The organism is Pseudomonas sp. SHLD1 (assembly GCF_028640935.1).
Lineage (GTDB): Bacteria > Pseudomonadota > Gammaproteobacteria > Pseudomonadales > Pseudomonadaceae > Chryseomonas > Chryseomonas aestiva.
The window spans coordinates 1-46,579 of record NZ_JAQZAD010000029.1; the positions used below are offsets into that span (position 1 = coordinate 1).

Annotated in this window: 41 protein-coding genes, 3 pseudogenes and 1 riboswitch; of the genes and pseudogenes, 30 read left to right on the forward strand and 14 right to left on the reverse strand. The window is 61.3% G+C overall.

The features are described 5' to 3' along the window. Positions 1 to 162 precede the first annotated feature (162 nt). A complete protein-coding gene (locus PVZ77_RS19635; RefSeq protein WP_273808290.1) occupies positions 163 to 1,065 on the forward strand; it encodes a DNA-binding protein in 903 nt (300 codons plus the stop codon). A gap of 116 nt (positions 1,066 to 1,181) precedes the next feature. Next, a complete protein-coding gene (locus PVZ77_RS19640; RefSeq protein ID WP_273808289.1) occupies positions 1,182 to 1,664 on the forward strand; it encodes a hypothetical protein in 483 nt (160 codons plus the stop codon). Positions 1,665 to 1,673: 9 nt separating this feature from the next. Here the strand turns inward: PVZ77_RS19640 and PVZ77_RS19645 are convergent, their stop codons facing one another. Together PVZ77_RS19645 and PVZ77_RS19650 are read right to left on the reverse strand one after the other, a co-directional pair. Further along, positions 1,674 to 2,018, reverse strand: a complete 345-nt coding sequence (locus PVZ77_RS19645; protein WP_273808288.1) for a hypothetical protein — start codon at positions 2,016 to 2,018, stop codon at positions 1,674 to 1,676. Further along, entirely contained in the window at positions 2,015 to 2,269 is a 255-nt protein-coding gene (locus PVZ77_RS19650) for a type II toxin-antitoxin system Phd/YefM family antitoxin (protein WP_273808286.1), read from the reverse strand. Before PVZ77_RS19650 ends, PVZ77_RS19645 begins: the two co-directional genes overlap by 4 nt. 513 nt (positions 2,270 to 2,782) lie before the next feature. Here PVZ77_RS19650 and PVZ77_RS19655 point away from each other — a divergent pair. The 3 genes from PVZ77_RS19655 to PVZ77_RS19665 all read left to right on the forward strand — a co-directional run bounded on the left by PVZ77_RS19655 (position 2,783) and on the right by PVZ77_RS19665 (position 5,217). Beyond that, a complete protein-coding gene (locus tag PVZ77_RS19655) occupies positions 2,783 to 4,153 on the forward strand; it encodes an IS3 family transposase (protein ID WP_081049679.1) in 1,371 nt (456 codons plus the stop codon). Between the two features lie 151 nt (positions 4,154 to 4,304). Then, positions 4,305 to 4,365: riboswitch (Fluoride riboswitch) on the forward strand. Between the two features lie 107 nt (positions 4,366 to 4,472). Then, positions 4,473 to 4,856, forward strand: a complete 384-nt coding sequence (gene crcB, locus PVZ77_RS19660) for a fluoride efflux transporter CrcB (protein WP_027597932.1) — start codon at positions 4,473 to 4,475, stop codon at positions 4,854 to 4,856. 10 nt (positions 4,857 to 4,866) lie between these two features. Then, positions 4,867 to 5,217, forward strand: a complete 351-nt coding sequence (locus tag PVZ77_RS19665) for a DUF190 domain-containing protein (RefSeq protein WP_027597933.1) — start codon at positions 4,867 to 4,869, stop codon at positions 5,215 to 5,217. 165 nt (positions 5,218 to 5,382) lie between these two features. Here the strand turns inward: PVZ77_RS19665 and PVZ77_RS19670 are convergent, their stop codons facing one another. The 4 genes from PVZ77_RS19670 to PVZ77_RS19685 form a co-directional block, all read right to left on the reverse strand. Beyond that, on the reverse strand, positions 5,383 to 6,546 hold the full coding sequence (locus tag PVZ77_RS19670; protein ID WP_027597934.1) for a TDT family transporter: 1,164 nt from the start codon (positions 6,544 to 6,546) through the stop codon (positions 5,383 to 5,385). Between the two features lie 129 nt (positions 6,547 to 6,675). Then, positions 6,676 to 7,050 carry a COG4315 family predicted lipoprotein gene (locus PVZ77_RS19675; protein WP_027597935.1) on the reverse strand — a complete coding sequence of 125 codons (375 nt, stop codon included), beginning with the start codon at positions 7,048 to 7,050 and terminating at the stop codon, positions 6,676 to 6,678. Positions 7,051 to 7,075: 25 nt separating this feature from the next. After that, a complete protein-coding gene (locus PVZ77_RS19680; protein WP_037007585.1) occupies positions 7,076 to 8,536 on the reverse strand; it encodes a YncE family protein in 1,461 nt (486 codons plus the stop codon). Positions 8,537 to 8,541: 5 nt separating this feature from the next. Further along, positions 8,542 to 8,895: a DUF305 domain-containing protein gene (locus PVZ77_RS19685; protein WP_058777457.1), complete on the reverse strand. Its 354-nt coding sequence runs from the start codon at positions 8,893 to 8,895 to the stop codon at positions 8,542 to 8,544. 130 nt (positions 8,896 to 9,025) lie between these two features. Here PVZ77_RS19685 and PVZ77_RS19690 point away from each other — a divergent pair, with 130 nt between their 5' ends. The 6 genes from PVZ77_RS19690 to PVZ77_RS19715 all read left to right on the forward strand — a co-directional run bounded on the left by PVZ77_RS19690 (position 9,026) and on the right by PVZ77_RS19715 (position 14,674). Further along, positions 9,026 to 9,538 (forward strand): RNA polymerase sigma factor, encoded by a 513-nt coding sequence (locus PVZ77_RS19690; protein WP_027597937.1) that lies wholly within the window; start codon positions 9,026 to 9,028, stop codon positions 9,536 to 9,538. Between the two features lie 29 nt (positions 9,539 to 9,567). After that, positions 9,568 to 10,290 carry an anti-sigma factor family protein gene (locus PVZ77_RS19695; protein WP_108576350.1) on the forward strand — a complete coding sequence of 241 codons (723 nt, stop codon included), beginning with the start codon at positions 9,568 to 9,570 and terminating at the stop codon, positions 10,288 to 10,290. Between the two features lie 303 nt (positions 10,291 to 10,593). Continuing rightward, positions 10,594 to 10,776, forward strand: a complete 183-nt coding sequence (locus PVZ77_RS19700; RefSeq protein WP_273808283.1) for a hypothetical protein — start codon at positions 10,594 to 10,596, stop codon at positions 10,774 to 10,776. Positions 10,777 to 11,587: 811 nt separating this feature from the next. Further along, positions 11,588 to 12,220, forward strand: coding sequence for a hypothetical protein (locus PVZ77_RS19705; protein WP_273808282.1), 633 nt, complete (start codon positions 11,588 to 11,590; stop codon positions 12,218 to 12,220). Positions 12,221 to 12,338: 118 nt separating this feature from the next. Continuing rightward, the gene (locus PVZ77_RS19710; RefSeq protein WP_273808280.1) at positions 12,339 to 13,442 is read left to right on the forward strand and encodes a competence protein CoiA family protein; all 1,104 of its coding nucleotides are present in this window, start codon (positions 12,339 to 12,341) and stop codon (positions 13,440 to 13,442) included. Positions 13,443 to 13,753: 311 nt separating this feature from the next. Then, complete coding sequence (locus tag PVZ77_RS19715; RefSeq protein WP_273808278.1) at positions 13,754 to 14,674, forward strand: Abi family protein; 921 nt, start codon at positions 13,754 to 13,756, stop codon at positions 14,672 to 14,674. A 370-nt stretch (positions 14,675 to 15,044) separates the two neighbouring features. Here PVZ77_RS19715 and PVZ77_RS19720 read toward each other — a convergent pair whose 3' ends face one another. Beyond that, the gene (locus tag PVZ77_RS19720; protein ID WP_273808276.1) at positions 15,045 to 15,281 is read right to left on the reverse strand and encodes a D-glutamate cyclase family protein; all 237 of its coding nucleotides are present in this window, start codon (positions 15,279 to 15,281) and stop codon (positions 15,045 to 15,047) included. Positions 15,282 to 15,857: 576 nt separating this feature from the next. On the opposite strand from PVZ77_RS19720, the pseudogene PVZ77_RS26160 reads away from it, so the two are divergent. From PVZ77_RS26160 to PVZ77_RS19730, 3 pseudogenes are all read left to right on the forward strand, one after another. Then, positions 15,858 to 15,974, forward strand: a pseudogene (locus PVZ77_RS26160) (hypothetical protein); the annotation flags it as partial. Positions 15,975 to 16,079: 105 nt separating this feature from the next. Beyond that, a pseudogene (locus tag PVZ77_RS19725) lies at positions 16,080 to 16,368 on the forward strand (aldehyde dehydrogenase family protein); the annotation flags it as partial. 67 nt (positions 16,369 to 16,435) lie between these two features. Continuing rightward, a pseudogene (locus tag PVZ77_RS19730) lies at positions 16,436 to 17,598 on the forward strand (IS3 family transposase). 581 nt (positions 17,599 to 18,179) lie between these two features. Here the strand turns inward: PVZ77_RS19730 and PVZ77_RS19735 are convergent. From PVZ77_RS19735 to PVZ77_RS19755, 5 genes are all read right to left on the reverse strand, one after another. Next, positions 18,180 to 19,313, reverse strand: coding sequence for an FAD-dependent oxidoreductase (locus tag PVZ77_RS19735; RefSeq protein ID WP_273808275.1), 1,134 nt, complete (start codon positions 19,311 to 19,313; stop codon positions 18,180 to 18,182). A 17-nt stretch (positions 19,314 to 19,330) separates the two neighbouring features. Beyond that, positions 19,331 to 20,494 (reverse strand): alpha/beta hydrolase family protein, encoded by a 1,164-nt coding sequence (locus tag PVZ77_RS19740; RefSeq protein ID WP_273808273.1) that lies wholly within the window; start codon positions 20,492 to 20,494, stop codon positions 19,331 to 19,333. A 24-nt stretch (positions 20,495 to 20,518) separates the two neighbouring features. After that, entirely contained in the window at positions 20,519 to 20,893 is a 375-nt protein-coding gene (locus PVZ77_RS19745) for a Rieske (2Fe-2S) protein (protein WP_273808272.1), read from the reverse strand. 9 nt (positions 20,894 to 20,902) lie between these two features. Next, complete coding sequence (locus tag PVZ77_RS19750; protein ID WP_273808271.1) at positions 20,903 to 21,835, reverse strand: VOC family protein; 933 nt, start codon at positions 21,833 to 21,835, stop codon at positions 20,903 to 20,905. Between the two features lie 345 nt (positions 21,836 to 22,180). Then, complete coding sequence (locus tag PVZ77_RS19755) at positions 22,181 to 23,107, reverse strand: LysR family transcriptional regulator (protein WP_273808270.1); 927 nt, start codon at positions 23,105 to 23,107, stop codon at positions 22,181 to 22,183. A gap of 348 nt (positions 23,108 to 23,455) precedes the next feature. On the opposite strand from PVZ77_RS19755, the gene PVZ77_RS19760 reads away from it, so the two are divergent. From PVZ77_RS19760 to PVZ77_RS19830, 16 genes are all read left to right on the forward strand, one after another. Continuing rightward, positions 23,456 to 24,472, forward strand: a complete 1,017-nt coding sequence (locus PVZ77_RS19760) for an SMP-30/gluconolactonase/LRE family protein (protein ID WP_273808269.1) — start codon at positions 23,456 to 23,458, stop codon at positions 24,470 to 24,472. A gap of 31 nt (positions 24,473 to 24,503) precedes the next feature. Continuing rightward, positions 24,504 to 25,787 carry a histidinol dehydrogenase gene (gene hisD, locus PVZ77_RS19765; RefSeq protein WP_273808268.1) on the forward strand — a complete coding sequence of 428 codons (1,284 nt, stop codon included), beginning with the start codon at positions 24,504 to 24,506 and terminating at the stop codon, positions 25,785 to 25,787. Beyond that, positions 25,784 to 26,542, forward strand: a complete 759-nt coding sequence (locus tag PVZ77_RS19770) for an SDR family NAD(P)-dependent oxidoreductase (protein ID WP_273808267.1) — start codon at positions 25,784 to 25,786, stop codon at positions 26,540 to 26,542. Before hisD ends, PVZ77_RS19770 begins: the two co-directional genes overlap by 4 nt. A gap of 108 nt (positions 26,543 to 26,650) precedes the next feature. Continuing rightward, on the forward strand, positions 26,651 to 27,646 hold the full coding sequence (locus tag PVZ77_RS19775) for a fumarylacetoacetate hydrolase family protein (protein WP_273808266.1): 996 nt from the start codon (positions 26,651 to 26,653) through the stop codon (positions 27,644 to 27,646). 1 nt (position 27,647) lies between these two features. Then, positions 27,648 to 28,586 (forward strand): NAD-dependent epimerase/dehydratase family protein, encoded by a 939-nt coding sequence (locus PVZ77_RS19780; RefSeq protein WP_273808265.1) that lies wholly within the window; start codon positions 27,648 to 27,650, stop codon positions 28,584 to 28,586. A gap of 52 nt (positions 28,587 to 28,638) precedes the next feature. Beyond that, positions 28,639 to 29,871 carry an MFS transporter gene (locus PVZ77_RS19785; protein WP_273808263.1) on the forward strand — a complete coding sequence of 411 codons (1,233 nt, stop codon included), beginning with the start codon at positions 28,639 to 28,641 and terminating at the stop codon, positions 29,869 to 29,871. Positions 29,872 to 29,878: 7 nt separating this feature from the next. Beyond that, entirely contained in the window at positions 29,879 to 30,661 is a 783-nt protein-coding gene (locus PVZ77_RS19790; RefSeq protein ID WP_273808262.1) for an SDR family NAD(P)-dependent oxidoreductase, read from the forward strand. 87 nt (positions 30,662 to 30,748) lie between these two features. Further along, complete coding sequence (locus PVZ77_RS19795; RefSeq protein ID WP_273808261.1) at positions 30,749 to 32,221, forward strand: carbohydrate porin; 1,473 nt, start codon at positions 30,749 to 30,751, stop codon at positions 32,219 to 32,221. 1,257 nt (positions 32,222 to 33,478) lie between these two features. Next, positions 33,479 to 35,341 (forward strand): phytoene desaturase family protein, encoded by a 1,863-nt coding sequence (locus PVZ77_RS19800; RefSeq protein WP_273808260.1) that lies wholly within the window; start codon positions 33,479 to 33,481, stop codon positions 35,339 to 35,341. Positions 35,342 to 35,631: 290 nt separating this feature from the next. After that, the gene (locus PVZ77_RS19805; protein WP_273808259.1) at positions 35,632 to 36,375 is read left to right on the forward strand and encodes an SDR family NAD(P)-dependent oxidoreductase; all 744 of its coding nucleotides are present in this window, start codon (positions 35,632 to 35,634) and stop codon (positions 36,373 to 36,375) included. A 145-nt stretch (positions 36,376 to 36,520) separates the two neighbouring features. Then, entirely contained in the window at positions 36,521 to 36,979 is a 459-nt protein-coding gene (locus PVZ77_RS19810) for a VOC family protein (RefSeq protein ID WP_273808257.1), read from the forward strand. Between the two features lie 155 nt (positions 36,980 to 37,134). Further along, positions 37,135 to 37,320 carry a hypothetical protein gene (locus tag PVZ77_RS19815; RefSeq protein ID WP_273808256.1) on the forward strand — a complete coding sequence of 62 codons (186 nt, stop codon included), beginning with the start codon at positions 37,135 to 37,137 and terminating at the stop codon, positions 37,318 to 37,320. 217 nt (positions 37,321 to 37,537) lie between these two features. Further along, positions 37,538 to 38,140, forward strand: a complete 603-nt coding sequence (locus PVZ77_RS26165) for a LysR substrate-binding domain-containing protein (RefSeq protein ID WP_443218061.1) — start codon at positions 37,538 to 37,540, stop codon at positions 38,138 to 38,140. 457 nt (positions 38,141 to 38,597) lie between these two features. Beyond that, positions 38,598 to 39,572: a DNA replication terminus site-binding protein gene (locus PVZ77_RS19820; protein ID WP_273808255.1), complete on the forward strand. Its 975-nt coding sequence runs from the start codon at positions 38,598 to 38,600 to the stop codon at positions 39,570 to 39,572. Positions 39,573 to 40,787: 1,215 nt separating this feature from the next. Beyond that, positions 40,788 to 41,084, forward strand: coding sequence for a hypothetical protein (locus PVZ77_RS19825; RefSeq protein ID WP_273808254.1), 297 nt, complete (start codon positions 40,788 to 40,790; stop codon positions 41,082 to 41,084). A 114-nt stretch (positions 41,085 to 41,198) separates the two neighbouring features. Next, entirely contained in the window at positions 41,199 to 41,978 is a 780-nt protein-coding gene (locus tag PVZ77_RS19830; RefSeq protein ID WP_273808253.1) for a hypothetical protein, read from the forward strand. Between the two features lie 30 nt (positions 41,979 to 42,008). On the opposite strand, the gene PVZ77_RS19835 is transcribed toward PVZ77_RS19830, so the two are convergent. Further along, positions 42,009 to 45,098 carry a conjugal transfer protein TraG N-terminal domain-containing protein gene (locus tag PVZ77_RS19835; protein ID WP_273808252.1) on the reverse strand — a complete coding sequence of 1,030 codons (3,090 nt, stop codon included), beginning with the start codon at positions 45,096 to 45,098 and terminating at the stop codon, positions 42,009 to 42,011. After that, on the reverse strand, positions 45,098 to 46,531 hold the full coding sequence (locus tag PVZ77_RS19840) for a conjugal transfer protein TraH (protein ID WP_273805349.1): 1,434 nt from the start codon (positions 46,529 to 46,531) through the stop codon (positions 45,098 to 45,100). The genes PVZ77_RS19835 and PVZ77_RS19840 overlap by 1 nt, the downstream gene beginning before the upstream one ends. Positions 46,532 to 46,579: the final 48 nt, after the last annotated feature.

A 46,579-nucleotide genomic window follows, 5' to 3' on the forward strand; every position in this document is an offset into this window, starting at 1 on the left:
AGCCGCTATCCAAGATATGGCTTTTGACGAGTGTCGACCCTCGCATCTGCCATGGGCCACAGAAGCTCAAGCACGATGGACTCGTGCACGTTTGTTAGCTAACGTTAGAACCTAACCAAACAATACAAACAAATTTGTTTGTTAGTTTGGTATAGCGTTACTATGCTGTCTTTCTTCAATCCGGAGGCGGCCATGGCGGAACGCAGATTTACAGACGCAGAGGTCATCGCCGCCGGCGAACAGCTGCTGGCAGGTGGGCGCAAGGTCAATGGCTGGGCGCTACGGACCACCCTCGGCGGGGGTCGCCCCGAAACGCTCCTCAGCGTCTGGCAGCGACACCACACTGGGGTACCGGGTGGGGCCATCCCAACTAGGCCACTGCCAGAGGAGGCAACGGCGATCATCGAAACCGCGGTCGCCAAGCAGACCAAGGCAATGCAGGATGCACTGGCCGGCGCCCTTGACTTGGTAGCGGCTGCGGCGCGCAAAGAGGTCGTGCTCGAGCTTGAGCAGGCGCGGCAAGAGATCGCTCGCCTGGAGGCTGAGCAAGACGATGCCAGTGCCGTGCTCGAAGGCCTTGAGGCCGATCAGGAGCGCAGTCAGCAGCAGATGGACGGGTTGGCCAACGAGCTTCAACTGAAGGAAAACCAGCTCAGTGCGATGGCTGAGGAGAACGCCAGTCTCGCCGAACGGCTTGCCGAGGCGGAGGGACAGGCGCAACTAGCTAGGGACCAACTTGCCGAGAGCCAGACCGAACTAAGCTTGGCGCTCGCCCAGAAGGCTTCCGCAGAAGCGGCGAGCGCGGAGCATCAGCGTTCTGCTTCCGCAGCTGAGGAGCGTCTTGCTGATACCCAGGTCGAGCTCCGTGAAATGCGCAATCGGCTTGCCATCGCTCGCTCCGAGGCTGATAGCGCCGCGGGGCAGATCCAGGAAATGGAGCGTACGCGCGCTCAGGATCTCGAGATCCTCACCGAACTGCGGGTGGAGAATCGCGCCCTGGGTGACAAGCTTGCCCGTGCCGACGCTGGCCGGGAAGCCGCAGAGCGCTACTTGGAGCGTGTCTAGAAAGATAGCAGTGCCCGAATCGCAGTGTTGGACCGCCAGCTTGCCAAAGCGGCTGCGAAAACTGCTTCGAGGGGGACCGGTAAGGCACCCCGGGCAGCTAGCCCTGCTGCAGGGGAATGAGGGTGGCTGACCAGTTCGAAGGCTTCCACGTTTACGGCGGGTCTGCCGCGCTGAAGTTCGAGGTGGTCCTGAATCAGGCGCAGGAGACCGTGCTCGCGGTGGACGGTGCCGGGCGTAAGGGATCCAGTGAAAAATTCGACTGGGCTGAGAAGCTGACGCTTCAGATCACACCTCGGGAGATGCCGGGGTTCATGTGCTGCGTCCTGGGCATCACGCCGACATTTGAGGCGCGCAATCATGGGGCCGCCGGCGACAAAGGGCTGACCCTGGTTAACCAGCCTGAGCGCGGTGTGCTCTACCTTCGCCTGCTCCAGCAACGCCTATCGATCAACGTACCGATCACCGCAGACAAGGTCTTCCATTTGGGTGCCCTGGGCATCCGTGTGCTGGCCAAGCAAGTTCATCTGGACGTACCAACATGCCTGGCGATGTTGCGGGGTACGGCAGGCAGACTGCTGATTGCAGCGGCCGGTGATTAACGGTACGGCCTACCCTGTGAGCAGGTGCCGATACAGCAGCTCTCGGATGTCCTGGCCATCGCGAAAGATGGCGAGCACTACGGCTTCGCGCCGCGCTTCGTCGACCAGGTATCCCGCTCGATAGCCTGATTTGGTGATCTCGCGGTACCTGGTGATGCCAAACTCGGCACCGGCTGCGGCAACAGGGTGAGCGAGAGGGGACTTCCGGAGCTCGATGGCGACTTCGTCTACGACGCTGGTCATCTTCGCGAGTGCGTCGAGGCGAGAAGCCGATTTCGCGAGGTGATGCACCTGGTCGAGCGCGCCGGACCTTGCCGAAGCGCTGAAGCGGACCTGGAAAGGCCTGGCGGTCATTTGCTATCACCACCGAACCGCTGCTGCAGGCTTTCTTTCAGCTGTTCGGATGACATGTGCTGGCCGGCTTCGTACTCCTTGGATCCTAAGGCCAGCAGCTTGACCAGGGCGATAGACTCATCGCGGCGGACACGATCCGCGTAGGCCTCAATCACGTAGGCCGGCTTGCCGTTCTGGGTGACGATCATTGGCTCGTCCAGCTCGAGGTCGGCGGCGTTTTTCTTCAGGTAGCTGATCGTTTCGACTCGCATTGATAGATCCCAATATTCACTGTGATACGGCCTAGCGTATACCTCGTCGGACCGAATTAAAACCAAATACGGTCCTTTCCCGTTGGTGACGCTTTCGTCATTCCCAAATTGGGGTAGGGAAAAGATCCAGGTTCGCACCCAGGTAGGGAGTGAATCGCCAACCCCCTTCCCCAGTTACCGCCAACACTACCTATCCAGCAGGAACTATTCGTTCCTGCTATCGCGGGAATTGGCGCAGCCCTGATTCTAGGAAGCTAGCAGCATGGATCCGATAATGTTCTCGACAACGCGTAAGGGCTACCTAGCCCGTAACTGGCGCTGGCTGATCTGTATGGTCCTTATCGTACTTTTAGCCGTGACCGCGCTGTACGTACGCACTGAAACCCCCTCTGCCGTCGTGAATCTTCATGAGGGCTGGTATGGCTTGGCAATGAGCATTGCGATAGGGCTATGCGGGGCATTTGGATGGATGAAATGACCCCCGAAAGTTGGACGCTGCCTTGAAGGCGTACCATGCCCAAGTACTCTCTAGCGTTCAAATTGAAGATCGTCGCTCAGTACCAAAAGGGCGATTGCAGCTACGGCCACCTCGCTAGGGTGCATGACGTCAGCGTGGTGCAGGTAAAAGGATGGATTGGCGCCTATGCCAATCACGGAAAAGCGGCTCTACAAAAGCGTTATCGTTATCACAGCATCGATTTCAAGATCGAGGTGGTGCGACAGATCGTCGAAGGCCTATCAATCCGACGGGCTAGTGAGCGATTTAGTCTCAATCGCTCCCAAATGCAGCGCTGGGTCGATGCGTGGCAGAGGTATGGTATCGAGGGGTTGGCCAGCAAACGCAGAGGTGACTCCTTGCCCCTTCTTCCCGTTCCAGATCCATCCGCTTTCAAGCCCCACATCGCAAACCCAGTCCGAGAGCTGGAAAAGCAGGTTGCCTATCTGCAGGTCAAAAACGCCTTTCTGCGCAAAGCCATGAGCTTGGGTCTCAAGGACAGTGACCTGGACAATCAGCAGAAAGCACTTATCGTGCAGGAGTTGCGGTCACGATATCCACTTGATGCGCTTCTTCAGGGAGCATGTCTTCCTCGAAGCAGCTTCTACTACCACCTCAAGGTCACTCGCCAACCAGACAAACAAGGTGCCCGCAAAGAGAGCATCCGGACGATGTTCGCGCATCATCGGGGTCGCTATGGCTATCGCCGCATCACGCAGGCGCTACGCAATCAGGGGCAGCAGATCAATCACAAGGCAGTACAGCGGCTGATGGGCGAAATGTCGTTAAAGTGCACGCTGCGACGCCGTCGCTATCGTCCATTCACAGGGCCGGAGTCCTGCGTGGCGCCTAACCTGCTGGAACGCCGCTTTACCGCACCGCAGCCCAATCAGCGGTGGGCGACTGACATAACGGAGTTTCGTGTCAATCAAAACCGGCTATACCTGTCACCGATTCTTGACCTCTTCAATAAGGAAATTGTGGCTTTCGAGATAAGTGAGCGCCCATCGTTCGAGATGGTCTTACGTATGTTGAAAGACGGATTGAAGACCCTTCGGCCTCATGAGAAACCGCTCATCCATTCCGATCAAGGCTGGCACTATCAATACCCTGCCTACCAACAGCTGATCCGTCAGCATGGACTGACTCAGAGTATGTCAAGGCGAGCCAATTGCCTCGACAATGCGGCAATGGAAAGCTTTTTTGCAGTACTAAAATCTGAGCTTTTCCACTGCAACAGGTTCTCAAGCGTAGAGGAGCTGGCAGTAGCAATTCGGGCCTATATCGACTACTACAATAAGGAGCGAATCAAATTGGCACTGGGTGGGCGCAGTCCAGCTGAATATCGTCTGGCAATAGCGAAAGCTGTGAATACCTGTGACGAATAGGACGTTTGCCTCATAGCTACCGCAGAGTCGATCGGTTTCTAGACCCTCGGCGTTTGAGGAGTGCAGGCATGCTCCGGGTCTCAATAAGCAGTGGCAGGCATGTCGGCTTCAAGAACGAGCCATCTTCAAAGTCATCTGCTGCGCTGCTATGATCCGCTAAGGAGATGGCATTCCTCCTCAAACCGCCTCGTGCTGATGATGCCTACGTAACCCCTTGGCAGGGTGCGTAGGTGCGCCCTGTCTTTTTCGAGGACAGCGCTATGCACCGACCATATCCCTCCCCGGCCCCTAGTCTTCCATTCCCCTTGGGAGACGTTCCATGCTGAAGCCGCTCATAGCCATCGCACTCGGTGCGACCTTGGGTGCCTGGCTCCGTTGGATACTGGGCTTGAAGCTAAATGCCTGGTTCCCGTCGCTCCCGCCTGGGACGGTCGTTGCGAATCTTGTAGGTGGCTACATCATCGGAATGGCCGTAGCCATCTTCGCTGCTTGGCCCGGGATTGCGCCTGAATGGCGGCTGTTTCTGATCACCGGATTTTGCGGCGGCTTAACCACCTTCTCGACGTTTTCTGCTGAGACACTGATGCTAATCCAGCAAGGAAGGCTGCTCATGGCGCTGACTGCAATCAGCGTTCATGTCGTGGGGTCCCTGTGCATGACAGCCCTGGGTATCTTGACCATCAACCTGCTGCACCCACGCTAAAGGCAATAGCATGAACGACTATCTCGTTACGTTCTATACCGAACAAAATCGTCGCCATGAACATCAGCAGATTGGAGATTGGCTTCTGGATCTTGCTAAAGAGCTTCACCTAAGTGGCGCAACGTTGTCAGTGGCGGCTGAAGGCTTTGGCCAAGATGGAAAACGCCACTCCGCTCATTTTTTTGAGCTTGCCGATCAGCCCATCCAGGTAACGATGGCGCTGACTCAAATTCAACACGACATGCTGTTTCAACGCCTCGAATCGGAAGACTTGGCACTGTTCTACATCAAGACGCCTGCCGAGATTGGCACGGTAGGACGCCACCGCCCTTCCCAAGAGACAGAGTCATCCTCGTCCTGAGCTGACGCACCTTTGAATCGGTTAAGGCGGCCGCGGTAACCAACGGCATCAAGGGATGGCTTTCACTGAGCCCCATTTGCGGACTCATCAGCTCACTCGTCGTAGAGAGTGGGCTGATGGTCCTAGCTTGGTAGCGTTGCTCAGCGAGGCGCCACCTAATCGACCTCATTTGCGTGGTTGCAGATGAGCAATGCAAGGCGAGACGAACAGCGTCCCGCGGTAGGCACCGGCTAGGGTGCGTCCCGCGACCACCGCCCACAGAGCAGTCAAGGCGACGACCAAAAAGGCACCGAAGACGGTAAGGAAACCTGACCCAAGCGTGCTTCCCAAACGTAGCGTCGTGACGGCATAGACGCCCAGTGGAAAAGTAAAACCCCACCATCCCAGGTTGAAAGGGATGCCGTGGCGCGCGTACTTCAGCGTGATCAGTATGGCAAGGCTCATCCACCACAAGCCGAGTCCCCATAGTAGGATCCCGCCAATTACGCCTAGCCCCTGCGCGACGGCGCCAATTCCGGCCATACCGTGAGCAGCGAAGATGACCGGCGCGTCGCTGCCCATCACGAGCAGACCCAACGCACCTGTACCAATGGGGCCAAGCGATAACCAGCTCGATGCAGCCATGTTCTCGTGAGGCAGCTTGTGCAGTGCCATCCGCAATAGCAGGATCACGAGGACACTTAGGGCGACAGGTACCGAATAGGCCCAAAGCACATAGCTGGTCACCAGCACGGTGAATTGGTGCCCGCCATCGGCTAGGTGCGGTGCCAACAGCCCGCCACTGGCAGCGGCCACTTCGGCGGCTACCACAGGTAGCAACCATACCGCCGTCATTTGATCGATGCTGTGCTGCTGACGAGTAAACATCAGGTACGGAATCGCTACTCCGCAAACCAGTGCCATGGCCGCATCGACCCACCAAAGTCCGGTGGCAATCGTGACAGCCACCTCACCCCATCGTGGCAGCCCAAAGATCAGCATCCCGTTGATGATTGTTGCCAACCCCATCGGAATGGTGCCGAAGAACATCGATACGGTGGAGTGGGCAAAAATTTGCTTGGCTTCGTTGTAGAACAAGATCCAGCGAGCGGCATACAAGCCGCTGAATAGAACGAAAAGCAAAATGTTGAACAGCCACAGTCCTTCGGCGATCAGACGCAAGCCGGGTACCGACGCGGGAAAACTCGCTAAGGCGATTGCCAAAATACCGGTGCCCATCGTTGCCGCAAACCAGTTGGGGGTGAACTGGCGAACGACTTCGAGCGGCTGCTTGAGCTGGCTGAGCGGCTTGCCGCCGGTGCGCAGGGCTATAGCATCCTTTAATGTCATGAGGTGAGCTCCGCTGAGGAATGCAAACAGTCTAGCCCGGCTCGATTATCTGAAAAATTGAATATGATATAAAAAGTAATCTACTAAATAGATAAGCAGTCCCCGCTGTCCGCAGGGACTGCTCCACGATCAAGGCTTCGCGACGTGCCAGACTTGATTGACACCTTCACCGGTCGTTTCACCGGGCTTGCTGTCCTTTACCCAGGTATAGAGTGGCTGCCCCTTATAGGCCCATTGCTGGCTACCATCCTCACGCTGTACTACGGTATAGCCGTCACCGCTCTTGGCCCCTGCCGGTGCCATCAGCGGCGGCCAGTTCTTGGCGCACGGGCCGTTGCAGGCGGACTTACCCTCGCTGTCCTTGGTGAAGGTGTAAAGCGTCATACCCTTTTCATCCACAAGCACCTTACCCAAGGTGGTGTCGCCAACCTTGGCGGGCGTGGCCGCCACGGCCAGCCCTGTCATGGAGAAAATGGCAGTGGCAATCAACACTTGTCTGAGCATGCTGGACCTCGATGGTTATTGGTTATTAGTATTTCGATTGGAGCACTTGCACTTGCACGGGAGCACCTGGCGCATCGGCTGCACCAGGTGCGATGACGAGGTAGCGCTGTTCATCCGCCTGGGATTGCTGAACCAGTTGGCGTATCGGTCCTACCGCATTCACGATAGCTGCGCCGGCGGGATTGGTTTGAAAAGCGGCGAGAGACTCAAGAGCGCCGCTACCGTCTGCATGACGAGCCAACGCTAGTACATAGGGCTGCTTGGCCACCAGGCCCGTAACCGAGGCCTGCAGGACCTGAGTCAAGCCCTGGTCGAAAAGTGTCACCTGAGTGGTATGACGTTCGTGTTGACCCGGCGGAGCCAGGGCGATCTGAATACTCTTGGCGGCGCTCCCTAACGGCTTAAGATTTGCCAGCCCAGCGCCCTGGGTAGCGGCGCGGGGAACGTAGACCAAAGCCTGGGGCGCCTGCCCCACGGGTACAGTGGTTTCAACGCTATTGGTCAGCGTATTGATGACGGCCACACTGTCAGCATTCTCTAGTCCCACGTACAACCGCGTGCCATCTCCTGACGGCCAGAGACCGTGGGGCAAAGCGCCAACAGGAATGCTGGCGACTTGGCTGAAATCATCGGTTCGGAAGACCTTGACTCGATTTTCTCCGCCTACCGTTACATAGGCGAAGCTTCCGCGGGCATTGCGAACCAAGTTGACGTGATTAGTGATCGCGCCAGTATCAAGCGTCTTAATCAAGCTGAACGGCGGTTTGGCTGCGAACACCTGGGTCTTACCGACATCTTTTAGGGTGAGCCAGACCTGTTGGCCATCTGCAGACGCAGCGATGTTGGGGCAGAAGGGACTCGCCTGAGCGACGCGGCCAACAATTCGATGCTCGGCAACCGAAACCACTACGGTTTCCGGAGTGAACGAGGAGCAGACGTAGCCATAGCGGCCATCAGGGGAGAAGATCTGCATGCCAGGGCCTGGCGGTACGCCAATTCGCGTCTTCTCTTTGAAAGTCACCGGGTCGATCACGGCGATATAGTCCTCGCCCCGTACCGTGACCCAGAGCTCTTTGCCGTCAGGGGTGAAAAAGGCTTCATGAGGCGCGCGACCCAGATAGGTTTTACCCTTCACCTGGTTGTTGGCGGTGTCGATGAAGGACACGGAGTTCGAGCCTATCGCTACGACGGCCAAGGTTCGCCCATCTGGCGAAAATCCCAAGCCATGCACCAGTAGCTCGCCCTTGTACAAAGGACTCAAGTTCTTGGGTTGGCTGTCGCCTAGGGTGATGACGCCGAGCAATTTTTCCGTGCTGGGATCAATCACCGATACCGTGTTGGAGAACTGCTCCGCCGTATACACACGGTCTTGGGAACTAATCGTGATGTCCGGTTGTGCAGCAGCACGCGGAACTTGACCGGCTGAAGCGGTGCAGGAGATTACTAACAACACAGCGGCGAGCGGGGTGAGCGACAATCGAGGCATGAGGATTACCGAGTTGGAGAGGCGGGCAATTCAGAAAGCGCCTGCTGCATGACGGCGATTTCCTGTTGTTGGGTGACAATGATCTCTTGGGCCAGACGGCGTAGGCGTTCGTTATGGCCATACCGCAATTGGATCCGTGCCATTTCGATCGCACCCTGGTGATGTGCCGTCATCTGGGTCACAAAGTCGCGGTCTACGTTGCCACTGCTGGGCTTGTGCATCGCGGCCATCATCTGATCCATGGCCTGACGGTTGTCGGCCTGCGCCGTGGCGGCGCTGCTATCAGGTTCGGCCCAGGCAATGGGAAGCGCGAGCACCAGAAGGGTGACTGCCAACAACGGGTGTTTGACTGAAAACACGTGGCGCTCCAGCAGACTGGTGAGTTTCCAATGCAGACGTTTGTACGGTCTGGGTTATTCCATACCTACAAAAATAAAAATTGTGGGGAATAAAAGGTCAGCTCAAGCGTCTGTCAGCGATACCAGGGGAATGTCCATGCTTGATGACGCCATGCTTTCTCAGCTACTACCGTCTCTGCGTCGCTTCGCAAGATCGCTTACTCGTCACGAAGCCAGCGCCGATGACTTGGTCCAGAGTTGTCTAGAACGGGCGCTTACGCATGGGAACACGCGCTGTCCCGCCGGTGATGTGCGAGCCTGGCTGTTCACCATCCTGTACCGCCAATTCGTTGATGGCCGACGTCGTGAGCGCCGCTATGGTCGTCTGTTGGAGTGGCTGGGATTCCAAGAGGTCCCGGTTGAGCCTTCGGCTGAGACGATCTATCTGGATCAAGAAGCGTTGACGAATCTTGAGAGACTCAATGACGAACAGCGTGCCCTGCTGCTGTTGGTCGCGGTGGAAGGCATGAGCTATCGCGATGTATCACAGGCGCTTGGCATTCCACTGGGAACCGTCATGTCTCGTTTGGCGCGGGCACGCGCGGCCTTGAGACAGATCCACGAAAGTCCTTTGGCTACCGCCGCTTTGCGAGTATTGAAATGATGTATCGACCTCCTACTCCTGAAGAGTTGATGGCTTATGCCGACAATCAGTTGGATGCGCTGCGGCACGAGGAGGTGATGCGCTATCTTGCAACCCATCCGGAAGATGCCGCACGGGTAGCTGATATCCGCGAGCAGAATCGTCGGCTACGGCTGATTTTTTCTCCCGTGCTTGAGCCTTTACCGACACACCTTATGCCAGCAGTCGTGCGACACCGGATAGTCGCCAGACGTAAAAGACGTATGACTTATCTCGCTTCGCTAGTGCTGACGTTAGGCCTGGGTAGCGGCTTAGGGTGGCAGGCACGGGAATCGATGCTGCGGCGGGCGCACGTTCCAATGGCGGATGCCGTGGAGGCTTATCGACTATTTGCGAGCGCCGAGGGGCGGCCGCCAGTCGATGTAACCGGCCAGGACGGTGCGATTCAGCATTGGCTTGAAAGGACATTTGTGCAGGCGCCCGCCCTCCCTAACCTGGAGCGCTTCGGCTTGATCCCAGTGGGTGGTCGTCTCATGGCCACGGACACCGGCGCCGCCGCGATGGTGCTCTACCGGGATACGAAAGGGCGCCAAGTGATCTTCTATGTGCGGCATCCCAACAGCCAGCGCGACGTTGGCCACGGATCTCGTAGGGAAAGCGATGTTACGGCTGACTATTGGTCAGGACAGGGCTACAACTTTGCGTTGGTGAGTCCTAGCGAAGCATCGTTTGATACCTTGCGTGAGGCGATCTCGCAGAGGCCACCTCTCTAGTTCCCGTTCAGACCAGTGCTCGTTGCTTGAAACCAACCCTGTCCAACATTTGGGGGTCATTTCAGGAAAGCAGGAACCCTTTCTGGTCGTGCAATCTACTTGGTCATCTACTGGGGCATCTGGGGCACCTTTGCCTGGCTCATTTGGAGCTACTTTTTCGCTAGCTGAACGCAGAGCGCCAGGCGCTTGATTTCCTTCAGAGGGGTCGCTCCGCTGAGCTGTAGTAGTCGCGACCGGAAGGGGGCACCGAGTGGCGCTCCAAATCTCAAGAACTACAAACCAGTCCATCGCTTAGGAGGTTTTATGAACGGAGCAATTACGCGGGACGCGTTCAACGACCTGGAGGAACGCGCGTTGCACCACACCCGCGTCGCCGGATCCCTGATTCGGAAGCTTCTCGTGGCTTACAACGCCACCTACCTCGATCTCTTGGCGCATCATGTGGAAGAACTGGGGAAGCTGCGCCAAGAACTCGGTAGCTGCTAGATCGCGAGATCTACCACCTAAGGTCCTACCCTAAGCCAACCTTTGCAGGCTGAATTGTGGCCGCTCTTAGAAGCGCCGGCGGGTCCGAATGGGCGTAGCAACCGGTAGCCGGTTCGCTCGGTAGGCGGCCGTAACCACGGGATCCGGTCACCGCACAGTTCGGCTGAGTGGAGCTGATTGACGTATCTAGCAGGGGAGAGTGTTGAAGGGAATAGCAGCGCAGTTAGGCCAACGGTTACAACTAGGAAGCGTTTAGCTCGGTTCATGATGCTTTAAAGGTTCTCGCGGGGTGTGAGCGCTAACCTTTTCCCAAACCGCCCGGCGGTTCCACCCAACCTCGATCTTTTACTTCATGCGAGCTCCGCGCAGGCTCGTGGCCAACTACGGTCGCGGTCCTGTACCGGACATCTGCAGAGCCACTGACCTTTGATAGATGCGGCAGGGGAGCAGGGCGCTGGCATAGTGCAACGTCCGAGCTAATCCACCAGCAAAGAGCCTTGACCTGGACGGCTACTCCACGCTGGACGTATGCAAAACCCGCGCATGCGCGGGTTTTGCATGCGGCAAACACTGGGAACAGCTTTGCGCGCTATCGACGGCCAGTCCGCAGCGCCGGTTCGAAATTTCCGTGAGCGCCTGCAGTTCGACCTGTCAGAAGATCGCCATCTCATCCCTTTCAGGTAGGATGATCACTGGCGCTCGGTAGGTGCCTGCGGTCCACGCTCGCAAAGCAGTAGCACTATCGTGATCTTTCGTTCTACCCAACCCTATGGGTTCTCGTAGTGGACGCCAGGCCAGCCTCTGGAGGCTGATGATGCAGCACGCCCCTTCTTTCGCTGACGTTCAGAACGTCAAGCGCCACGCCAAAACACTTAAAGCTACCCATCCAGCGCTACCTCACGGTAAGCGCCTGGATCTTGCTGCCGCCGATCTATTGGGGGTCAGGGGTTACCACGAGCTGAGCCGCCGGTTTAAGGCGGTCATCGATCAGCATCTGGAAATACCGGAAGGACTAAACGTCGTTGCGTATTGCCGCTACTGCCACTTTCGGTTTGCGCCAGAGCTCAAGGAAGATCAGCTCGAGCACCGCGAATTTCATGAGCGGATCATGGAGGTGGAGGAGCGTTGTGGGTTTCGCCCTATGACCGCTGCACAGCGGGAGCTTCAGAAGACGAAGGGATATGACCTGGTGCATAGGGCTGCCACGCTTGAGGAGCGCGTAGAGGGAGCGCTTCTGCTGCTACGCGCTTGGTTTGATCGCTCGTTCGCGAACGCGATCGACGCGGGGCAGTGGCGTAAGCACCCTTCGTTCGAGCAGTTCGCCGCTATGATGAACCCATACGTTGAGGAGCGTTTCCCTGACCTAGCACCGGCCATGGCCCAGCGGTTTGGCCGTATCCCCGGTGTGATCCCTCTTGGGCAGAACTACTGGCCCTTGAAGTAACGGTCGCTCAACGTGCGGTCGAGGGCCATCGGAGGGTCAGACAGTGGGGTGTGTCGGTGAAGTCGACGGGCGCCGAGTCGTCGCACCGCTTCTGAGCGCTGATGCTTGGAAAGAGGTCGTGGCACTGTCTAAAGATCGTAAAGTACTGATGACGGACACCAAGTGTCCGGCCCAGGCCAAGACACTCCGCTGGAATGGGAGGATCACCCGGTACTTCTCGCACTTCCCGGGTGAGGCGCCGCCGGGCTATGCCAGCATGGAGAGCGCTGAGCACATGGCGATGAAGCTTGCCATCTACCAGCGGCTGCTGCAGCTAGGTGTCCCCGTCGAACTCGAGGCGGGGCAAGGCGATTGGCGTGCAGATCTCCTGGTTGGGGTATCGGCATTCTCGACCGCGCTGGCCATTGAAATTCAGCTCACCCAACAGTCTGCTCAGCGGACCTACGACCGAACTGCCCAGCGGCGCCGGGCGGGTGTGCCAACGCTATGGCTATTTGGTGCCGGCCGACTCACGGGGCATCTTTCCCCGGACCTCCTGGAAAGCACGCCGGTATTTGTCGTTCGAAATGCCGCGGAGGCTGCACGGATTGCAAGCGCGGTCTGCAGCGGTAGAGCGTTCTTCGACGATCTCTCAGTCTTCAAGAAAACCCCGGCCAAGCCGCTGGCGCTGCGTATTGACTGCGGCTGTGGCCAACGCTGGCTCTATCCCTTTGGCGCAATCCTGCTACCTAACCGTGTGAGCGAAGAGGCCCCATCTTTCTTCGCCAGCTGCTGCATTACTGCTCGCAAGTTCACTTCGACGACGTCGATGGGGGCAGAGGTGAGTGCAGAGGCTTATCTCGATCGGTACCTGGTCGTGTTGAAGGCGGCGGCAGTGACGTATGGGCTCAGGCTTGGAATCCCTACGCGGGTGGAGAGGGTGTACGGGCGGTACCGCGGCAGTGGAGTTTGGCAACGCACGTTCTCTTGCCCAGGGTGTTCAGCGATACCGGCTCCGATCTCGCAAGGCCTACCAGCGGGGGTCGACATCATGCGATGCCCTGCACCGGTCACGGCGACCGTTGACGCAAGACCACTCCTCAAGCTGAAGCCCTCGTGGCGTACTGAACCGCACCGTGGCGGGATTGAGCCGACCATGTCCCTGCCGCGGTGGAAGACCGACTTCATAGCCCCGCTCAAGGTCCGCCTTGCTTCGCCCTGGCTGGGCCGCCGAGACCGCTAGCGCCTCCAGGGAAACACCTCTGTGCGGACGTCATTGACGCAGCTCACGTGATGGACGGGCTTGAGTGCAGAGCGTTATCCGGCTGAGATGCACTCGTCCACGGCGGTATTTCTCGTACCAACTCGGTGAGTTTGGGTGCGACAATGGCCTGTCAAATGGGGCAGCTCATTCAGGTTGATCGACCAGCCAAGTCGGTGTTAGAATGGAGTCCAAGAATAGCCCCCACGCCTCGGGCAGGTCCTAGACCTGTACTGCGCACCAGGGGGTTAGTTATTTCTAAGCCTCCAAAATGCGCCGCAGGATGACTTGGCATGCCGCATGCCCCGATCAATTTTCATAAGCCTGCGAAATCGCCCAATGCCCTTCTGTATCATCTGCAGCGGAAAGGCTTAGGTACGCGGAAGCAGCAGTCCAAGGCGCTACAAGCCCTGGAATACATTGGGTATCACCGGCTACTCATCTATATGCGACCTTTGCAGGACCCGCATAAGCGCTTCTTTCCTACCGTGCAGTTCGATGATGTCCTCCAACTGTATGACTTTGATCGACGTTTGCGCCTAGTCTTTCTGGACGCGATTGACCGTATTGAGGTCGCGTTCCGCTCGGCCATTATCAATACCCTGGCGCTGGACAAGAACTGCGGCTCGCATTTCTACCTTGACGCTATACATTTCAATGATGGTCAGGCCCATCGTGCGCTCTTGAAGCAAGTACTGGGGCTTCGCGAGAAAGGAAATGCGTCGGTCACGCACTATTACAAAACCTATAACACGCCTGCGTTGCCGCCTGTGTGGACCGTGCTCGAAGCGATGACCATTGGCCAGCTTTCTCGCCTGTTCAGTGATCTGCACCTAGATCATCGCAAAACTGTTGCGGCGAAATTTGGCTATGATGAATCCATACTGGTTAGCTGGCTGAAAAGTCTGACACTCCTTCGCAATGTCTGTGCACATCACGGTCGATTGTGGAACGCGTCGATCACCGCTGACGCGCCGAAGTACGCCAAATCAATAAGGTCTGAGTTTCCATCCCCGACCGACCATGGGCGAGTATTTGCTCGTGCGGTAGTTGTCCAGGCTCTGCTTACTAAGATTGATCCTACTTCTGATTGGCACCTACGCTTCAAGCAGCTGATGACAACGCTACCCACGGCGGTACTGGCCAAGGCCGGCTTAACAACCGCAGAGCTGGGGGTGACCCCAGGCTGGGAAGTCCGCGCCTTCTGGTCCTGACTCAAGCCGCGGTGCTCACCGCCAGACTCAGGAGCTGGATGAGACCACATTGGATTTCGCAAGCGTAACCGACGTGTTCTCTGGTAACGATCCCCGCGAAGAGCCGGCGCTGATGCCGGCTCCGCCCTAGCCTTTCGCAAGGCAAGCTTTCACCCGGCGTCAAGGTGGTTGCGGAACTGCTAGGTCTGGAAGAAGCGCTCGACGGTGCCGATCTGGCGGCGACCAACGAAGCCAGACAGGGCGCCGCGGCGTGCCAGCGGTCGCCGTAGCCGGCGCACAGGGCTAGGGCTAGGGCTATGGGTTAGGCCTAGCCGCCGCCTTCGGCCAGCTAGCCTCCCGCCTCCCGCCTCCCGCCTCCCGCCTCCCGCCGCTAGTCCAGCGCCAACATATGCCCAGAGTAATGGGAGATGCAGTAGGCGCTTCGCAGCTGAGGCAGGGCCTGCTGTGGTATCACCCCGCACGCCCAGAACACCGGCACGTCATTGGGGCCCATCGCCGGCACCACGCCAAAATTTGGTGGCTGCAGATCGGTGATGCCGAACGCCTCAGGATTCCCGATATGCACCGGAGCGCCATGCCCGCTCGGGTAGCGCGCGGTCACTAGCACTGCCCAACTGGCGGAGTGCCGGTCTCATACTCACTGAGAGCATCCCGCACAGGTCGCCGGCTGATGGGTATAAATATACCACCCCTGCACATAATCCTCACCTCAAGCAACCCCTGCTCCCCTCCGCCCGGTGCTCCTCTCACCGACCACCCGCGTCTCGCGCGCGATAGAAGGTTTGGGAAAGGAACCGAAGGAACTCGATGAGGAAGGCTTTCAGCCGAAACGCTCAGTTGCTGAACCTTAGTCGCGGAGGTCTGTACCTCTCCCTACGTTTCCTGCAGCAGCTGCAACTCACCCGGACGCGCGTAGCACTGCTTGAGATGCTCGATGAAGTCCTGATGCATCCGGGGTCACGGTGCGTATCTCTGGCCTCCGGGATTAAGCCCGACTTCGGCACCATGACCAAACCCTTTCATGTCGGCCACTGCGCGCCACGGCTTGCTGGCTGCATTGCTGGCCGAGCGTGGTTTCACCGCCAGTAGCGACGCCTTGGAGCATCCCCAGGGCTTCTAGGAGGTCTTCAACGGTCGCGGGCACTATGATGCCACTCGCGCCCTGGCCGATTGGGGGGCGCCCTTGGACATCGAATACCCCGGCATCGGTATCAAACTCTATCCCTGTTGCGACAGTACCCATGCGAGCCTGGATGCACTCTTCACCCTCCAGCGCGAGGCGGGCTTCAACGCCGCCGATGTCGAGACCGTTCGGGTACGCATCCATCCGCTGCGCCTGACCCACGTGAGCCGGCCCGAGTGCGCAATGCCCTTGATGCCAAGTTCAGCGTCCATCGTCGTTATCCAGCGTACCCGCGATGAGGCAACGCCCTGGAGTTGGCCAATGACAGCGAATTCGGTCTGTCCAGCGCCGTGTTCAGTGGCGATGTGGAGCGGGCAGTGCGATTCGCGCGACAGGTCAAGGCCGGCATGACCCATGTCAACAATATCCCGGTGAATGACGAAGACCATGCGCCCTTCGGCGCGAAAAGAACTCTGGGCATGGCCGCTTCAATGGTGACTGGGCGATCAAGGAATTCCCCACTGATCGTTGGATCAGTGTGCAGGCCACGCCCCGCCACTACGCATTCTAATTATGTAGTGGTCTACTCACCCCGGACACCTTTTTAGGCGAAGATGATCGCCACACAGACGTGTTCCATGAGCAAACAACGTCGTTCTTTCACGCCCGAGTTCAAGCGCGAGGCCGCAAGCCTGGTGCTGGACCAGGGCTACAGCTGTATCGAAGCAGCCCGTTCGCTTGGACTGGTCGAGTCGGCACTGCGCCGCTGGGTCAATCAACTGCAGGCAGAGCGTGGCGGAGTCACACCGGTGAGCAAGGCCCTTACGCCCGAGCAGTAGAGGATCCAGGAGCTGGAAGCGCGGATCAATCGCTTGGAGCGGGAGAAATCGATCCTAAAAAAGGCTACCGCGCTCTTGATGGCCGAGGAACACGAGCGCTCGCGTTGATCGATCAGTTTCGCAGCGAAGCGCCTGTCGAACTGCTGTGCTCGGTATTTGAAGTCACCCGCTCGTGCTACTACGCCCACCGTCGCAGGCAGCGCTCACCGGACATTGCCCGGCTATCGTTGCGGGTGCGCGTGGGCGAACTCTTTACCCAGAGTCGCCGCGCGGCTGGCAGCCGAAGCCTCACGCATCAACTGCGTGAAGAATGTATCGTGATTGGGCGATTCAAGGTGCGCGCGCTTATGAGCGAGATGGGCTTGGTCAGCAAGCAGCCTGGCTCGCCTGTCTGCAGACGGAAAACCGAAGAACGGCCAGACATACCCAACAGACTGGAGAGAACCTTCGAGACTTCGTCACCGAACCAGGTGTGGTGTGGCGATATCACCTATGTCTGGGCACAGGGTCGCTGGCATTACGTCGCGGTAGTCATGGACTTGTTTGCCCGTCGTGTAGTGGGATGGGCGTTTTCCGCCACGCCCGATGCCGATCTGGTCATCCAGGCCTTGGACAGGGCTTACGAGCAGCGCGGTCGGCCTCGAGAGGTGCTCTTTCACAGCGACCAGGGGAGCCAGTATGGCAGTCGACGCTTTCGCCAGCGGCTTTGGCGCTACCGCTTCAACCAGAGCATGAGTAGACGAGGTAACTGCCTGGACAACTCACCCATGGAGCGGCTGTTCCGCAGCCTCAAGACGGAATGGATACCAACCCTGGGTTACCTGAGTGCTACGCAGGCACAACAGGACATCGGCCGGTTCCTGATGCAACGCTACAACTGGCAACGGCCGCATCAGTTCAATGGCGGGCTACCGCCCGCCATTGCCGAAGGACGACTTAAACCAGTGTCCGGGATTAGTTGACCACTACATTAGGTAGCCAAACTAGCCTCTCGATTGCGTCAGCGGGAGGCTGATGATTGCTACGCAGACAACGCCAGGCTTTGTCGCTGCTTCAAAGGTCTGACCGCCACGGCGGATAGCGGCCGTCGGTGAAATAGCGAAACAATAGGCAGGTATGCTGCTGGTGCGGCCGCTGGTAGCGCGGCTAATCGCCTTGACTGTACAGGTCTCAGCGGCACCCCGGATGCCTGTCGGTTATGGTCGGCTGCTAGGTTGACGCCTTGCTAGCCAGAGCAGAGCCGCGAGCCAGCAGACGTCCACTGCGTAATTGAGGAGCTGGTAGAGGCCTAAGCCAGCGCCGTTGGTGACAGCTCCCGCCATCAAGGCCACGGTGACCCGAGCCAGCGCGGTACCGAGGATTGAGAAGCAGGCGAAGCCCGGCGAGGCCAGCTGCCGCCTCCGGTTGCCCTGGCCTGTTATGCTGGAATTGTTTGACCGCTAGTTGCTGGCGGCACAGTCCAAACCACGGTCCTCAGCCAACGTCTGCACTTGCTTGCAGCAGACCATGCCCAGGCGAAATTATGTCGGACCGCAGTGGCAGTTTAGATCGGCAAGCGTAGTAGCTCCAAGGTCTGGTGCATCAACTGGGCATGGGCCTGACCGGCGCCACCTTGCTGTTCTATGCGTCCCAACTGGGACGAGGCCTCCACCACCAGACTGGCCCGATCGTAGTGACGATCGGCGTAGGCGCTCAGGGCCTCCGCCAGCGAGGAGCGGCGTCTCAGCTCCTCGGCCAGGATGATTGCCCCTTCCATAGCGATACCGGCGCCAGAGGCCAGTTGCGGCGTAGTGGCGTGGACCGTGTCGCCCAGTAGGACCATGCGTCCACGGTGCCAGGGGGCGGGGATCATATGGCCGGCTAGGGGACGATAGAGCAGCTGAGGGTCGGATAGGCTCCCGTCGAGCAGGCCCCGGCGGATACCGGCCAGTTCCCCGCTGAAGGGCGTCAGGAGTTCGGCAAGAATTTCCGGCCAGACCGCGGGCGGAATAAATTCCTGCCCGTCGCGTCGCTCCAGCAGATAGAGGTAGCAGTGATCCGGGCTGATGGGGTTTACCCCGGCCTTGATCCGGTCGCTCAGATACATGGTGGAGTTCTCGTGCAGTCGCGGCACGATTAGCCGCCAGCAGCCCTGTCCGGTGAACACCGGGCCGGCGAAGTCCGGCAGCACCAGGCGGCGTAGTGCGGAGTTGACGCCGTCGGCGCCTATCACCAGATCGTAGCGACGCTCACTGCCATCGCTGAACAGCACGTCCACGCCATCCGCGTCCTGGGTAAGACGTTCGAAGCTGATGCCGAGCCGGACGGTGGCACCCGCGGCGCGGGTGGCGGTGGCGAGAATGTCGGCCAGCACCGGGCGCGGGATGCCGGCCGCGCTGGGCAGATCCTCGGCACCGACGGCAGGAGCGAGGGGCACGGTGCGGAGCAACTCGCCCTGAGCGTCGCGCAGATCGATGGCGCGCCACCAGCCGCCGCGGCGCAAGACCTCGTCCACCACGCCGATCTCGCGCAATGCGCGCAGGCTGGGTCCGCTGATGGTGATACCGGCGCCGTCCGGCGCCCAGGCGGGATTGATCTCGACCAGTTCCACTACGATGCCCTGCTTGCGCAACTGGATCGCGGCACTCATGCCGCCGATCCCGCCACCGACGATCAGCGCGTTCTCGATAAGAGCCATGATGCTTCTCCTGTGGATCAGGCGACGACGCCACCCAGCCGTTCGGCCAGCCAGTCGGCGATGAGATTGCCGGCGTTGTTGGGGTTGTCCAAGGAGCTGTGCTCGACCCCCCCTTCACGCGCGGTGAACACCAACAGTTCCCGGTCCGGGCTATTCACCAGTTGGTCATAGGTACGCTGGGCGTAGTGCAGCGGAATCTGCCGGTCGTGCTCTCCATGGGTGACCAGGAAGGGCACCCGGATATGATCCAGGATGCCGTCCAGGTGCATGGCTTCTGCCTTGGTCAGGAAGTCGTCGAGATCCTTGGCGCCGAAGACCCATTGCACGTGCTGCCAGTAGTGGGGCACCGGATTCTCTCCCTCACGGCGCCGCCGCGCCTGCTGCACGGCACGCCAGTCGTGATTGGCGCCCCAGACCGCGCCACAGGCGAAGCGCGGTTCGAAGGCTACCGCCCGTGGGCAGTAGTAGCCGCCCAGGGAGACGCCGAGGGCGCCGATGCGCTTCGCGTCCACTTCCGGGTGACCTTCTAGCCAGTCGACGATGGGCGAGGCCCAGGCTTCGCTGTCGAAGCGTGCCGGTAGTCCGTGCAGGCGCAGCGCCTCGCCGGTCCCCGGCTGGTCGACGAACAGGGCGGACAGCCCGCGCTGGGGGAAATGCCGCCCCATGACGCTCTTCTGCAACATCTCCTTGGTGCTGTCGAGGCCGTTCATGACCACCACGATGGGCGCCTTGGCACCAGGCGGCAGGCCGTCGGCGCGTACGTACAGGGCACTGAGGTGCGTGTCGCCATAGGGGATCTCCACGCGCTGGCAATTCTCCCGCCCGAGTTGCCGGGAGCGTTCGAACAACTCCAGTGAGCGCTGGTACAGCGCCAGGCGATGCGCGAAGCCATGGGCTTGCATCCGCTCGGCGATGCCGTAATAGAGGGCCGCACGACCCAGCTTTTCACCCGCCGACAGGCGACGGCCACGCGCCAGGTCGTCTTCGGAAAGCTGCACCAGACGGTCGCCGCCCTCTTTCCAGGCCGCATAGAAGGCCTGGGTGCCGGGATCGTCGCCGCCCAGGGCAGCCTCGCGCAGCGGCGCGCACATGGCGTCCACTTCACCGATGTTGCCGCCATGGGTCAGGGCGATCATCGTCGAGAGACTCCAGACATAGTTGGAGGGGAAGTACTGGAACATGGGATGGACCTCGTGCAGGCAAGACTAGGAAGAGAGGGGCGACTCGCGTTCGGGGACGGGCAGCTCGGCGGCTATCCAGACCACCCCCGCGGTGTCCACTCGCGCGGGAACCGCGGTCAGGTAACGACCAACGCAGGGGCCGGCGAAGCACAGGCCGCTGCGCAGCTCGAAATGCGCCGAGTGGGCGTAGCAGACGATGTGTTGGTCATCGGCCGAGAGGAAACGGTCGCGCTGGTACTCCAGCGGGCGGTGGTTGTGCGGGCAGTCGTTGAGCCAGACGAACACCTCGTCGCCTCGGCGGATGGCGAACACGCGATCGTGGCGACCTTCGCGCAGCAGGCCGCGGGCGCCCTGATCGGGTAGCTCGTCGCGATGACAGAGACGGCGTTCGTTGACCATCTCCTTGCCTCACTCGCCCGGTGCCCATTTGTCACGCCCCTCGAAGAGGAAGACCTGTGAGTTCTCCGCGCCGGGGGCCATGGCCCGCGGTACCCAGCTGTCGTCGTGGTGGTCCATGTCGGCGTCGAACTCCATGGCCGCGCCGAAGGGGCTGTTGAAGTACCAGAAGAAGTTGCTGCCCATGACGTGGCGGCCCGGTCCCCAGAAGCTTTGGTAACCCTTTTGCTGGAAGCGCCAGCCCTGTTGCAGAACCTCGCTGGCCGAGCCGAAATGGAAGGTGAAGTGGTTGCAGCCGACCATGTGGGCGTTGTGGCTCTGCAGCATGAACAGGGTGTGGTGTTCCTGAGTACCGGCAGGCCGCAGGAAGGGCCCGAGATCGTTGAAGCGATCGGTGACCACGAAGCCCAGGCGCAGATAAAAAGCCTCGGCCTGGGCGGCATCCTTGACGAAATAGACCACGTGGGACAGCGAGCGCGGCTTGATCTCCGCGGCGGGGTCCGCGGCGCAGTCGTTGGGCGCCCGTCCCGGCGCCTGGCCGGGTACGTTGAAGCCCAGGTAGGGGGCCTGGATCGGCTGGCGCCTGGACAGCTGAAAGGCGATGGCGAAGCCTGAGTCATCCAGGCAGTGCAGGCTGCCGTCGTCGCTGACACGGACCTCGCGATCGGTCCCGAGCAGGTCATGCAGGGCCGCCAGGGTGGCCTGGTCGGCCACGCCGTAGTGGGTCTCGCGCAGACAAGGCGAGTGGGCGCCAGGTGGCAGCGGCGGCAGGCCGGGATGGTCGCTGTGGCGGACGATCACCCCAGTGCCGTCCAGGGCGAGATAGGTGCCGCCGACCGCGGGATCGTAGTCCTGGGCGTCCAGACCGTAGTCCAGCAGATACTGGTGAGCGGCAGCCAGGTCCTCGACGCCGAACGTCAGGTATTCGAGACCGGTGATATGCATGGCGATGTCTCCAGGGGCAGCCTGGCAGAACGGCCAGGCGAGCGGGCAGGAAAACCCGGCGGCAAGCTCAGGGCGGGCCGGGGGCTCTGGATCGAGTTGGGCGAGTTAGGTGCGCAGTGACGGCGCACCAAAGGTTCAGGGCGGCGAGGCACCCATGACGGAGGAGGCGGGCGCGAGGCGGAGCGAAAGGCGCTGGAACATGGCGTTGTCTCGACGTGGTTCTTGTTCTGAGTGCCTTGGCAGGTGTGGCCAGGACTGTTCTCAAGAAACTACGCAGCGCCGAGTCATTCGAGAAATTTTAATTTGGCATACGAAGCATCCGTTTGGTGGATGCCTCTCGACGATTCAATCGCCGAGGCGTACCTCGGGCAGGGCGGCGGCGCTTTCGGCGATCAGCTCGCGCAGCCAGTTCAGTCCGGGGTCGTGTTGCTGGTGACGGTTCCATTGCATCGCCATCACCAAGGGGGGCGCATCCCAGGGTACCGGCAGGATCCTGAGAGGCAATTCGCGGGCGCATTGTTCGGCCAGGCGCAGGTGGATGGTGGCGACGCGGCGGGTACCGGGCAGGAAGGTCGACATCTTGCTGAAGGCATTGGTGATGACTTCCACGCGGCGCTCGAAGTTGTAGCGATTGAGAAACCATTCATCCACGGACGGGATGCGCTGTTGCCCCCAGCGGGCCAGCACGTGGCCCAGTTGCTTGTATTGCTCGAAGGAAAGGCTTTCGCCCACCTCGGGATGGTCCTGGCAGACCATGCAGACGAAGCTGTCCTCGAACAGGATCTGGCTGGGGTGCTCCTCGGTCAGGTGGGTAGTGGGGAGCACCAGCAGATCGACATGGCCACGCTCGATCATCTCCCGCGGATTGTCGTTGGGCGGGATCATCTCCAGGCTGGCATGCGGGGCGAGTTCGTTGAGGCGCCGGCTGACCTGCGGCAGCAGCACAGTACTGATGTAGTCCGAGGCCATCAGCACGAACTTGCGCTGTGCCTGTGCCGGATCGAACTGGTGGCGGTTGTCCAGGGTTGAACGCATCTGGATCAGCAGGTCGCGGATCGGTTGGCTGAGCGCTTCGCCCTTGGGCGTGCGGACCATCTTGCGCCCGTTCTGTACCAGCAATTCGTCCTGGAAGTACTCGCGCAGCCGGGCGAGGGCGGCGCTGGTGGCTGGTTGGCTGAGAAACAGCCGCTCGCCAGCGCGGGTGATGTTCTGCTCGACCAGTAGTGCATCGAGCACCACCAGCAGATTCAGATCCAGACCATAGAAACGCATGGGCTACTCCTGGCTCCGGTGCGGTCCGGGGCTGTTTTTGTGGGGGCGGGGGGCCAGGGACCAATCCAGCGCGCTTATGCCTCGTATGTCAACAAACGATTTCTCAAATACCTGCGGGCTGCATACCGTCGAATCACAGCCGCGGTCACCGCGGACGACAACAAGAATTCGGGAGCTACCCATGACGCCGTTCCGTCTATCGCGACCCCTCGGCAGGTCCTTCGCCGCACGCCATCCCCGCCCCGTCCGAGCGACCGCGCAGCCTCGCTAGACCACCGTCGCCCCGGCGACCTCCTGCCGTGTCGTGGCCCCCCGCGCCCGACGTCCGGCCCAGCATGAGACCTCAGCATGGCAAGCAATCCCCTCAAGGGCTGGCAGGTCGATCGCGCCAGCATCCAGTTCATCGGCCGCGACCTGCAGCGCCCGGAATGCATCATCGCCCAACCCGACGGCACCCTGTGGAGCGCCGATGCCCGCGGTGGCGTGATGCGCATCGATCCGGACGGCAGCCAGCAACTGCTGGCGCCGAGCGCCACGGACAGCGCCCCGGTGGACTTCCAGCAGCGCTACGTGCAGTCCCAGGGCGCCTCGCTGCCCAATGGCCTGGCGCTCACCGCGGACGGCGACTTCATCATCTGCAACTGGGGGCTGGACCGCATCGAGCGCCTCGATCGTCGGGGCCGCCTGACGGTGCTGCACGACCACCTCGAGGGTCGGCCGCTGGGCAAGACCAACTTCCCGCTACGCGACTCCCGTGGGCGGATCTGGTTCACCGTCACCACAACCCAGCAGCCCTGGACCGATTCCATCAACTCGGGGTTGCTGGATGGCTACATCGGCGTGATCGACGAACAGGGCATCCGCATTGTCGCCGAGGGCTTCGGCGGCACCAACGAGATCCGCTTCGACGATCGCGAAGAGTGGCTCTATGTGGTGGAGAGCAACGTCAGGCGCATTTCCCGGCTGCGGCTGCGTCCCGATGGCTCGCTGGGCGAGCGCGAGGTGTACGGCCCCGCCGAGCTGGAGGGTTTCCCGGATGGGTTCGCCTTCGATGCCTACGGCAACCTCTGGGTGACCCTGGTGATGAGCGACAAGCTGATCGCCCTGACCCCCGAGGGCGAGGTGCTGACGCTGCTCGACGACGGCGATCCCCAGGCCACCGCGCGTCTCAATCGGCACTACGCCGACAAGACCCTGACCCCCGACATCATGCAGGCCGCGCGCGGCACCCTGGCGCCCTGGCTGGCCAGCCTCACCTTTGGCGGGCCCGACCTGCGTACCGTCTACCTCGGCAGCCTGCAGGGCACCCGCATTCCCTATTTCCGCGCGCCGGTGGCGGGTCAGCCGCTGATTCACTGGCGCTAGTTTTCCTCACCTCTCCGAATAGGAGCTGCACATGATCCGGCAACTCAAACAGGGCCGACCCGCCGCGGCCAAGGCCGAGCTGAACGCCCAGGTGCGTACCACCGTGGAAGAGATCCTTGGCGCCATCGAGCAGCGCGGGGATGCCGCCCTGCGCGAGTACTCCGAGCGTTTCGACAATTGGGCCCCGGAGGATTTCCGCCTCTCGCCCGAACAGATCCAGGCCTGTATCGACAGCCTCTCGCCTCAGGCCATCGCCGACATCGAATTCGCTCAAGCGCAGATCCGTCGCTTCGCCCAGGTGCAGCTGTTGTCGCTGCGCGATGTGGAGGTGGAGACCCTTCCTGGCGTGGTGCTGGGGCATCGCAACATTCCGGTCAATTCCGTGGGTTGCTACATCCCCGGGGGCAAGTATCCGCTGCTGGCCTCGGCGCACATGAGCGTCCTCACCGCCAAGGTGGCCGGGGTCAAGCGAGTGATCGCCTGCGCGCCGCCTTTCGCCGGCAAGCCCTCTCCGGAGATCGTCGCCGCCATGGCCCTGGCCGGTGCCGATGAGATCTATGTGATGGGGGGCGTACAGGGGGTGGCGGCCATGGCGCTTGGCACGGAAAGCATCCTACCGGTAGACATGCTGGTCGGGCCGGGCAACGCCTACGTCGCCGAAGCCAAGCGCCAGCTCTATGGCCGCGTCGGCATCGATCTCTTTGCCGGTCCCACCGAGACCCTGGTGATCTGCGACGACAGCGTGGACGCCGAACTGGTGGCGGTAGATCTGCTCGGGCAGGCCGAGCACGGTCCCACCTCGCCAGCGGTCTGCCTCACCCGCAGCGCCCGCATCGCCGAGGAATTGCCGGCGGCCATCGAGCAGGTGCTCGCCCGGCTGGACACCGCGCCCATCGCCAGCCAGGCCTGGCGGGACTACGGCGAGATCATCCTCTGCGACACCGACGAGGAACTGCTCGCCGAATCCGAACGGATCTGCTCCGAGCACGTGCAGGTCATGACCCGTGACCCGGACTGGTTTCTGGCGCGCATGACCAACTACGGCGGGCTCTTTCTCGGTCATCGGACCAACGTCGCCTATGGCGACAAGGTGATAGGCACCAACCACACGCTGCCGACCCAGGGCGCGGGGCGCTATACCGGCGGGCTTTGGGTCGGCAAGTTCATCAAGACCCATACCTACCAGCGCATCCTTACCGATGCCGCCAGCGTGGCCATCGGCGAGGTGTGTTCGCGGCTCTGCGCCCTGGAGCATTTCTCCGGGCACAAGGAGCAGGCGGACATTCGCGTGCGCCGGCTGGGAGCTCGTCCGTGAGCGGCCAGCCCCTGGCCGGGCGGGTGGCGGTGGTCACCGGCGGCGCGGGCGGGCTGGGTTCGGCGATCTGCCGCGCCCTGGCCGCCGCGGGTGCCGCGGTGGTGGTCGGCTATCACGCCTCCGCCGAGGCCGCGCACCGGTTGGCGGCCGAGTTGCCGGCCGCCGAGCTGGCCCATGCCGCCATGCCGCTGCCCGTCACCGACAGCACCGCCCTGGTCGAGCAGGCCACGATTATCGAGCGCACCTATGGCCGCTGCGACGTGCTGGTGAACAACGCCGGTACCACCCGCTTCGTCGCCCACGCCGATCTGGACGGCCTGGACGATGCGCTGTTCGATCGCATCTTCGCCACCAACGTGCGCGGCGCCCTGGCCATGGTACGGACGCTGCGGCCCTTGCTGGAGCGTGAGGGCAGCGGCCTGGTCGTCAACATCAGCTCCATCGCGGCGCGCACGGCCATGGGCAGCAACCTGGCCTACTGCGCGTCCAAGGCGGCGCTGGACAACCTGACCCTGTCCCTGGCGCGGGTCCTGGCTCCGCGTATCCGTGTGGTAGGGGTTGCCCCGGGCCTGGCCGACACCGAATTCGTCGCCGGCCTGGACCGCGCCTGGCGCGACGAACAGGCCGCCCGCACACCGCTACAGCGGCTGGCCCGGGCCGAGGAGGTGGCGGCAGCGGTCCTGGCCCTGGCCACCCAACTGACCTTCACCACCGGCGCCGTCATCCCCGTGGATGGCGGTCGCCCGCTCGCCTAGGAGGGATGCCATGAACACTTTCGCCCTTGCACAACGGCGCATCCCCCGTGGCGGCCTGCTCGAACTCATCAAGATGGCGGCTTGCCCCACCTCAACGGAGATTGCCCCATGAAATTCGCCTCGCTCAAGGACGGTAGCCGCGACGGTCGGCTGCTGGTGGTCTCGCGTGATCTGCGCCGGGCGGTGATCGCCCCGGGATTGATGCCGCGGCTGCAGACCGTGCTGGAAGACTGGGAGGCCTGTGCACCCCGGCTCGAAGCGCTCTATGCCGAACTCAACGCCGGCCGCGTCGCGGAGGCCTTCGCCTTCGATCCTCGGGCGGTCATGGCGCCCCTGCCGCGGGCCTACCAATGGGCCGACGCCTCGGCGTTCCTTTCCCACGGCAACCTCATGGAACGGGCCTATGACCTGAATATCAAGAAGGACGCGGGTGTCCCCATCCTCTATCAGGGCAGCGGCGACGATTTCTACGGCCCCTGCGACGACTACCCGGTGCCCGGCGAAGACCAGCACATCGATTTCGAGGGCGAGGTGGCCGTGGTCCTGGACGACGTGCCGCTGGGCGTCCAGCCCGCCGCCGCCGCCGGCCACATCCGTTTGCTGATGTTGCTCAACGACGTCAGCCTGCGTGCCCATCTGTTCAAGGAAATCAGCATCGGCTTCGGGCCGCTGCGGGCCAAGCCGAGCACGGTGTTCGCGCCGGTCGCCATCACTCCAGATGAGCTGGGCGACGCCTGGCGCGACGGCCGGGTGCAGCTGCCGCTGCGCGTGGAGCTCAATGGCGAGCGCTTCGGCGAACCCCATGGTGGCGAGATGGACTTCAGCTTTCCCGAGCTGGTGATGCACCTGGCGCGTACCCGCCGGTTGCGCGCCGGGACCGTGCTCGGCTCGGGCACCTTTTCCAACCGCGACTATCGTCGCACGGGCTCGGCCTGCCTGGCCGAGCAGCGCGCCATCGAGAAGCTCGAGCAGGGCGAGTCGCGCACGCCGTTCCTGAGCTTCGGCGATCGGCTGAGGTTCGAGATGGTTGGCCTCGATGGCCAGAGCCTGTTCGGCGCCATCGATCACCAATTCGTCGCGGCGCCGCTGCCGTCGGAGGTGTGAGATGCATGTCCTCGTGACCGGTGCCGGCGGCTTCGTCGGCCAGTGCCTGGTACGTCGCCTGCTGGACGATGCCGAGGCCTTGCCCTGGACGCGCCTGACCTTGTTGGACGTCCAATTGCCCAGCGTGCCGAACGATCCGCGGATCCATTCGCTCACGGGCAGCCTGGCCGAGCCGAACGTGCTAGCCGCAGCGCTCGCCCACCCGGCCGAGGTGGTGTTCCACCTGGCCAGCGTGCCCGGCGGGCTGGCCGAACGGGACTACACCCTGGGCCGCCGGGTCAACCTGGATGCCACCCTGGCCCTGTTCGAAGGCCTGCAAAGGCATACCCGGCCGCCGCGGGTGGTGTTCGCCAGCACCATCGCCGTCTATGGCCGCCTGCCGATGACGCCCATGGACGAGGGGGCACCGCTGCGCCCGCAACTGAGCTACGGCACCCAGAAGCTGATCGGCGAGTTGCTGCTCGATGACTTGTCCCGGCGTGGCGGCCTGGACGGCATCGCCCTGCGTCTGCCCGGCATCGTGGCACGGCCGCCGCAGCCGTCCGGCCTGCTGTCGGCCTTCATGAGCGACCTGTTCTGGCGGCTGCGCGATGGCGAAGCCTTCGTCTGCCCCGTCGCGGCGGAAGGTACCGCCTGGTGGATGTCGGCGGCGCGCTGCGTCGACAACCTGCTGCACGCCGCACGCGTGCCCAGCACGGCGCTGGCCGAGCGCCGCGCGGTAACGCTGCCGGTGCTACACCTGAGTTTCGCGGCGGTGGTGGACGGGCTGTGCGCCCGCTTCGGCGCCGACCGTCGACAACTGGTCAGCTACCGCCCCGATCCCGATTTGGAGCGAGCCTTCGCCCGCTATCCCGCGCTGGCTACCCCTGAGGCCGAGGTGCTGGGCTTTAAGCACGATGGCGACCTGGCCAGCTTGATCGAACGCACCCTGGACGGCTGATGCCATCTGCCCCGTACTCGCCGAACAACAATAACAACCCGAGGAGAACCCCATGACCGCTCCCGTTCGCTCCGTGGCCCGCATCGCCACCTACCTGTTGTTGCTGATCAATTGCCTGTCGCCCATGGCGGCCATCGTGGTGGCGCCCAGCCTGCCGCAGATGCAGGCGCATTTCGCCGACGTACCCAATGTCCAGTTCCTGGTACCCATATCGCTCGCCGTGCCTGGACTGATGGTCGCCCTGCTGGGACCCTTGATGGGCATCGTGGCGGATCGCCTGGGGCGCAAACGCCTGCTGTTGCTGTCCATGGTTGGCTACGGGTGCATGGGCGTACTGCCGCTGTTCCTCGAGTCCCTGCACGCCATCATCGTCAGCCGCGTCGTGCTGGGCTGCATGGAGGCGGTGGTCGTGACCATCAGCACCACGCTGATCGGTGATTACTACAGCGGCGCGCTACGGCAACGTTACCTGGCCCTGCAGACCACCTTCGCCGCCAGCTCCGCCATCCTCTTCTTCATGATCGGTGGCGCTCTGGGAGAACTCGGCTGGCGGATGCCGTACGTGGTCTACGTGGTCGCCCTGGTCATGGCGGTGTTCGCCCACTTCCTGCTATGGGAGCCTAAGCCTCAGAGCCTGAGCGCCGACGATGCCGAGGATGCGTCGCAGCAGGCCAAGGCCTTCCGTCCCGCGCTTCTGGCCGTGACCTGTCTCGTCACCCTGGTGGGCGGTGTCGCTTTCATGGTGTTGCAGATCCAGCTGGCCTACCTGCTGCGCGACATCGGCCAGACCTCGCCGAGCACCGCCGGCATGATCGCCTCGGCAGGCAGCGTGATGATCGTGCTGGGTACGCTCAGCGTGCACCTGTTGCTGCGCCTGAAGCTGCGCATCCCGCATTGCCTGGCCCTGGCGTTCGCTCTCATCGGCTGCAGCTTCCTCCTGGTCCCCTGGGCCGACCGGACCTCCCTGATGCTGTTCGTGGCGTTGGTCAATGGCCTGGGTTGCGGCCTGATGCTGCCCAGTCTGGCCATCTGGAACATGCGGGAATTGCCTTGGTACCGCCGTGCCTTCGGAACGGGCGCTTGGTATGGCAGCTATTCCCTGGGTGCCTTTCTGAGTCCCATCCTGGTGGTCGCGGTCACCGCCCATACCCGGGGTCTGGCGGCCACGGTGGGTCTGGCGGCCTGGGTCCTGCTGGCCATGGCGGCCATCGCTCTGCTGTGCGCCTTCTGCAGCCGGCCGCGGATCGCCTTTCCCTTCGCCGCTGGCAATGTTGAGGAGGCCTAAGATGGTCATGGCAGCAGGAAGCCGACTGGCAGGCAAGACCGCCCTGATCACGGGTGTGGGCAATGGCATCGGCCAGGCTTGTGCTCTTATGTTCGCCCGTCAGGGCGCCCGGGTAATAGGGTGCGACTGGGATGCCGCGGCCGGAGCGCAAACTCTCGCGCTGGCGCGCTCCGAGGGGCTGGAATCCCTGGTGGTCCACACCTATGACGTGACTCAGCCAGAGGCGGTCACCGCCTGGATCGACTCGGCCCGTACCCAGAGCGACGGCGGCTTCGACTGTCTGGTCAATGCCGCGGCCTTTGGCTGCTTCGCCTGGATCGAGGACCTGGATTACGAACAGCAGTGGCGCCGTACCCTGACGGGTGAGCTGGACATCGTCTTCCTGGTCTGCCAGGCCGCCTGGCCGACACTCAAGGCGCGGGGTGGTGGGGTGATCCTCAACTTCGCCTCCGCCAATGCCCACATGGCGCTGGAGGGCTCTCCCGCGCTCGCCCACTGTGCCGGTAAAGGCGGCGTACTGGCCATGACGCGCCAGCTTGCCTTGGAAGGCGGACCGCACAACATCCGCGCCAACACGCTGTCGCCGGGGCTGATCGAGACCCAGGCCACGCGAGCCCACATGGCTCGCGATCCTGGGCTACGCGATACGGCGTTGCGGCGCCAGTTCCTACGCGAGCGTCTAGGTAGGCCGGAGGATGTCGCCTGGGCCGCGGTCTTTCTGGCTTCGGATGAGGCCGCCTGGGTGACCGGAGCCGATCTGGCGATAGACGCAGGCGCCACTGCCGGCTGAATCAAGGCTGTTTCTTCCCCGCGCCCGAACTGGCCGCGCGACGGGGTAACTGCGTCCGTAACAAAAACAACAAAGAAGGATGTCGACATGAACGTGATCCACGGCAAGCTACTCGTTCTTTCCCTCGTGTTATCCGCGCTCCAGGCCGGTACGGCGGTTGCCGCCGATCTGGATGAGGGGGGGCGGCAGCAACTGCCCTCCAGCACCGACGACAGTCTGCCCAATCAACGGGTGGGGCCACGGGTGTTGTCCGTCGAGCCTCGGCAACCCGCGCCCACCGGTCGGCTCCTGGAAGAGCAGGGACGCTGGCTCAAGGAGCAGGGCATCAGTCCACATCTGGACATGACGCAGTTTTACCTTTCCAACCCCAGCGCAGGCGTCGACACCGGTCGCCATGAAGCCCTGACGCTGTTTAGCGTCGGTGCCGACTTCGACATGGAAAGGCTCGCCGGACTCTCCGGCGGTCTCGTGCACTTCATGCAGCTCTATGTGCCCTGGACCTCCAACCTTAGCTATGGTGGCCAACTGGGGGATGTGCTGGCAGGTAAATCGGCGCCCTACATTCCTCGGGTCAGCCACCTGACGCTGTTGACCTATGAGCAACGGCTGTTGAACGACCGCCTGACCCTGGAGGCCGGCAAGAGCAACGCCGGCACCTATTTCGCTCTTCCGTTGTGCAACCTGCCATTCTCCTGTGTGAGCCCAGCGATCATGCAGGACACGGCCGGCATCAATCCGCCGCCCTACGCCAATTGGGGAGTCCGTAGCGCCTACGACTTCACCCCGCAATGGCGTGCACAGCTAGGGGTCTGGCGTAGCTATGACGCCTATCCGTTCACCAATGGTTGGGAACGCCGCGAAGGGGACAAGGGGGGCTCGCTCAGCACGACCTACCTGGGTAACGTCGCCTACCGAACCGACTACTCGATGGAGACCTATCCCACAGCCTTCGAGTTGATGGGTTTCTACAACAATCGGCGTCAGAACGATCCCTATTACACCGTCGACGGTAATACGCGTTTCACCAGTCAAGCTGCGCCCGCCACCCATGATGGCGTCAGCGGCTTCTATGTCGGCGCGAAACAGACGTTCTGGCGTGCCGACGGCGGCCAGGCCGGGGTGCGTAATCCCACTGCCCTGAGCGTACACGGCAGCCTGGCCCACGTGTTCGAGGAGGAGTCGGCGAACGGGGTGGCGAGTCAGGGCGATCTCGGTCTGATTCTATCCGCACCTTTCCGTGGTCGGCCGTTCGACAGTTATTCCGTCAAGGCCAGTTGGGCCAGATTGACGGATCGCGAGCAGCGCTTGCTCGAAGGGGCCTACAGCTTGAACAGCGGAGGAGGAAATTATCGTTCGGGACGCGATGAGTACGCCCTTACCCTGGACGCGAATTTCGTGCTGACCGACAGCATCGTGCTGAGCCCCTTCATCACCCGCACCTTCCAAGGCAGCAGCTACGTCAATCCGTTCAGTGGCGAGAACCCACGCGATGGCTACGCCTTCGGCGTGCTGCTTCACGTGCAGTTCGATCAACTGCTGGGCCTGAACGGCCTGAAATGAGAGGAGCCCAGCGGGCTGCGCCACGCTCGACGTACCCTGGTGGCGGGTGTGGCGTACGTCGCGTCGTAGTGGCTTCCGCCCAGGCAATACCGGGCGTCAGCGGCGGCGCTGCCTGGCCTCGAAGTCCTAGTGAGGACGGGGGTCGGATTGATCCGCAGCCTGCTGGTTTTTGACGCTAGCGCCCACAGCACCGAACGGGGCGTTGGCGTCGCTACCTGACTGATACGTGGAAGGTCGTTATGACGCTTTTTCTCAGGTTGTTCGAAACATTTGCTGCAGGACTGATCCAGTACGGCTGCGCCTTGAGTGGTTGCGCGGAACCTGACCCGTACAGTTTTCAACGTGCCAGGTCGTCGCCTATCGACGTTCGCGCCACCTCGATCCCGCTCCGCGTCAGCAGGACGGCCGGAAAGTAGCCCAGGAGGATAAGGGGGCACGGCTGGCGGGTTGGTTGAGACTAAGGGCCCTCGCCTGCCAGGGATTCTTTCCATTCGCCGAGCAGGACATTGAGCATGACCAGCAGTTTGGGATGTAGGCACCGCTAAGTACTTCGGCGTTTGCTTCCGGCGGCCGTCGAAGCCGTTTTCCTTCTATCCAGGGGCATGGGGCTTCCTACCATCCATCGCAGTTATGCGTTGTATGTAAATCGAGAATTTCCCGAATGGTCTGGAGTTCCGTAATTTCGTGAGTACCGGGTCGTCAAGCGCTACCGGGGAAGCACCAGACCGACAGGCGCGGTGTATAAAACAAGAACTAAAAAAGAGAGCTGACCATGCGCTGCCACGTCTCAGGTACGTTCGAGCATTACCTCACCCTCCGCACCTTGCGGCCGGTCGCTTCTGATCCGGTAGTCGTTCTCTCCTTTCTGATTCCGCCACGGCTTTCCCATCCGGTCTACCACGCGCAGGCCCGATTAGAGCATGACGCCACGCATTCGCCGGCCCGTACCGGCCATGCGATAAAGCGTGGAGCGTTCGTCCCACGGCACGTGTCGCCTGATGCGCCGTCGGGGCAACTACTACGTGCCGCACACCCCCTCGAACGGACGCCCGTTAGGCAATACCGATGGTCCCCGGCTCGACTGCAGAGGGCGACATATCCCAAGACGCCTAGGAGCGGCCCAAAGTGACGATCTGGCCGGCAATCCCCTTCACGCCGCACGCGATGGCCAGTTTGTTGATTACCTGAAGTCCTGTCCCTGAAAGGGGCGGAAGCGGTCGCCAGCGATCGCGCTCCCTATCCTGTAAGGAGTTGAATATGAGCGATACCCCCTACGACATCGTCGCAATGGGCGCCGGGCACAACGGCCTCGTCGCTGCGGCCTACCTGGCAAAGGCTGGCAAGAGGGTTCTGGTGCTTGAGCGCAAAAGCTATCCCGGCGGGGGCGTCAGCACACGCCAGCTGAACACTCCCGGCTATTGGCACGACGAGCACTCCAGCGTGCATATCATGATCCAGGGCAATCCGATGCTGCGCCAGGATGAACTGGGATTGCTCAGCCAACACGGACTGAAATACCACTATTCACCGGTGCCACACGCCACCCTGTTTCCAGACCAGACTGCGCTGTTCACCTACAAGGACATCGACAAGACCTGCGAGGGCTTCGCCAGGATTTCGCCGAAGGACGCTGATACCTATCGCGAATTCGTCAAGGTGAGCCAGAAAATTCTGAAGATGTTCATGCCTGGCCTGTACGCACCGCCGCCGCCGCTTGGCGAACTGGTAGCGATGCTCGATCGGAGCGATGAAGGTCGCTTGATGCTGGACTACATGAGTCGCGACTGCCTGGACCTGGTCAACCAGCTCTACGAGAGCGACAAGATCAAGATCCACCTGTTGCGACTGGTCAGCGAGAACCTGCAGGCGCCCAACGAACTGGGCACGGGGATGGGCGTGCTGCTGATGCCCGGCATCATCCATACCTACGGCGTTTCGCAACCCATCGGCGGCAGCGGCAAGCTGACCGAGGCGCTGGTGCGCTGCATCGAGTCCCACGGCGGCGAGGTGCGCTGTCATGCCGAGGTGGCGCAGATCCTCACCAGCGGTGGCCGCGCCACCGGCGTGCGTCTGAGCAGCGGCGAGACTATTCAGGCCCGTGACGCGGTAATCGGCGCCATCCATCCCCATGTCGTGCGCAAGTTCGTCGAAGGAGTGCCCGAGCCGGTGTTGGCACGCGCGGAGCGCGCGGCCTTGGCGCCGTTCTCGATCATGGTCAGCCACTACGACCTCAAGGAGAATTGCACCTACTACGCGGGAGAGGAGGTGGGCTACGCCACCATGCTGGAATTCATGGCCACCGACTCCCTGGACGAGATGCTAGCCGACTTCGACGAGCTAAAGCGCGGCTACATCAGCCAGCGCCGCCTGTGTGCCGGCGGTGACGAGAGCCTTGGCGACAAGACCCGCGTCCCCGCCGGGGCGGGTATGTTCCATGGCATTACCTTCGCACCCTACAAGGTCAACGATCCGCGCTGGAAGGACCGGCACTGGGACGATTTCAAGGAAGAGATCGGCGACCTGTCGCTGGAGCATTACCGCAAGTTCGTCAGCAACCTGACCAGCGACAACATCATCGCCCGCAGCATCGTCAGTCCCGTCGACCTGGAGCGCTCCAGCCCGAACAGCATGATGCGTGGCGACCTGCATGGCGTGGCGCCCTATTTCTACCAGAGCGCCGGGCACCGCCCGACGCCGGACCTTGGCCAGTTCACCGTACCTGGCGTGGATCGGCTGTTCCTTGCTGGTCCGTTCCAGCATCCGGGTGGCGGTGTCTATGGCGCCGGCCGCGCTACCGCGATCAAGATGTTCGAGCAGCTGGGAATGGACTTCGGCGCGGTTTCCTCCGGTGTGCGTGAGGACTTGCCGCCACCGGTCAGCCAGAGCCCCACCACCCGCGAGGGCATGGTGCTGCGTGGGACGGCTGACGAGGAACTGATGCATGTCGAGTCAATCCGTCGCGTTGGCGATGAATTGGTGATCAAGGGCAAGAGCTTCGGCACTCTGCCCATGGAGGCACGGTTGGACGGTGCCACCACGCGGGCCGGCTTGAAAATGCTGAGTGTGAAGGACATGGCGTTTTTGGCCACGCTGCCGTTCCGTAAAGCCAAGCAGCCCTGAGTCATCCAGGTGGCGAGGAGCGCAGCGGTCTCCAGTCCTTGATTGGCGGCGTCGCTAGCCCTGAGGCCGATCGTTTCCCGTTCGCATGTCCGTACCCCGCGGTCCCGGTGAAGGACCCAGGGTGCGGACGCCTTGGCTTAGCGATTCGTTATCCATGCATTCGTATCCTGAATACCTCGAATGCAAACAAACGATTTCTCGAATGATTGCTCGGGCGATACGGTGCTTCCAGAGACCAGGGCGACCGCAAACGCGCCTCAATAACAAAAACAACTTCGAGGAGACTCATCGTGCAAGGTACTCACCACGGCCGCGTCGCGGTCATCACCGGAGCCGGCGGTGCCTTGGGCTACCACTTCGCCTGTCATCTGGCCCGCCAGGGGTGCCACCTGGCACTGGCTGATCTCAGTCTACCCGAGCAAACGATTTCAGCGGCACGCAATCTAGGGGCTCAGGTGTACGCCGAGGCCTTCGACTTGGCCGACGTTGATGCGTTGCGTACGTTCGCCGACCAGGTGCTGAAGCGATTCGACCGCTGCGACATCCTGGTCAACAACGCCGCCTTCATGCCACTGGTGCCCTTTGCCGAACTCACACTGGAAACCTTCCGTCGGTTCGAGGCGATAAACGTCGAGGCCTCGCTGCTGCTGGCCCAGAGCTTCGCGCCGGACATGGCCCGCCGTGGCTTCGGACGGATAGTACAGATCGCTTCCAGCACGGTGGGCAACCCGATGCCCAACTTCGCGGCCTACATCACCACCAAGATGGCCGGCATTGGCCTGGTCCGCGCGCTGGCCGCAGAGCTTGGCCCGCACGGCATCACGGTCAATGCGATTTCTCCAGGCTTGACGCGGACGGCGGCATCGGAAAAGAACCTGCCGCCAGCTCTATTCGACGCAGTCCGCGATCAGCAACTGATCAAGCGCAATGGCGTGCCGGAAGACCTCTGCGGGCTGCTCGCCTTCATCACCTCGGAAGATGCCGGCTTCATCACTTGCCAGGTGCTCAACGCCGACGGCGGCACGGTGTTCTGAGCCTACCGAGCCAGGTCGCACGACGCTTTCGCCCGACCGAGTCTTGGGAAGGGGGCGATGCAGTAATGGCAGTGGACCTTGCCACAGTGGCCGTCATTCGAGTGCATGGCGGTCGTCCATTGAACCTATCGACAAGAGCGCAGCAATGAATCCGACTCTGCCCGAGATACTCCCCCATCAAGTCGGCATCAGCGTGCCGGACATCGATGATGCCATCGGCTGGTACCAGCGGATGCTCGGATTCGAGCTGGAGATGCGTGCCTTCATCGACATCATCCCGGCGGACGTAGCCTTCGTTCGCCGCGGTGATTTCCGCCTGGAATTGGGCGAGGTCGAGGGTGCCGAGCCACTACCGGCTAAGCGCCGCGAGCCCAATCAGGACGTGCGCACTCATGGCAACAAACACCTGTGCCTGGCCGTACTGGACGTACCGACGACGGTGGCAGGGTTGCGCGAGAAGGGCGCCGACATCGTCTTCGAGAAAGAGGTGCAGGGCACGCCCATGGCATTCATCCGCGACAACTCGGGAAACCTGCTGGAGCTGATCCAGTGCCCCGAGTTGTGGACGTCATCCCCCGGTGATGATGAGCAAAACACGCGATGAAATCGGCGATTCCCAAGGCGGTAGCCGCGACGGCCGGTTGCGATTGTTTTCCAGAGGGCTCCTCTGTGTGCGTCCTGTCCAAGTGACGGCGATCCAACGCCGTTCTGACCTGGCAGCAAGCCATCCAATATCCCCTTGTACAACAACAATGAGAGATGAAACTGAACACGTTCGCCGCCGTACTCGCCGTCGCTACTACGGCCCTGAGCGCAATGACCGGTGTCATTGCCGCAGATACCACCACGGCCAACGGAGGGCATGTCGTCGACCGGCAGAGTTTCGAGCGCTACCTGACGCTATCCAACCAGAAGAATCCGGCCGCGTTCGTCCAGGCTTCGTAGCAGTGTCGCCAGGCCATGCCGCCGAGACTGTGGAAAGCTACCTTCATCGCTCCGCTTAGCGGGCCAAAGCGGCCTTATTTGCTAAGGACCTAAGCGAAGGGGAGCGGTGATGGCCGATAGGGGGCGACCAGGGGGAGGGCTTTTGTTTTGCTAACGTGTAGGGGGAGTTGCCATTCAGCAAGCTAGCGCCCGGCTAGCGGCCTTAGCCGACCCGTCGGTGGATCACCTTGAGGATCACCAGCCGCGTCGCCAGAGCGGCCGGCAGTCCTTGGATCAGTACGAGGCGCTGAGTAGCAGTCAGATAGATTTGGCGTTGGTTCGGCCGGTCACCCAGCGTCCGGAAGTTTCGAGTCTGCAGGTGCTGCGAGAGCGTTTCGTTCTCGCGATACCGACTTCCCATCCATTAGCTAAAAATAGCAATCCGACTATTCGCGATTTGGATGATGAGCACTTCATTATGTACTCCCCACTGGAGGGGCGTTACTCGTACGAACTGCTTAAGGGGGTATTCAGGATGGCAGGGTGCTCGTTTCGATACGTGAATTACATTACCTACTCGCATTCAATGCTGTCGTTGGTAAGTGCAGGTCTTGGCATCGTGTTGGTACCGGTTTCCGCCACGAGACTACGTTTGGACCACATCCACTACGCGGAGATTGATGTGGGAAACGTGGAGGCCGAATTACACATGGCTTGGCGAGCCAAAGATACCGAACCGGCTACTCATAACCTCGTTGACCTCATGAAGGGGTATGCGCGCCTTCCTAGCCGCCCCCGCGAGTCTTCTGACGATCTGTGTAGGAGCGATTCAGCTCTATAGGATCTAGAGGATAAGGCCGACTAGCCAGTGCCCTCACACCGGGGCCTTAGAGCTATAGGTGGCAGGTACTGCGCTGGTAATGGTTCCGTACTAGATACGCCCTGTCATTTTTGCGGCAACTATCCGCTCTTACGAACGCTTTAGCCGCGTCGAGAGTTAATGGGAAGCTCATGGGCGCCTAAATCGAGGCGTTGGTGACTAGAAAAATATACCACCCCTGCACATGCCCCTCACTTCAACCACTCCCTGCACCCCCTCTACCTGGGCTTCCCCCTCCGATCACTCGCGCCACGCGCACGATAGAAGGGAAAGGGAAGGAAAAAAGAGAAGGAGAGAAGGAAGGAAAGGGGTGAGGCGGTTATGGGGTGTAAGGGGGAGAGGTTGGATATGGGCTTGTGTCGTACAGGGGTGGTATATTTTGGTGGTTGCGAACGTCGCCCGTGAGGAGGGCACCGCCATGTACGAAGGAATCCAGCGTGCGCACCAGGTGCTCGTCGAGCAGCTGGCCAGCTTCAATTCGACCTGGCCAGGGTTGGTGGTCGAGGGCCGCGTTTGGCAGGTGCCGCTGCTGAACGAGCAGAAGACGCCTGACGTCCTCGAGGTCCAGAAGGTCGACGGCCAGGCGGCGATCGCGCTGGCCACCGCGGCCTTGGCCAGTCACCAGCGCGACGTTGGCCAAGCCGCCGGCACCGTCATGCGCCTGCCGGGCTACTTTCGCCTGCAGGCTAGCGTGCTGCCGCAGGTGTTGGCCATCAATGCGAGCAAGCAGGCAGTCACCGACGAGATCGAGGCGCTTCGGGTCGCCCTGGGCTACACGCCCGAGATGCGGCCGCGGCTCTTGCGGCGCGCCCTGGGCGCCGGCGTCACCACCAAGCAGCTGCAGCGCACGATCCACGCCTTCGACGGCGCACCGCGGCGGATCTCGTTCACCTGGGCTGGCCACACCACCAGCAACCAGCGGATACCGGTGGCTACCGTGCGCGAGCAGCTGCAAGCGGAGGCCGAGAGTAGGGCGCAGCAGCGGGGGATACCGCTCGAGCAAACGCCCGAGTACCAGGATCTGCGTACGATCGCGAACCTGGCGGACGACATGGTGCTGATCAAGCACAAGGTCGTGGCCCCGCACCCTCGTTGCACGCTCTGGTTCGGTGAGCGCGGCGAGAGGTGGGACGCCATCATCAAGGCCAACTTGCCGGTGTTTGTGCTCGCCGGCGACGCCGAGCCGAAGGTCTCGGCGCTGCGCGACTTCGATCGTACCGCGCGCGGCCGGCAGCGCGGCGATGTGAAGGCGCGGGCGGAGGTCTGGGCGGAGCGCAACCTCTACCTACCCACCGGTGGCCAGCGGTCAGATGTGGATGAAAGTGATCGGGTACCGCTCAAGACGCCGTCGACGTATCGGCTCGGCGGCATCACCTACGAGTCACCGGCCTAGCGCCTGCGCTCAGCTGTGGCGCTCGAGCGAGATATCCGTCAGCGCCACGGAGGCAATCCTGGTCGGCCCAGCGGGCATTGGTCGGCCCGGCTCCCTGCCTAGATTAGTTAGGGCTGCCATCATCAGAAAGATCACCGTCACCAAGATCGACAGATCGACCAGGTGCTCCCATCGTCGCACCTGATCAGGCCACCGCTTTCGCAACTGCGCCCTCGCAACGCTCATCACCCCTACGAGCTGTCAGCACATCGGCATCCTTTTGCGGCTTCACCACACCAGCGACAGCCAATAGCTCTGCTGCAGACCGGCTTCCATCGAAGATCCGAACGTTTCTGGAGGCGCCGCTTGACCCTAGAGCGCTCCGCTAGCGAAGCGCACCCTCCCTAAGGACCTGGCTGCCCAGCGACCGCACCGTCCAGCCGACGATCGAACAAAGCAGCTGAAGCAGCGGTACGCCTGGCTATGTGTGTCTGATGGCTATGCCGCCGGCACCGCCATACGCGAGCCGAGCTACTCCCAACTGCAGCATCACCGACGAGCCTGAATCACGCGAGAGCGCCCTGGGCGCCGTCGCTGCACACTATCCACGCCTTCGATGGAGCGCCACACTGGATATCGCTCACCTGGCCACACCACCAGCAACCAGAGGGTACCGGTGGCCACCGGGAGTGACCAGTTGCAGGCAAGCGCTGAGAGTAGGGCGCTGCGCCAGGGAATGCCGATCGAGCAGACCCCCAAGCACCAGGGCCTGCGTGCATCGCGAACCTGGCAGACGACCGGGTGAGGATCAAGCACTAGGTCGTAGCGCCTCATCCGCGCTGCACGCTCTGGTTCGGTGAGCGCGGCGAGCATGGGATGCCATCATCAAGACAAACCTGCCGCTGTTCGTGCTCGCAGGCAAGGCTGAGCCGAAGGTCTCGGCCCTGCGCAACGTCGATCGTGGCGCGCGCCGCCGGCAGCGCGGCGATGTGAAGGCGCGCGCTGAGGTCTGGGCAGAGCACAACCTCTACCTGCCCACCGGTGGCCAGCGGCCGCAGGACAGTGCCCGACCTGCGCTCCTTACGCCCTCGACCTATCGGCTTGGCGGCATCGCCTATGTGGCCCAGGGCAAGCCAGGCGCTCGCAAGGGGGATAGCGTCGCGACCGGGTTGCATTTCCACCGCGTCAGATACGTTCTGCTGAGGTACACAGTTTCCCCATCTAGCGGACGATCACATGACCAGCTACAGCTTCAAGAAGCGACCCGGCACCGATCTTAGCGACCCCGAATTTGTGCTTCAGCACCGCGGGAAACCGACACGCGTCCAGATCCAGGACTCATCCAGCTGGGGCGGCGCCTATGCGGTGTCAGTCGATCATCTGGATGACGAGGCCGAGCCCCATCTCCTGTGGGTGGCCCTGTCCATCGCAAGCTTTGCTGAGGCAGCGCGTGTGGCTATCGGCCAGTTCGAGGCGAACCTTCTCGCGCGCGAACAAGCAGCCGCGCCTGGCGCAGAGCCTGGCTCGCATTAGCGGTGGCCCGGAGCACGGAGGGAAGGGCACATCTACGGCGTGAACGGCGGCTAAGCGCCCCTTGCATTTCTGAGACCTGCGTTACCATAGGTATATCGAATTAGGAGTTGAGCCATGCACTACATAGTCGCAGGTGAAAAGAGAAGAGCCGAGGCGCTGCTAGAGAAATATCTCGGCCTACCACCTTCCACTTTGGATTTGGCTGTCTTGAATCTCCGCCGCTTCAAAAACGTTGCTCCCGCGGTCCAGCGGACCGTCATAAGATTGCAGTCGCTTATGAACGAATCTTCGCTTAGCCAAGAAGAAATCGCGTTCATTATCAACGCAGTTGATTTTCTAGAGCAAGAAGCTAACCGCCCGCGCCAAAATAGCCTGCGCCGTTTCCTTAATGCTGTAGAGCGGAAGCTAAGATTCTCGCCGGCAATCTCTCTACTACGGCACTGCCTTGCGCTTGGCAGCACTCTCTACGGCGTCGCATACTGTAACGGTGCGAACCTGGATGCCTACCAAGTTGCTTATTATATAGCCATGGTAGCGTATGTCATCGTGTCATCTGCGATGTTGCTGAACATTAAACTGCGCAGCGGTTTCCAAATTACGTTGATAACGGCGATCTTGACGATCGTATGTGGAACAATACCTTTTGTATGGGAACCCGCTGGGGCGGCGCTCATCCTAGCGTTAGTCAGCTTCGTCATGCTTGGAATAGAGCTGGGTTATAATTCCAATACAGTAACTTACCAAGACCCGCCGACAGGCTACGATAGCGCCATTGTAATCGACCATGAGGCTTTGGCGAATCCATATGTGCCAAGCATCATGCGAAGCACGGAAGATGTTCTTCGATATGAAGTGTACGGAGTGAGCGACCCCGCACCTAACAAGTTGCTTTAATAAGAAAGGGCTGCTTAAGCAGCCCTTTTTTCAACGACCGATCACAAGATCTTTGTCAGCCCTGTCAATGTCATTAATTGTCAGGATGTCATTCAAAATGGCACCAGAGCCATTGTCGTTGTAACCCGCCTGTTTCAGCGTTTCGAACATACCAGCTGCCATTTCCGGGTTGTAGCCTTTACGATCCGCAGCCTGCATGAAGACCCCCCGATCATTGTTGTTTAGCTCCCCCGTACGCGCTGCAGCAAACACTGCAGCCTGGCTTTCGTCGAGGCCTAACTGTCTTCCCTCCCGGAGATAATCATCTCGGCTTCCTCTGGCACCCGCTAAATTTTCTGCTCTGTTGACAAGTTTGGATACGAACCCACCCATCGTAGACTCGCCGAGCTCGTTGATACCTCTGCCCTTCTCTTCAAGCCTTTGTCTAGCTTCGAGAACGCCGTCGCTCCTCGCCCTCAGTCCGTAGCCATACGCACGACTGTTGACATCTCCGTTGTGCTCCGCGTGTGTCTTTTCCACCGGCGTCTCATCACGAGCCGCCTTATCACCAGACGCGAATCTTTGGTTGAAGCTACCACCGTCCACGACGTGTCCAGCGCTAGCCGTTTCAGCATCAAGGTTACGAGCCTGGGGACCGTGCATCGATTCGTAAGAGCCGTGTCTAAGAGATGTCGGTTGGTCACCAAGCTCACCAGAATGCTTGGGATTGGTGTACATGTCTCGATCAGAGACACCACTGGTCAAGACGCTTAGATCGTTATGCTTAGCTAGGGTGTGGAGTGCAGCAGCTACGCTTCTCCTACTTGGATCAACCGTGTCAAACATCCGCTCCGCCTCCTGCATATCCTTGCCGTAGTTGTTTACCGCTTCGGCAACGACCGCATCTGCCTTTCCCTCTCTTATCAGCTTGCCCGCCCATGCATCCGGCGTCATAGATAGGGAGCTGCCCGCTGACTGCAGATAGCCCGCTGTCTCCGAATACTGTTTTTGAGCGGAGACTGCCTGTTGGGCGGAGCGGGTGAGACTCTCCTGGTCAGATCGCGATAGCCCTAACTTCTCTGAGTTAAGAAATGAGTTAGCCAAGCCGGACGTATTCTCCCGCCGAAGAGAATTTGTAACCGCCTCAGTTAGACCTGCCGCTTTTGCCGCCGAGTTCACATCGCTTGAACTGCGTCCATTGCTGTGAGTTGTAGAGCTGGTCGTTGAGCCACTTATCTGCGCAGAGCCACCGAAATCTACACCACCTTTTACTTTGCCATTTGCGTCTGGCTTCCCGCCCATATTGCCAAGGCCTAAACCGGCGCTGGCCGAGCCACCCGTTCCGATACTGCCAACCATGGAGTCAATTTCGTTTTGGCTATATCCCTGGTTCCGAAGATTGTTGACTGACTGTTGGAAGTTTGAATCGTTCGACAAGCCAAAAGAGCTGGCAATTTGTCGCCCGACCTGAGCCTGCTCTCCTATTGTTTTTGCCTGCTCGTATTGTTTGCCATAGGTGCTAGTAAGGCCCTTCGCGAAATTATCAGACGCGCTCTCTGCAATTGCGCGTTGGGACTGCGCCGAGTTGGACAAAGACTGGCCGATATTGATCGAACCACGGGTTGTCTCAGAACCAGTCTGCCTCGTCCCATTGACGAAGTCGTTCGTCATATAGGGCGTAGTCGCCAAGCCCTCAGTGGGCTTCACGACGTCAGGCGTCACGATCTTCTCGTTGATCTGATCCGTGCCGCCGAGGCGCTGGGCCATGCTCGTCAACGCAAACGCACTGCCGGAAACCAGGAACATGCTGATCACTGGCACCGATGAAGCCATCAGGCCAGCCACCCCGATCGCGCTATCCAAGGCCGGCAGCATCTGCTTCATCATCTCGAACGAAAGGGCATTGCCGTCCGTGACACTGCTCGTGGTCGCGAGCAGCCCCTCCATCACCGTGCCGGTGTACCAGTTGGTATAGAGGTTGACGATGGCCAACATGGGTTGCCACAGCATCATCCAGCACAGCATGGTGATGTACTTGGTGATGAGGTTCATCCCGAAGGTCCCCATCACCAGGAGGAACGCCATCATCGGGGTGATGGCGTAGATGAGGCCTTCGAAGAACGTGAGGAACGGCCGGACGTAGCGCGTGAACATCGAGCCTTCGGCAGCCCACTGAGTGGCTTGCTGCGCCTGGGCCTGGCTGAGCATGATGGCGTATGCGCCTTGCTGATCCTCGAGGGCCTTCTGTGCCGGCGCTCGCTCGAAGATCGGCAGCAGCACGGAGGCCATGGTGAAGGCACGAGCGTCTGCCACTTGGAGATTCAAGCCGCGCAGCGCGTCGTCCACCCGGGTGGTGACATCGTCACCGGTGACGGTCTTGCCGGGCTTCTGGAACGCCAGCTTCGCCACATCATCCATGATGCCGCTCTGCGTGGAAGCGCTGAGGGCTTTGAGCCGGGTGTGCGCTTCGGAGCAGGTGTAATAGGTACCAACGCCGGTGTTGCCCTCAAAGATTTCGGTCCCGTATACCTGGCTTTCGAACCTCATGGCATCGACGGGGTTGTTGCTTCGCATCAGTGTCCCGTAGGCGGCCACGTTGCGGCCCACCCCAACCAGGGTGCATTCCTTGATATAGGTCATCCACGACCGTACGAAGTCTCCGCCGGCCCGGGTGTCACCCATCACAGACGGCATCGCCAAGACATTGCGGGTGGCGCCGCGCACCTTCATCAAGGTCGTGAGGGGGTCGGCGAACCCGTAGGTGGTCATGGCCGGTGTGGAAAAGGCCTGCTCCATCTCCCTGGTCAGCTTGTAGCCAATGTTGGACACCACGGATCCTACGAACAGCGGTCCGATCGGCACGTTGTCGACGACCACGACTGTGCCGTCATAAACGTCTTCCACGACCGCCCGGCCGGTGGGGCCGTAGAGCGCCATGTACAGGATCAGGGCCACGCCCACCTGCTGGAAAGGGATAGCCTGGTTCTTGAATACCGCTTGGAAGCCGAGGAAGAGGGTGCCGATCAACAGACCGACCTTGGCCAACGATTCGATGCTGCCCGATCCCGAGATCATGGCCACCGCGTTGAGGATGCTTTCGAGGTAGGTCGCCGAACCGACCGAGTAGATCGAGAACTCCATTACTGAGCTCCCTGCACAGGTTTTTCGACGTTGATGAATGCGGCGGGCGTGGGCAGCACCTTCATGCGCGCCTCGTAATCGAGGACCAGGTCGTTTTCGTTGCCGTAGCGGCTCAGTAGCGCCTGGTGCTCCTGTACCAGACGATCCCGTGCGGTACCGATAAATTCGCCGGCAGGTTTGCCTAGCTTGTCGACCATCTTGCTGCGGGTGATCACTGTCTCAGCCGTGTCGATGTAGGACTTCACCAGCGAATACGCGCCTTCGAGCGCGAGCATCTTCGCGTGGGCAGAAACGAAGCCGCGGGCCATCGATTCGCTACCCTGCGACAGGCGCTGGACCATCCCGGCAAAGCCCGGCTTCTGCATCATGTTGAGGATGGCTTGCTCATCGTTGGTGAACGTCCCTGTATTGGTCGCCCACTTGTTCACGATCCCGACGGAGCTCGTCGAGCCGTTGAATCCTTTGATGATCTTCTCCGCCAAGCCGTCGAAAGCGATCGACTGAGTGCTGGGCGTAAGGCACGCGGCCTTGTCTCCGCCGCACGAGTAGATCTGCACCGTCTCGGTCTTCTGGCCCTCGATGATGTCCTGCAGCGCGATGCCGGTGGGCATCACCGGCTTCGTCTCGGGGACCTGCCCCTTGCCATCGGCCGCGTCCACCAGACCGGTGATGACGACCGAGCCGGTGAAGGACATGATCATCTCGTCGGTCTGCTGAGATCCGTACTTGAAGAACTGCTGGCTGTTGTACTGCTGCATGGCGCACCAGACGACGTTGCCGGTGTCCTCGCAACTGACGAAGTTGCCGGCCTTGCTCTTTTCTTCCGTCGGCGACTTCGAGTTGGTGCTGCCGGAGAACAGCGAGCCGAAGCTGTCAGCAAGGCCTTTCACGGTGTTCCCCGTGGCCGTCTGCATGTTGTCCTTGCCCTCGAACGCGGAGAACGCGTCCGTCACCAGGCCCTGGGCGAGCTGGCAGCTATTGGACATGAGGCCGTTGAGGTCCTGCATCGTCTCCTGCAGGTTGGCGATGGTGTTCTCCACCGTAGGCCCCATGGCCTTGAGCGCCAGCTTGAATGCATAGCCCGACGCTACGCCGACCGAGTTGGAGGCGATGGAGCGCAGCGACTGAACGAACTGCTGCGCGTTGATGAACGAGAAGGAGCCGGCGAACATGTCGATGCCGCCGCAGCCGGCCTGGAAGGAGGGCGGTCGGAAGGAGACCACCGGCGCCGTTGCGATCTGATTCCGGATCCGCATCGAGCCACCGCTGACCACGCCCCGGGTCGCCGTCTGGTACATACCCGGGTCGGTGCTGTTGGACATCGAGTTAAACATCGAGTCCAGCTGGCTCTCGATGTTGGCGTAGGCGCCCAGGGGGGCGAGGGCCGCAACCAGCACGGCTGCGCACAACGACTGCTTACTGCTGCGCCTCATGGGGCACCTCTCCATCTATGGTCTTGCGGGCGAGCTTGCGGCGCATGC

What these genes read in the sequence shown, in the direction of transcription:
- PVZ77_RS19795 (WP_273808261.1), top strand. Translation starts at nt 30,749, where the DNA reads ATGAACGTGATCCACGGCAAGCTACTCGTTCTTTCCCTCGTGTTATCC.
- PVZ77_RS19700 (WP_273808283.1), top strand. Translation starts at nt 10,594, where the DNA reads ATGAACGGAGCAATTACGCGGGACGCGTTCAACGACCTGGAGGAACGC.
- PVZ77_RS19645 (WP_273808288.1), bottom strand. Translation starts at nt 2,018, where the DNA reads ATGACCGCCAGGCCTTTCCAGGTCCGCTTCAGCGCTTCGGCAAGGTCC.
- PVZ77_RS19825 (WP_273808254.1), top strand. Translation starts at nt 40,788, where the DNA reads ATGACCAGCTACAGCTTCAAGAAGCGACCCGGCACCGATCTTAGCGAC.
- PVZ77_RS19715 (WP_273808278.1), top strand. Translation starts at nt 13,754, where the DNA reads ATGCCGCATGCCCCGATCAATTTTCATAAGCCTGCGAAATCGCCCAAT.
- PVZ77_RS19740 (WP_273808273.1), bottom strand. Translation starts at nt 20,494, where the DNA reads ATGTTCCAGTACTTCCCCTCCAACTATGTCTGGAGTCTCTCGACGATG.
- PVZ77_RS19655 (WP_081049679.1), top strand. Translation starts at nt 2,783, where the DNA reads ATGCCCAAGTACTCTCTAGCGTTCAAATTGAAGATCGTCGCTCAGTAC.
- PVZ77_RS19695 (WP_108576350.1), top strand. Translation starts at nt 9,568, where the DNA reads ATGGCTTATGCCGACAATCAGTTGGATGCGCTGCGGCACGAGGAGGTG.
- PVZ77_RS19780 (WP_273808265.1), top strand. Translation starts at nt 27,648, where the DNA reads ATGCATGTCCTCGTGACCGGTGCCGGCGGCTTCGTCGGCCAGTGCCTG.
- PVZ77_RS19735 (WP_273808275.1), bottom strand. Translation starts at nt 19,313, where the DNA reads ATGGCTCTTATCGAGAACGCGCTGATCGTCGGTGGCGGGATCGGCGGC.
- PVZ77_RS19790 (WP_273808262.1), top strand. Translation starts at nt 29,879, where the DNA reads ATGGCAGCAGGAAGCCGACTGGCAGGCAAGACCGCCCTGATCACGGGT.
- PVZ77_RS19800 (WP_273808260.1), top strand. Translation starts at nt 33,479, where the DNA reads ATGAGCGATACCCCCTACGACATCGTCGCAATGGGCGCCGGGCACAAC.
- PVZ77_RS19675 (WP_027597935.1), bottom strand. Translation starts at nt 7,050, where the DNA reads ATGCTCAGACAAGTGTTGATTGCCACTGCCATTTTCTCCATGACAGGG.
- PVZ77_RS19830 (WP_273808253.1), top strand. Translation starts at nt 41,199, where the DNA reads ATGCACTACATAGTCGCAGGTGAAAAGAGAAGAGCCGAGGCGCTGCTA.
- PVZ77_RS19755 (WP_273808270.1), bottom strand. Translation starts at nt 23,107, where the DNA reads ATGCGTTTCTATGGTCTGGATCTGAATCTGCTGGTGGTGCTCGATGCA.
- PVZ77_RS19775 (WP_273808266.1), top strand. Translation starts at nt 26,651, where the DNA reads ATGAAATTCGCCTCGCTCAAGGACGGTAGCCGCGACGGTCGGCTGCTG.
- PVZ77_RS19750 (WP_273808271.1), bottom strand. Translation starts at nt 21,835, where the DNA reads ATGCATATCACCGGTCTCGAATACCTGACGTTCGGCGTCGAGGACCTG.
- PVZ77_RS19705 (WP_273808282.1), top strand. Translation starts at nt 11,588, where the DNA reads ATGATGCAGCACGCCCCTTCTTTCGCTGACGTTCAGAACGTCAAGCGC.
- PVZ77_RS19665 (WP_027597933.1), top strand. Translation starts at nt 4,867, where the DNA reads ATGAACGACTATCTCGTTACGTTCTATACCGAACAAAATCGTCGCCAT.
- PVZ77_RS19745 (WP_273808272.1), bottom strand. Translation starts at nt 20,893, where the DNA reads ATGGTCAACGAACGCCGTCTCTGTCATCGCGACGAGCTACCCGATCAG.
- PVZ77_RS19810 (WP_273808257.1), top strand. Translation starts at nt 36,521, where the DNA reads ATGAATCCGACTCTGCCCGAGATACTCCCCCATCAAGTCGGCATCAGC.
- PVZ77_RS19815 (WP_273808256.1), top strand. Translation starts at nt 37,135, where the DNA reads ATGAAACTGAACACGTTCGCCGCCGTACTCGCCGTCGCTACTACGGCC.
- PVZ77_RS19820 (WP_273808255.1), top strand. Translation starts at nt 38,598, where the DNA reads ATGTACGAAGGAATCCAGCGTGCGCACCAGGTGCTCGTCGAGCAGCTG.
- PVZ77_RS19680 (WP_037007585.1), bottom strand. Translation starts at nt 8,536, where the DNA reads ATGCCTCGATTGTCGCTCACCCCGCTCGCCGCTGTGTTGTTAGTAATC.
- PVZ77_RS19785 (WP_273808263.1), top strand. Translation starts at nt 28,639, where the DNA reads ATGACCGCTCCCGTTCGCTCCGTGGCCCGCATCGCCACCTACCTGTTG.
- PVZ77_RS19635 (WP_273808290.1), top strand. Translation starts at nt 163, where the DNA reads ATGCTGTCTTTCTTCAATCCGGAGGCGGCCATGGCGGAACGCAGATTT.
- PVZ77_RS19840 (WP_273805349.1), bottom strand. Translation starts at nt 46,531, where the DNA reads ATGAGGCGCAGCAGTAAGCAGTCGTTGTGCGCAGCCGTGCTGGTTGCG.
- PVZ77_RS19690 (WP_027597937.1), top strand. Translation starts at nt 9,026, where the DNA reads ATGTCCATGCTTGATGACGCCATGCTTTCTCAGCTACTACCGTCTCTG.
- PVZ77_RS19760 (WP_273808269.1), top strand. Translation starts at nt 23,456, where the DNA reads ATGGCAAGCAATCCCCTCAAGGGCTGGCAGGTCGATCGCGCCAGCATC.
- PVZ77_RS19650 (WP_273808286.1), bottom strand. Translation starts at nt 2,269, where the DNA reads ATGCGAGTCGAAACGATCAGCTACCTGAAGAAAAACGCCGCCGACCTC.
- hisD (WP_273808268.1), top strand. Translation starts at nt 24,504, where the DNA reads ATGATCCGGCAACTCAAACAGGGCCGACCCGCCGCGGCCAAGGCCGAG.
- PVZ77_RS19835 (WP_273808252.1), bottom strand. Translation starts at nt 45,098, where the DNA reads ATGGAGTTCTCGATCTACTCGGTCGGTTCGGCGACCTACCTCGAAAGC.
- PVZ77_RS19670 (WP_027597934.1), bottom strand. Translation starts at nt 6,546, where the DNA reads ATGACATTAAAGGATGCTATAGCCCTGCGCACCGGCGGCAAGCCGCTC.
- PVZ77_RS19640 (WP_273808289.1), top strand. Translation starts at nt 1,182, where the DNA reads ATGAGGGTGGCTGACCAGTTCGAAGGCTTCCACGTTTACGGCGGGTCT.
- crcB (WP_027597932.1), top strand. Translation starts at nt 4,473, where the DNA reads ATGCTGAAGCCGCTCATAGCCATCGCACTCGGTGCGACCTTGGGTGCC.